54 protein-coding genes and 1 tRNA gene (2 of these 55 cut by a window edge) are annotated in these 56,020 nt (G+C 63.1%); 35 read left to right on the top strand and 20 right to left on the bottom strand.

Translation table 11 applies throughout. From position 1 onward, the window contains the following. From ACZ9AQ_RS08695 to ACZ9AQ_RS08680, 4 genes are all read left to right on the top strand, one after another. Positions 1-40, top strand: partial view of a CvpA family protein gene (locus ACZ9AQ_RS08695; RefSeq protein WP_429203357.1) — the final stretch only. It extends 449 nt beyond the left edge of the window; only the last 40 of its 489 coding nucleotides appear in the window; its start codon lies off the left edge, out of view; its stop codon occupies positions 38-40. Between the two features lie 63 nt (positions 41-103). Next, the gene (purF, locus tag ACZ9AQ_RS08690) at positions 104-1,627 is read left to right on the top strand and encodes an amidophosphoribosyltransferase (protein ID WP_429203356.1); all 1,524 of its coding nucleotides are present in this window, start codon (positions 104-106) and stop codon (positions 1,625-1,627) included. 14 nt (positions 1,628-1,641) lie between these two features. Further along, on the top strand, positions 1,642-2,883 hold the full coding sequence (locus ACZ9AQ_RS08685) for a cystathionine gamma-synthase family protein (RefSeq protein WP_429203355.1): 1,242 nt from the start codon (positions 1,642-1,644) through the stop codon (positions 2,881-2,883). Positions 2,884-3,004: 121 nt separating this feature from the next. Then, the gene (locus tag ACZ9AQ_RS08680) at positions 3,005-3,721 is read left to right on the top strand and encodes a tetratricopeptide repeat protein (RefSeq protein ID WP_429203354.1); all 717 of its coding nucleotides are present in this window, start codon (positions 3,005-3,007) and stop codon (positions 3,719-3,721) included. Positions 3,722-3,868: 147 nt separating this feature from the next. Here the strand turns inward: ACZ9AQ_RS08680 and lexA are convergent, their stop codons facing one another. Next, entirely contained in the window at positions 3,869-4,498 is a 630-nt protein-coding gene (gene lexA, locus ACZ9AQ_RS08675; RefSeq protein WP_429203353.1) for a transcriptional repressor LexA, read from the bottom strand. A 323-nt stretch (positions 4,499-4,821) separates the two neighbouring features. On the opposite strand from lexA, the gene rpsF reads away from it, so the two are divergent. The 7 genes from rpsF (at position 4,822) to ACZ9AQ_RS08640 (ending at position 9,630) form a co-directional block, all read left to right on the top strand. Next, the gene (gene rpsF, locus ACZ9AQ_RS08670) at positions 4,822-5,220 is read left to right on the top strand and encodes a 30S ribosomal protein S6 (RefSeq protein WP_123070735.1); all 399 of its coding nucleotides are present in this window, start codon (positions 4,822-4,824) and stop codon (positions 5,218-5,220) included. 41 nt (positions 5,221-5,261) lie between these two features. Then, positions 5,262-5,552: a primosomal replication protein N gene (priB, locus tag ACZ9AQ_RS08665; protein WP_292031355.1), complete on the top strand. Its 291-nt coding sequence runs from the start codon at positions 5,262-5,264 to the stop codon at positions 5,550-5,552. 30 nt (positions 5,553-5,582) lie between these two features. After that, positions 5,583-5,873, top strand: a complete 291-nt coding sequence (gene rpsR / locus ACZ9AQ_RS08660) for a 30S ribosomal protein S18 (RefSeq protein WP_005666071.1) — start codon at positions 5,583-5,585, stop codon at positions 5,871-5,873. Between the two features lie 38 nt (positions 5,874-5,911). Further along, positions 5,912-6,364, top strand: a complete 453-nt coding sequence (rplI, locus tag ACZ9AQ_RS08655; protein WP_429203352.1) for a 50S ribosomal protein L9 — start codon at positions 5,912-5,914, stop codon at positions 6,362-6,364. A 109-nt stretch (positions 6,365-6,473) separates the two neighbouring features. Next, positions 6,474-7,871 carry a replicative DNA helicase gene (locus ACZ9AQ_RS08650; protein WP_429203351.1) on the top strand — a complete coding sequence of 466 codons (1,398 nt, stop codon included), beginning with the start codon at positions 6,474-6,476 and terminating at the stop codon, positions 7,869-7,871. A 99-nt stretch (positions 7,872-7,970) separates the two neighbouring features. After that, positions 7,971-8,597, top strand: coding sequence for a DUF47 domain-containing protein (locus ACZ9AQ_RS08645; RefSeq protein ID WP_005666076.1), 627 nt, complete (start codon positions 7,971-7,973; stop codon positions 8,595-8,597). Positions 8,598-8,619: 22 nt separating this feature from the next. Beyond that, on the top strand, positions 8,620-9,630 hold the full coding sequence (locus ACZ9AQ_RS08640) for an inorganic phosphate transporter (RefSeq protein WP_429203350.1): 1,011 nt from the start codon (positions 8,620-8,622) through the stop codon (positions 9,628-9,630). 232 nt (positions 9,631-9,862) lie between these two features. On the opposite strand, the gene ACZ9AQ_RS08635 is transcribed toward ACZ9AQ_RS08640, so the two are convergent. The 7 genes from ACZ9AQ_RS08635 to ACZ9AQ_RS08605 all read right to left on the bottom strand — a co-directional run bounded on the left by ACZ9AQ_RS08635 (position 9,863) and on the right by ACZ9AQ_RS08605 (position 16,328). Then, positions 9,863-10,747, bottom strand: coding sequence for an MBL fold metallo-hydrolase (locus tag ACZ9AQ_RS08635; protein ID WP_429203349.1), 885 nt, complete (start codon positions 10,745-10,747; stop codon positions 9,863-9,865). Positions 10,748-10,855: 108 nt separating this feature from the next. Further along, complete coding sequence (locus ACZ9AQ_RS08630; protein WP_429203348.1) at positions 10,856-12,151, bottom strand: RNA polymerase sigma factor; 1,296 nt, start codon at positions 12,149-12,151, stop codon at positions 10,856-10,858. A gap of 21 nt (positions 12,152-12,172) precedes the next feature. After that, entirely contained in the window at positions 12,173-12,577 is a 405-nt protein-coding gene (locus ACZ9AQ_RS08625; protein ID WP_429203347.1) for a YciI family protein, read from the bottom strand. 111 nt (positions 12,578-12,688) lie between these two features. Beyond that, positions 12,689-13,045, bottom strand: a complete 357-nt coding sequence (locus ACZ9AQ_RS08620) for a YciI family protein (protein WP_429203346.1) — start codon at positions 13,043-13,045, stop codon at positions 12,689-12,691. A gap of 151 nt (positions 13,046-13,196) precedes the next feature. Next, positions 13,197-15,029: a PhoH family protein gene (locus ACZ9AQ_RS08615; RefSeq protein WP_429203345.1), complete on the bottom strand. Its 1,833-nt coding sequence runs from the start codon at positions 15,027-15,029 to the stop codon at positions 13,197-13,199. Positions 15,030-15,292: 263 nt separating this feature from the next. Then, positions 15,293-15,757 (bottom strand): peroxiredoxin, encoded by a 465-nt coding sequence (locus ACZ9AQ_RS08610; RefSeq protein WP_429203344.1) that lies wholly within the window; start codon positions 15,755-15,757, stop codon positions 15,293-15,295. A 190-nt stretch (positions 15,758-15,947) separates the two neighbouring features. Next, entirely contained in the window at positions 15,948-16,328 is a 381-nt protein-coding gene (locus tag ACZ9AQ_RS08605; RefSeq protein WP_429203343.1) for an Mth938-like domain-containing protein, read from the bottom strand. Between the two features lie 133 nt (positions 16,329-16,461). Between ACZ9AQ_RS08605 and ACZ9AQ_RS08600 the strand changes: the two genes are divergently transcribed. Continuing rightward, complete coding sequence (locus ACZ9AQ_RS08600) at positions 16,462-17,685, top strand: pyridoxal phosphate-dependent aminotransferase (protein WP_429203342.1); 1,224 nt, start codon at positions 16,462-16,464, stop codon at positions 17,683-17,685. Between the two features lie 39 nt (positions 17,686-17,724). After that, a complete protein-coding gene (locus ACZ9AQ_RS08595) occupies positions 17,725-19,044 on the top strand; it encodes a homoserine dehydrogenase (protein ID WP_429203341.1) in 1,320 nt (439 codons plus the stop codon). 52 nt (positions 19,045-19,096) lie between these two features. Here the strand turns inward: ACZ9AQ_RS08595 and ACZ9AQ_RS08590 are convergent, their stop codons facing one another. Continuing rightward, on the bottom strand, positions 19,097-19,276 hold the full coding sequence (locus ACZ9AQ_RS08590; RefSeq protein ID WP_429203340.1) for a hypothetical protein: 180 nt from the start codon (positions 19,274-19,276) through the stop codon (positions 19,097-19,099). Positions 19,277-19,542: 266 nt separating this feature from the next. On the opposite strand from ACZ9AQ_RS08590, the gene ACZ9AQ_RS08585 reads away from it, so the two are divergent. Further along, positions 19,543-21,432, top strand: a complete 1,890-nt coding sequence (locus ACZ9AQ_RS08585; RefSeq protein WP_429203339.1) for an MFS transporter — start codon at positions 19,543-19,545, stop codon at positions 21,430-21,432. Positions 21,433-21,522: 90 nt separating this feature from the next. Continuing rightward, positions 21,523-21,599 (top strand) — tRNA-Pro (locus tag ACZ9AQ_RS08580). A gap of 46 nt (positions 21,600-21,645) precedes the next feature. Here ACZ9AQ_RS08580 and ACZ9AQ_RS08575 read toward each other — a convergent pair. Further along, the gene (locus tag ACZ9AQ_RS08575; protein WP_429203338.1) at positions 21,646-24,480 is read right to left on the bottom strand and encodes a hybrid sensor histidine kinase/response regulator; all 2,835 of its coding nucleotides are present in this window, start codon (positions 24,478-24,480) and stop codon (positions 21,646-21,648) included. A gap of 455 nt (positions 24,481-24,935) precedes the next feature. Continuing rightward, positions 24,936-25,337 (bottom strand): Cd(II)/Pb(II)-responsive transcriptional regulator, encoded by a 402-nt coding sequence (cadR, locus tag ACZ9AQ_RS08570; RefSeq protein WP_429203337.1) that lies wholly within the window; start codon positions 25,335-25,337, stop codon positions 24,936-24,938. Positions 25,338-25,403: 66 nt separating this feature from the next. Between cadR and ACZ9AQ_RS08565 the strand changes: the two genes are divergently transcribed. Further along, positions 25,404-26,096, top strand: coding sequence for a cation efflux transmembrane domain-containing protein (locus ACZ9AQ_RS08565; protein ID WP_429203336.1), 693 nt, complete (start codon positions 25,404-25,406; stop codon positions 26,094-26,096). 40 nt (positions 26,097-26,136) lie between these two features. Here the strand turns inward: ACZ9AQ_RS08565 and ACZ9AQ_RS08560 are convergent, their stop codons facing one another. The 3 genes from ACZ9AQ_RS08560 to ACZ9AQ_RS08550 all read right to left on the bottom strand — a co-directional run bounded on the left by ACZ9AQ_RS08560 (position 26,137) and on the right by ACZ9AQ_RS08550 (position 28,929). Beyond that, a complete protein-coding gene (locus tag ACZ9AQ_RS08560; RefSeq protein WP_429203335.1) occupies positions 26,137-26,736 on the bottom strand; it encodes a D-glycero-alpha-D-manno-heptose-1,7-bisphosphate 7-phosphatase in 600 nt (199 codons plus the stop codon). Positions 26,737-26,742: 6 nt separating this feature from the next. Beyond that, positions 26,743-27,774, bottom strand: coding sequence for a glycosyltransferase family 2 protein (locus ACZ9AQ_RS08555; protein WP_429203334.1), 1,032 nt, complete (start codon positions 27,772-27,774; stop codon positions 26,743-26,745). Between the two features lie 252 nt (positions 27,775-28,026). Further along, positions 28,027-28,929: a hypothetical protein gene (locus ACZ9AQ_RS08550; protein WP_429203333.1), complete on the bottom strand. Its 903-nt coding sequence runs from the start codon at positions 28,927-28,929 to the stop codon at positions 28,027-28,029. A 336-nt stretch (positions 28,930-29,265) separates the two neighbouring features. Here ACZ9AQ_RS08550 and ACZ9AQ_RS08545 point away from each other — a divergent pair, with 336 nt between their 5' ends. The 6 genes from ACZ9AQ_RS08545 to glf all read left to right on the top strand — a co-directional run bounded on the left by ACZ9AQ_RS08545 (position 29,266) and on the right by glf (position 34,462). Continuing rightward, on the top strand, positions 29,266-29,583 hold the full coding sequence (locus ACZ9AQ_RS08545; protein ID WP_429203332.1) for a KGG domain-containing protein: 318 nt from the start codon (positions 29,266-29,268) through the stop codon (positions 29,581-29,583). Positions 29,584-29,752: 169 nt separating this feature from the next. After that, positions 29,753-30,157 carry a hypothetical protein gene (locus ACZ9AQ_RS08540; RefSeq protein ID WP_429203331.1) on the top strand — a complete coding sequence of 135 codons (405 nt, stop codon included), beginning with the start codon at positions 29,753-29,755 and terminating at the stop codon, positions 30,155-30,157. 141 nt (positions 30,158-30,298) lie between these two features. Beyond that, positions 30,299-31,420, top strand: a complete 1,122-nt coding sequence (locus ACZ9AQ_RS08535) for a M14 family metallopeptidase (RefSeq protein ID WP_429203330.1) — start codon at positions 30,299-30,301, stop codon at positions 31,418-31,420. A 3-nt stretch (positions 31,421-31,423) separates the two neighbouring features. Further along, positions 31,424-31,903, top strand: a complete 480-nt coding sequence (locus ACZ9AQ_RS08530) for a CYTH domain-containing protein (protein WP_429203329.1) — start codon at positions 31,424-31,426, stop codon at positions 31,901-31,903. Beyond that, a complete protein-coding gene (locus tag ACZ9AQ_RS08525; protein WP_429203328.1) occupies positions 31,900-33,102 on the top strand; it encodes a serine hydrolase domain-containing protein in 1,203 nt (400 codons plus the stop codon). The genes ACZ9AQ_RS08530 and ACZ9AQ_RS08525 overlap by 4 nt, the downstream gene beginning before the upstream one ends. Positions 33,103-33,307: 205 nt before the next feature. Then, complete coding sequence (gene glf, locus ACZ9AQ_RS08520; protein ID WP_429203327.1) at positions 33,308-34,462, top strand: UDP-galactopyranose mutase; 1,155 nt, start codon at positions 33,308-33,310, stop codon at positions 34,460-34,462. Positions 34,463-34,466: 4 nt separating this feature from the next. On the opposite strand, the gene ACZ9AQ_RS08515 is transcribed toward glf, so the two are convergent. Next, on the bottom strand, positions 34,467-34,769 hold the full coding sequence (locus tag ACZ9AQ_RS08515; protein WP_429203384.1) for an SDR family NAD(P)-dependent oxidoreductase: 303 nt from the start codon (positions 34,767-34,769) through the stop codon (positions 34,467-34,469). Positions 34,770-34,991: 222 nt separating this feature from the next. Continuing rightward, positions 34,992-36,245, bottom strand: a complete 1,254-nt coding sequence (locus tag ACZ9AQ_RS08510) for a DUF2863 family protein (protein WP_429203326.1) — start codon at positions 36,243-36,245, stop codon at positions 34,992-34,994. Between the two features lie 415 nt (positions 36,246-36,660). Between ACZ9AQ_RS08510 and ACZ9AQ_RS08505 the strand changes: the two genes are divergently transcribed. The 6 genes from ACZ9AQ_RS08505 to ACZ9AQ_RS08480 all read left to right on the top strand — a co-directional run bounded on the left by ACZ9AQ_RS08505 (position 36,661) and on the right by ACZ9AQ_RS08480 (position 43,906). Next, a complete protein-coding gene (locus tag ACZ9AQ_RS08505) occupies positions 36,661-37,344 on the top strand; it encodes a Fe2+-dependent dioxygenase (protein ID WP_429203325.1) in 684 nt (227 codons plus the stop codon). Positions 37,345-37,502: 158 nt separating this feature from the next. Beyond that, entirely contained in the window at positions 37,503-40,160 is a 2,658-nt protein-coding gene (locus ACZ9AQ_RS08500) for a type VI secretion system Vgr family protein (RefSeq protein ID WP_429203324.1), read from the top strand. Next, the gene (locus ACZ9AQ_RS08495) at positions 40,157-40,975 is read left to right on the top strand and encodes a DUF4123 domain-containing protein (protein WP_429203323.1); all 819 of its coding nucleotides are present in this window, start codon (positions 40,157-40,159) and stop codon (positions 40,973-40,975) included. Before ACZ9AQ_RS08500 ends, ACZ9AQ_RS08495 begins: the two co-directional genes overlap by 4 nt. A gap of 347 nt (positions 40,976-41,322) precedes the next feature. Then, a complete protein-coding gene (locus tag ACZ9AQ_RS08490) occupies positions 41,323-41,943 on the top strand; it encodes a DUF3304 domain-containing protein (protein ID WP_429203322.1) in 621 nt (206 codons plus the stop codon). Beyond that, on the top strand, positions 41,940-43,403 hold the full coding sequence (locus tag ACZ9AQ_RS08485; protein ID WP_429203321.1) for a T6SS phospholipase effector Tle1-like catalytic domain-containing protein: 1,464 nt from the start codon (positions 41,940-41,942) through the stop codon (positions 43,401-43,403). The genes ACZ9AQ_RS08490 and ACZ9AQ_RS08485 overlap by 4 nt, the downstream gene beginning before the upstream one ends. A gap of 245 nt (positions 43,404-43,648) precedes the next feature. Beyond that, positions 43,649-43,906, top strand: coding sequence for a PAAR domain-containing protein (locus ACZ9AQ_RS08480; RefSeq protein ID WP_429203383.1), 258 nt, complete (start codon positions 43,649-43,651; stop codon positions 43,904-43,906). 136 nt (positions 43,907-44,042) lie between these two features. On the opposite strand, the gene acnA is transcribed toward ACZ9AQ_RS08480, so the two are convergent. From acnA to ACZ9AQ_RS08460, 4 genes are all read right to left on the bottom strand, one after another. Then, positions 44,043-46,751 (bottom strand): aconitate hydratase AcnA, encoded by a 2,709-nt coding sequence (acnA, locus tag ACZ9AQ_RS08475; protein ID WP_429203320.1) that lies wholly within the window; start codon positions 46,749-46,751, stop codon positions 44,043-44,045. A gap of 240 nt (positions 46,752-46,991) precedes the next feature. Next, the gene (locus tag ACZ9AQ_RS08470) at positions 46,992-47,543 is read right to left on the bottom strand and encodes a hypothetical protein (protein ID WP_429203319.1); all 552 of its coding nucleotides are present in this window, start codon (positions 47,541-47,543) and stop codon (positions 46,992-46,994) included. A 7-nt stretch (positions 47,544-47,550) separates the two neighbouring features. Continuing rightward, positions 47,551-48,555 (bottom strand): HpcH/HpaI aldolase/citrate lyase family protein, encoded by a 1,005-nt coding sequence (locus tag ACZ9AQ_RS08465; protein WP_429203318.1) that lies wholly within the window; start codon positions 48,553-48,555, stop codon positions 47,551-47,553. Positions 48,556-48,640: 85 nt separating this feature from the next. Continuing rightward, a complete protein-coding gene (locus ACZ9AQ_RS08460) occupies positions 48,641-49,630 on the bottom strand; it encodes a malate dehydrogenase (RefSeq protein WP_429203317.1) in 990 nt (329 codons plus the stop codon). A 319-nt stretch (positions 49,631-49,949) separates the two neighbouring features. Here ACZ9AQ_RS08460 and ACZ9AQ_RS08455 point away from each other — a divergent pair, with 319 nt between their 5' ends. The 7 genes from ACZ9AQ_RS08455 to gltA all read left to right on the top strand — a co-directional run. Next, a complete protein-coding gene (locus ACZ9AQ_RS08455; RefSeq protein WP_429203316.1) occupies positions 49,950-50,714 on the top strand; it encodes a GntR family transcriptional regulator in 765 nt (254 codons plus the stop codon). A 268-nt stretch (positions 50,715-50,982) separates the two neighbouring features. Continuing rightward, positions 50,983-51,408 carry a succinate dehydrogenase, cytochrome b556 subunit gene (gene sdhC / locus ACZ9AQ_RS08450; RefSeq protein ID WP_429203315.1) on the top strand — a complete coding sequence of 142 codons (426 nt, stop codon included), beginning with the start codon at positions 50,983-50,985 and terminating at the stop codon, positions 51,406-51,408. A gap of 3 nt (positions 51,409-51,411) precedes the next feature. After that, complete coding sequence (gene sdhD / locus ACZ9AQ_RS08445) at positions 51,412-51,780, top strand: succinate dehydrogenase, hydrophobic membrane anchor protein (protein WP_429203314.1); 369 nt, start codon at positions 51,412-51,414, stop codon at positions 51,778-51,780. Positions 51,781-51,782: 2 nt separating this feature from the next. Further along, entirely contained in the window at positions 51,783-53,561 is a 1,779-nt protein-coding gene (sdhA, locus tag ACZ9AQ_RS08440) for a succinate dehydrogenase flavoprotein subunit (RefSeq protein ID WP_429203313.1), read from the top strand. A 48-nt stretch (positions 53,562-53,609) separates the two neighbouring features. After that, positions 53,610-54,320: a succinate dehydrogenase iron-sulfur subunit gene (locus ACZ9AQ_RS08435; protein WP_429203312.1), complete on the top strand. Its 711-nt coding sequence runs from the start codon at positions 53,610-53,612 to the stop codon at positions 54,318-54,320. A gap of 283 nt (positions 54,321-54,603) precedes the next feature. Continuing rightward, positions 54,604-54,882 carry an FAD assembly factor SdhE gene (locus tag ACZ9AQ_RS08430; RefSeq protein WP_429203311.1) on the top strand — a complete coding sequence of 93 codons (279 nt, stop codon included), beginning with the start codon at positions 54,604-54,606 and terminating at the stop codon, positions 54,880-54,882. Between the two features lie 95 nt (positions 54,883-54,977). Continuing rightward, a protein-coding gene (gene gltA / locus ACZ9AQ_RS08425) for a citrate synthase (RefSeq protein ID WP_429203310.1) crosses the window boundary here: on the top strand, positions 54,978-56,020 show its 5' portion. Its footprint extends 259 nt past the window's final position; 1,043 of the gene's 1,302 nt are visible here — the first part of the coding sequence; the start codon lies at positions 54,978-54,980; its stop codon lies beyond the right edge, outside the window.

The following is a 56,020-nucleotide window of genomic DNA, read 5'->3' as shown; positions in this document are numbered from 1 at the left end:
CTTCCTGCCCGCTGCCATGGCGCAGCACGTGAATTTTTGACCAGCATTCCTCAGTCGTAGAAATTTTTCTGTAATCAAGCACTCAAGCTTTTAGGAGCACACCATGTGTGGCATCGTCGGCGTCGTCTCTCACTCTCCCGTCAACCAGTTGCTGTATGACGCACTGCTGCTGCTGCAGCACCGCGGCCAGGATGCGGCGGGCATTGCGACCAATCACAGCAGCATGTTCTCGATGTTCAAGGCCAATGGCCTGGTCCGGGACGTGTTCCGCACCCGCAATATGCGTTCGCTGCAGGGCAACACGGGCATCGGCCACTGCCGCTACCCGACCGCCGGCTCGTCGAGCGAGGAAGAAGCGCAGCCGTTCTACGTCAATGCGCCGTTCGGCATCACGCTGGCCCACAACGGCAACCTGACCAACCAGGTCCAGCTCAAGGACGAGCTGTACCGCAACGACCGCCGCCACATCAACACCGATTCCGACTCCGAGGTGCTGCTCAATGTGCTGGCCCACGAAATCCAGGAAGCGGCCGACGGCTTCTCGCTCGACGCCGACGCCGTGTTCAAGGCGGTCGCCGCCGTGCACCGCCGCGTGCGCGGCGCCTACGCCGTGGTGTCGCAGATCGCCGGCCACGGCATGCTCGCTTTCCGCGATCCGTTCGGCATCCGCCCGTTGTGCCTGGGCGTGAACGAGACCGAGCAGGGCGTCGAGTACCTGGTGGCCAGCGAATCGGTCGCGCTGGAAGGCCTGGGCTTTCGCTTCGTGCGCGACATCGCGCCGGGCGAAGCGATCTTCATCGATGAAAACAACCAGCTGCACGAGCGCCAGTGCGCCGAGAATCCGTCGCTCAACCCGTGCGCCTTCGAATTCGTCTACCTGGCCCGTCCGGATTCCGTGATCGACGGCGCCTCGGTGTACGCCACCCGCCTGCGCATGGGCGAGTACCTGGCCGACAAGGTCGGGCGCGAGATCCCGGTCGACGAGATCGACGTCGTGATGCCGATTCCCGATTCCTCGCGCCCGGCCGCGATCCAGCTGGCGTTGAAACTCGGCGTGGAATACCGCGAAGGCTTCATCAAGAACCGCTACATCGGCCGCACCTTCATCATGCCGGGGCAAGGGATGCGCAAGAAGTCGGTGCGCCAGAAACTGAACGCCATCAGCTCCGAGTTCAAGGACAAGAACGTGCTGCTGGTCGACGACTCGATCGTGCGCGGCACCACCAGCCGCGAAATCGTGCAGATGGCGCGCGAAGCGGGCGCGCGCAAGGTGTTCTTCGCCTCGGCCGCGCCGCCGGTGCTGTACCCGAACGTGTACGGCATCGACATGCCGACCCGCGACGAGCTGATCGCCCACGGCCGCACGGTCGAGGAAGTGTGCCGCGAGATCACGGCCGACCGCTTGGTGTACCAGGACGTCGATGCGCTCAAGCGCGCGATCTCGGATGTCAATCCCGAGCTGAAGAATTTCGAGGCATCGTGCTTCGATGGCGTCTATGTCACCGGTGACGTGACCCCCGAGTACCTGGACCGCCAGGAATCGGCGCGCCACAATCCGACGTCGAAGGATGCCGAGGACAAGGTGCGCACCCTGCTCAACCTGAACCCGCCGGTGGCGGCCGAATAAGGCCAGGAAAAACCATGTCGGACAAGCCAAGCTACGGTTTCACCACCACTATATTGCACAACGATCGCCGCAAGACGATCGAGCAGGGTTCGCTGCACAAGCCGGTGCACACCTCGGTCGCCTTCGGCTATGCCGACGCACGCCAGCTGGCATCGGTGTTCCAGGGCAAGGAGCCGGGCTTTCGCTACGGCCGCCAGGGCAACCCGACGGTGTCGGCGCTGGAAGACAAGATCAGCAAGATGGAAGACGGCGTCGCCACACTGTGCTTCGGCACCGGGATGGCGGCGATCGGCGCGCTGTTCCAGGCGCTGCTCAAGGCCGGCGACCACATCGTGTCGTCGAGTTTTCTGTTCGGTAATACCAACAGCCTGTGGCAGACGGTGGCGGGCCAGGGCGTCGACGTTGCCTTCGTCGACGCCACCGACGTGGCCCAGGTGGAAGCGGCGCTGACGCCGGATACCCGCATGGTGTTCGTCGAGACCATCGCCAATCCGCGCACGCAAGTGGCGGACCTGGCCCGCATCGGCGAACTGTGCCGCGCGCGCGGCATCCTGTACGTGGTCGACAACACGATGACCACGCCCTGGCTGTTCCGTCCCAAGGACGTGCATGCGGGCCTGGTGGTCAATTCGTTGACCAAGTCGATCGGCGGCCATGGCATCGCACTGGGCGGCGCGCTGACCGACACGGGCCTGTTCGACTGGGCCGCGTACCCGAACATCGCCCCGAACTTCAGGAAGCAGACGGCAAGTGCGCAGGGTATGGCCCAGCTGCGCGCCAAGGCGCTGCGCGACTTCGGCGCCGCGCTGGGGCCGGAAGCGGCGCACCACATCGCGGTCGGCGCCGAAACGCTGGCCCTGCGCATGGAGCGTACCTGTGCCAACGCGCTGGCCCTGGCGACGATGCTGGAAGCCGACGAGCGCGTCGCCGCCGTCTATTATCCGGGCCTGGCCTCGCATCCGCAGCACGCGATCGTCGCGTCGCTGTTCCGCTCGGGCGGCTCGTTGCTGAGCTTCGAGCTGAAACCAGACATCGACCCGTTCGATGTCCTGAACCGCCTCGAATTGGCGATCCCGGCCTCGAACCTGGGCGACAACCGCACCCTGGTGATTCCGGTCGCGCACACGATCTTCTTTGAAATGGGCCCCGAGCGGCGCGCCAGCATGGGCATCGCCGAAGGCTTGATCCGGGTGTCGGTGGGCATCGAAGACACCGCCGACCTGGTCGGCGACTTCCGCCAGGCGCTGGACGCGTAAAGCCGGGTAAAACTGTCTTGATGCGGCCGGCAACTTGCCGGCCTTGTCACATTCGCGATTGAGCCCAGCCGTAAAACACGGCTATCATGGACCTTTACCAGCCCAGCCTGACGGTATGCCCATGAAACGATTCCTGTCCTGCCTGTCCCTCGCGGTGTTGTGCGCAACCGGCGGCGGCGCCTACGCCGGCGAGCTCGAGGACGCCAACGCCCTGTTCGAGAAAAAAGACTATGCGGGCGCGCTCAAGCTGTACACCAGGCTGGCCAATGCCGGCAATTCACAGGCCCAGCAGCAGCTGGGCCAGATGTACTGGTATGGCGAAGCCGGCGCGGTCGACGAAGCCAGGGCGAAGGAGTGGTTCGAGAAGTCGGCCGCCAAGGGCAACAAGATCGCCGCCGACTCGCTCGTGATCATGCAGCAGCGCGCCCTTCGTCGCGCCGAGATCGATTACTGGATCAAGGGTTACGATGGCGCCGACCTGCAGTCGGGCGAGTACCGCTGCCCGGCGCCGCGCATTCCGGCGGTGTCGAAGATCAACGAAGAGATCGAGCGCGTGAACAAGGCCGTGACCGGCTGGCAGGATTGCTACAACAAGATGGTGACCAACCTGAACGCGCAGTCGCCGCTGACCCGCCGCATCCCGCCCGACGTCGCCAAACTGATGAACAAGCAGGAAACCGAGGCCGCGACCGCCTACCTGGAGGGGGTGCGCCAGAACATCGCCGAGGGAGCGAAAGTCAATTCGAAGATGGTACTGGCCGATTTCGCCGCATGGCGCCGCGCGACCGAAGCGTTCGTGGACCAGCACAATGCGGTGATCAACAAGGCCAAGCAGTAGAGACCGCCCATAAACGTCGTTCCCGCGAAGGCGGGAACCCAAGTCCTCAGCGCCGCCACGATGGATGGACGTGGCCGGCAGCGCATGCGAACCGAGGTTCCCACCTGCGCGGGAACGACGCGCTCACGGAGATGATGTGTATCGAGATCAGTTCCAGCTGCGCATCAACCCCACCGCCAGCCCCTCGAGCGCGAACTCTTCGTCGGGCCTGACTTGGATCACCTTGAAGTCGGGGTTCTCGGGCAACAGTTCGACCAGGTCGCCCGTCTTGCGGTAGCGTTTGACGGTGACTTCCTCGCCCAGGCGGGCGACGACGATCTGGCCGTTCTTGGCGCTGTCGATTTTCTTGACCGCCAGGAAGTCGCCATCCATGATGCCGGCGTCGCGCATCGACCAGCCTTTCACCTTGAGCAGAAAGTCGGGCCGCGCCGCGAACATCGCGGTGTCGACGTTATAGGTCGCTTCGACGTGTTCTTGCGCCAGGATCGGATTGCCGGCGGCGACGCGGCCGACCAGCGGCAGCGACATCAGCGACGGCGGCGGCATGGGAATCTGCTGGGCGCTGGCGCCGACGAGGCGGATGCCGCGCGAGGTGCCCGGCGAAATCTCGATCGCGCCCTTGCGCGCCAGCGCTTGCAGGTGTTCTTCGGCCGCATTGGCCGAGCGAAAGCCCAGTTCGGCCGCGATTTCGGCGCGGGTCGGAGGGAAGCCCGTGTTCTCGATCGCTTCCTTGATCAGGTTCAGGATCTGTTCTTGCCTTGCAGTGAGCTTGAGCATAACTGTGTAATGGTTGCCGTGTGTAAATGCCGTGGTTGGATGCGATGTTGCAGCAACGGGTTGTAGCAGTAGACTGTATTTTTGTACAGTATTCCGTCATACGCAAGGGATATACACGAAAAAGCGCAAAAAAAGCGCGCTCATCGTAAAAAGTACGGATTTTGCAAGCGTAAATGTCGAGTGAGCCTGGCGCCGGCTTAAAGCGCTTGACGGCCATGTTCCCAATTTGCCCATTTCACGCTATACTAGCTGGCTGTTCCCTTCCCACACTCGTCTTGACGCCGAGGTGGGCATTTATGTAAAACGTCCTCAAGGAGTAATGCATGCGTCATTATGAAATCGTTTTTATCGTCCATCCGGACCAGAGCGAGCAAGTCCCGGCGATGATCGAGCGTTACAAGACCACGGTGACCAGCCGCGGCGGTAACATCCATCGCGTGGAAGACTGGGGCCGCCGTCAGATGGCTTACCAGATCCAGAAGCTGCCAAAAGCCCACTACATCTGCCTGAACATCGAGTGCGACAACGAGACCCTGGTCGAGCTGGAAACCGCATTCAAGTTCAATGATGCCGTTCTGCGTCATCTGACCGTCAAGATGAAGAAAGCAGAAACCGCACCGTCGCCGATGATGAAATCGGTGCAGCGCGAAGACGCAGCCAAGAGCCACCGTGCAGAAGCCGCTGCTCCTGCAGCTGCTGCTCCAGCCGCTGCCGCTGCTTAAGATTTTTTCCAGGAATTCGTAACAAGCAGTAGTAGAACCGGGTGAATCAGCTCCAGCTCGTGGCGACCATCGCCGAGCGTGATGTCCTGCGCTACACCCCGGCCGGTGTGCCGATCGTTTCAGCCGTCCTGATGCACAGTTCGCATCAACGAGAGGCAGGGATCGATCGCCTGGTCGAGTTCGAAGTCCCCGCGTTTGCCGCGGGCGAGATTTCGGGCAGGTTTGGCAGCGCCGAGCTCGGCGCCAGCTACCGCTTCGATGGCTTCCTCGCACGGAAAAATCGCAACAGCAAAGCCCTGGTGTTTCACATCATTGATTTCAGTGCCGCCTAGTTCGGCAATTTAGATATACAGGAGCCTCAAATGGCATTCGGTAAAAAGTTCGACAAAAACAAAGCTAAAGAAAAACTCAAGCGCAAGCAGCAGAACCCGCTGTTCAAGCGCAAGAAGTTCTGCCGCTTCACCGCCGCTGGCGTTGAGCAGGTTGACTACAAAGACGTCGACACCCTGAAGGACTTCGTCCAGGAAAACGGCAAGATCATGCCAGCACGTCTGACCGGCACCAAGGCGCACTACCAGCGTCAGGTCGACACCGCCATCAAGCGCGCCCGTTACCTGGCGCTGCTGCCGTACACCGACCTGCACCACGGTTAATCGTCGGTCACGACAGTCAGATATCCTGGAGATAAAACATGCAAGTTATTCTGTTGGAAAAAGTTATCAACGTCGGCAACCTGGGCGACGTCGTCAAAGTCAAGGATGGTTACGCACGTAACTTCCTGATCCCGCAAAAGATGGCCCGCCGCGCTACCGCTGGCGCCGTCGCCGAGTTCGAAGCCAAGCGCGCCGAACTGGAAAAAGCAGCCGCCGAGAAACTGGCAGCCGCCCAAACCCAGGGCGACAAGCTGAGCGGCCTGACCGTCACCATCGGCCAGAAGGCCGGCGTCGACGGCCGTCTGTTCGGTTCGGTCACCAACGCGGACATCGCCGAGGCGCTGACCAAGCAGGGCTTCCCGGTCGAAAAAGCTGCCGTTCGCATGCCGACCGGCCCGCTGAAGACCACCGGCGAATTCCCGGTTGCAGTCGCCCTGCACACCGACGTCGTGTCGGAAATCATCATCGCTGTCGTAGGCGAAGCTGCCTGAGCGAATGCTGGATTGACGTAAAAGCAGTGCACGAAAAAGCCGGGATCTCCCGGCTTTTTTGCTTCTGAAACTCACCAATTATGACAGCCGTGTGACAGGAGAAGGTATAATGCCGCCCATGAACGCAGCACCCTCAGACCCGCAGATCGAAGCCCTGCGCATCCCCCCGCATTCCATCGAAGCAGAGCAATCCGTCATCGGCGGGCTGCTGCGCGATAACGCCGCCTGGGACCGCATCGCCGACTTCATGCATGCGGAAGACTTCTACCGTTACGATCACCGCATCATTTTCGAACAGATGGTCCGCCTGATCAACGCCGGCAAGCCGGCCGACGTGATCACGGTCTATGAAGCCTGCAACCAGCTCGGCAAGGCCGAGGAAGTGGGGGGCTTGCAATACCTGAACGCGATGGCGCAGAACACGCCGTCGGCCGCCAATATCCGCCGCTACGCCGAGATCGTGCGCGACCGCGGCATCCTGCGCCAGCTGATCACCGTCGCCGACGAGATTTCCGGCAATGCCTTCAATCCGCAGGGCAAGGAAGTCAAGCAGATGCTGGACGAGGCGGAGTCAAAAATCTTCGCCATCGCCGAACAGGGCGCCAGGGGCGCCCAGGGCTGGCTCGCGGTGCAGCCGCTGCTGACCCAGGTGGTCGAGCGCATCGACGAACTGTACTCGCGCGAGAACCAGGGCGAGATCACGGGCGTGCCGACCGGATTCATCGACCTCGACCGGATGACCTCCGGCCTGCAGCCGGGCGACCTGGTCATCGTCGCCGGCCGTCCGTCGATGGGCAAGACCGCATTCTCGGTGAACATCGGCGAGAACGTCGCGATCGAGGCCGGCCTGCCGGTCGCCGTGTTCTCGATGGAGATGGGCGGCACCCAGCTGGCCATGCGTATGCTCGGCTCGGTCGGGCAGCTCGACCAGCACCGCCTGCGTACCGGCCGCCTGCACGACGAGGACTGGCCGCGCCTGACGCACGCCATCCAGAAGATGAACGACGCCCAGCTGTACATCGACGAAACGCCCGCGTTGAACCCGATCGAGATGCGCGCGCGGGCCCGCCGCCTGGCGCGCCAGTGCGGCAAGCTCGGCCTGATTATCGTCGACTACCTGCAGTTGATGCAGGGTTCGAAGGCGGGCGACAACCGCGCCTCCGAGATCTCGGAGATCTCGCGCTCGCTCAAGGGCCTGGCCAAAGAGCTGCAGTGCCCCGTGATCGCGCTGTCGCAGCTGAACCGCTCGCTGGAACAACGTCCCAACAAGCGTCCCGTGATGTCCGACCTGCGCGAATCCGGCGCTATCGAGCAGGATGCGGACGTGATCATCTTCCTGTACCGCGACGAAGTCTACAACCCGGATTCGCCGGACAAGGGCACCGCCGAGATCATCATCGGCAAGCAGCGTAATGGCCCGATCGGAGCGATTCGCCTGACCTGGATTGGCCAATACACCAAGTTTGGCAATTACAGCGGCAACCTGTCGGTCTACCAGGGCGACTAAGATTCTACGCCGCATACCGCGGCCGGCGTCACGCCGCATACCAAGCCGTCGCTTTTCCCGGAGCGTCGGCAAATACCGAGAGAAAAACGGAGAAAAATAATGTTTGGACGCTTTTTGCCTAAAGAAGGCAATTTCTTTGAACTGTTCAACCAGCACGCGGCCTTGTGCGTGAAGGGTGCCCATGAAATGGTCGGCCTGATGACCAATTTCGACGATCTGGAAACCCGCACCCATGCGGTCGAAACGATCGAAAAGCAGGCCGACAAGATCACCTACGCCACGGTCGACCTGCTGCACAAGACCTTCATTACTCCCCTTGATCGCGACGACATCCACAAGCTGATCACGCGCATGGACGACATCCTGGACATGATGGAAGACGCGGCCCAGACCGTGTCGCTGTACGACCTGCACGCGGTCACGCCGGAAGCGAAACGCCTGGCCGAGCTGTGCCTGTCGTGCTGCCTGAAGGTGCAGGAAGCGGTGTCGATGCTGCACGATATGGACAACGCGCCGAAGATCGTCGCCATCTGCGAAGAGATCGACCGCTTCGAGTCGGACGCCGACCACGTGATGCGCGCCGCCATGTCCAAGCTGTTCCGCGACGAGCCGGACGTGCGCAACCTGATCAAGATGAAGGCGATCTACGAGATCCTGGAAACCGTGACCGACCGCTGCGAAGACGTGGCCAACATCATCGAAGGCATCATCGTCGAGAACGCGTAAGCGTCGTTCGAGCGGAACAACCATGGATACTCTCAACATCAGCATTTACGTGCTGGGCGGGCTGGTGGTGCTGGCACTCGTCTTCGACTTCATGAACGGCTTCCACGATTCGGCGAACTCGATCGCCACCGTCGTGTCGACCGGCGTCCTGAAGCCGCAGCATGCCGTCGCGATGGCCGCCTTCTTCAACTTCATCGCGATCTTCGTGGTCAACATGAAGGTGGCGCAGACCATCGGCAAGGGCACCATCGACCCGCACATCGTCGATCACTACGTGATCTTCGGCGCCCTGGTCGGCGCCATCACCTGGAACCTGATCACCTGGTACTACGGCATCCCGTCCTCGTCCTCGCACGCCCTGATCGGCGGCCTGGTCGGCGCCGCGGTGGCCAAGGCCGGCACCGGCTCGCTCATTTCCGGCGGCCTGCTCAAGACCGTCGCCTTCATCGTGGTCGCGCCGCTGCTGGGCTTTGCGCTCGGATCGATCATCATGCTGATCGTGGCCTGGGTGTTCGTCAAGGCGACGCCGCGCAAGGTCGACGGCCTGTTCCGGAAGCTCCAGCTGGTCTCGGCCGCGGCCTATTCGCTGGGCCACGGCGGCAACGATGCGCAGAAAACCATGGGCATCATCTGGATGCTGCTGATCGCCGCCGGCTACGTCAGCGCCAGCGACGCCCATCCGCCGGCCTGGGTCATCATCTCGTGCTACGCCGCGATCGCCTTCGGCACGCTGTTCGGCGGCTGGCGCATCGTCAAGACCATGGGCCAGAAGATCACCAAGCTCAAACCGGTGGGCGGCTTCTGCGCCGAGACCGGCGGCGCGATGACGCTCCTGATGTCGAGCGCCTTCGGCATCCCGGTGTCGACCACCCACACCATCACCGGCGCAATCGTCGGCGTGGGCGCCGCGCAGAAGGCCTCGGCCGTGCGCTGGGGCGTGGCCGGCAACATCGTGTGGGCGTGGGTCTTCACCATTCCGGCGTCGGCGTTCATCGCCGCGGTGGCGTGGTGGATCGGCACCCACATCATGTGATGGACGCGTTGAGCGCATGATGCGAAGCGGAGCCGGTGGCGCTAATACCGTCAAGTTAAGCTGCTGAGCTAGCCGTCAAATACGTCGTCCCCGCGCAGGCGGGGACCCAAGTTCTGCAAACGTCGTCGAAACGCTTGCAAGATTGGGTCCCCACCTTCGTGGGGAGTCGTTACTGCCAGTGGCAGTAACGACGTTTTTACGCTAACTCAAGAAGACTTTCGCCTTGCGCGGTCTACCCGAGATCGACTTCCAGCCCCTCGTAGGCCAGGAACACCTGCAAGCCATCGAGCCGCCCCGCGTAGCGCGCCATCACCTCGGCAAACACCGCTTCGAGTTCGTCGTCCCCGCGCGTCGGCTCGTGGTGCGTGCAGTACAGCGCGCGCGCGCCCACCCGCAGCGCCATCTCGAGCGCGCCGTCGAAGGTGCCGTGGCCCCAGCCCCGCCGGGACGGGTATTCCTCGCGCGTATAGGAGCAGTCGACGATCAGGGCGTCCACGCCACGCATGACGGCGTCCATGCTGCGTTCGCGCTCGCGCAGGTGTTCCTCGCAGGCGGCGTGTGCGCCGCTGCCGTCCGGGTGCGGGCAGGGCTCATGGTCGCCGGTGAAGAACAGCGACTTGCCGTTGCAGTCGATGCGGTAGCCTAGGTTGAGCACCGGATGGTTCATCGCCACGTTCGACACCACGGCGTCTTCCAGCGCGATCGGGGTCCCGATCCCGAGCGTGCGGTAGTCGAGGGTGGCGCCCATCTGCGCTTCGCCCACCGGAAAATAGCTGTTCTGCAGCTGGACGTTCATCACGTGCTCGATGCCGTGGCCCGTGGTTTCGTCGTGGGCGCCGTGCAGGCGCACCCGGTTGCCCTTGACGAACAGGGGCGTGAAGAAGGGCAGGCCGTGGATGTGGTCCCAGTGGCTGTGGGTGATGAAGATATTGGCGGCCACCGGCCCTTGCTGGGCCAGGTGCTGGGCCAGCGGAAACAGCCCGGTGCCGCCATCCAGGATCAGTAGGGCGCCGGCGTCGGTGCGCACTTCGATGCAGGTGGTATTGCCGCCGTAGCGCGCGGTGCGCGGGCCCGGCGACGGGATCGATCCACGCACTCCCCAGAACCGGAACTTCATTGCAAGCCTCCCGTCACGATCGCTCAGTTTTATTCTATACAGCCGAGATCATAACGGTATGTATCCTTCCGGCATAGGCGTGAATGAACGCACAGTCTTTGCGCCGGCTCAGGCATCGGCTGCGTCGCGCATGCGCCGCAGCAGCAGTTCGCGCTCGCTGGCGTTGGCGGTGAGCGCGGCCGCGCGCGCGAATTCGGCGCGCGCCTCCGGCCGGCGGCCGAGCTTGAACAGCAGGTCGCCGCGCACGCTCGGCAGCCAGTGATAGCCGTCCAGCCGGCCGTCCGCCAGCAGCCGGTCGGCCAGCGCCAGGCCGGCCGCGAGGCCGTCGGCCATGCCCACCGCCACCGCGCGGTTCAGTTCGACGACGGGCGAGGGCTGGACCACGGCCAGTTCGTCGTACAGATCGGCGATGCGGCGCCAGTCGGTCAGGTCAACGCGGTGGGCGCGCGCGTGGCAGGCGGCGATCTCGGCCTGCAGCACGTAGGGGCCGCGTGGCACCGCGATGCGCGCGGCGCGCGCGAGGGCGGCCAGGCCGCGCCGGACCAGCACGCCATCCCAGCGTGCGCGGTCCTGGTCGAGCAGCAGCACCGGGCGCCTGGCCGAATCAAGGCGCGCCGCCATGCGCGACGCCTGCAGCTCCATCAGCGCCACCAGGCCGTGCACCTCGGGTTCGTTCGGCGCCAGCTCGGCCAGGATGCGGCCCAGGCGCAGCGCCTCGTCGACCAGGGCCGGGCGCATCCAGTCGGCGCCGGCGGTGGCGGCATAGCCTTCGTTGAAGATCAGGTAGACCGCCTCCAGCACGGCGCCGAGGCGCTCGCCCAGTTCGGCGGGCGGCGGCAGCGCGAACGCCACCTTCGCTTCGCCCAGGGTGCGCTTGGCGCGCACGATGCGCTGGGCGATGGTGCTCTCGGGAACCAGGAAGGCGCGCGCGATCTCGGCGGTGGCCAGGCCGCCCAGCAGCTTGAGCGTCAGCGCCAGGCGCGCGTCGAGCGACAGCACCGGGTGGCAGGCGGCGAACATCAGGCGCAGCAGGTCGTCCTTGACCACGCTGCTGCGCCTGGCGTCGAGGTCGTCCACGAAATCCGGCACCGTCAGCTCCTCCCGGGCTCCGAGGTCGAGGCCGATCCGTTCCAGCTTCTGGCGCAGGCTGCGGTCGCGTCGCAGCAGGTCGACGGCGCCGTTGCGCGCCGTCGTGAGCAGCCAGGCGCCGGGACGGTCGGGGATGCCGTCGCGTGGCCAGCGTTCCAGCGCCGCCACCAGGGCGTCCTGGGCCAGCTCCTCGGCCAGCCCGACGTCGCGCACGATGCGCGCGACGCTGGCGACGATGCGGCCGGATTCGATCCGCCACACCGCCGCGATGGTGTCCTCGACCTTGCCTGTCATTCGCGCGTCATTGCCCTTCATCGGTCCTGAGCGGCTTTCCTCTCACGCTTGTTGTGCACGCATGCGTTCGATGGTCTCGCTCGGCGCGAAGTCGTCCAGTTCGAACAGCTGGCGCACCTCGATCTCGGCTTCCAGGCCCGGGCCGCGTGGGTTGGGGAAGCGGCGCGTCCATTCGAGCGCCTCCTCGCGCGAACGGACCTGGATCAGGGTATAGCCGGCGATCAGCTCGCGGGTTTCGGTAAACGGGCCGTCGACGACGCGCCGCTCGCCGCCTTCGTAGCGGATGCGCCAGCCCTGGCTGCTCGGCTTGAGCCCATTGCCGTCGAGGAGGACGCCGGCGCGCGCCAGCTCCTGGTGGTAGTCGTTCATTTCGGCAAGCAGCGGCTCTTGCGGCATCTCTCCGGCTTCGGACGCGGCGCTGGCCTTGACGATGATCATGAATCGCATGGTGTTCTCCTGTGGTGGTGAGCGGCCCGCGGCAGCGGGCCTTGCATGGTCCACGACGAACGGCGCTTACCGTTTTCGACACCCCCGGCAAAAAAATATCGACGCCGTCGTCTAGCGCATGAAGCAGGGCGCCAGCGCGCGTACCTCGACCATGGCCCATTCGGCGGCCGGGCACTCGGCGGCCAGCCGCACCGCCTCGTCGCGCGAGTCGACGTCGACCATGAAGAAGCCGCCCACCATTTCCTTGGCCTCGGCGAACGGGCCGTCGACGATGCGCGCCTTGCCGGCCGGGCCGCTCACCCGCACCGCGCTGTCGAGCGACGCCAGTGACTCGGCCGCCAGCAGCAGGCCGCGCGCCTTCAGGTCGTCGCCCCAGCGCAGCATGCGCTCGTAGGCGGCGCGTCCTTCGGCTTCGCTGCGGGTCGCGCGCTGGCCGATGGGCTCGTGGATGAGCAGCATGTGGGGCATGGGGTCTCCTGTGGGCGAGGTGGGTCCGGACGCGTGGACGGCGCAGCCGTTCCTCCTATGGTAGCGCTGTTTGCGATTCAGGCAAAAAAAACGCCCGCCGGTGAGGGCGGGCGTTGGGGGCACTGCCGCCTCGTGCAGGCGGCGCGCGCCGTTACAGCACGTCGCTGGCGTGGTCGGCCAGGCGCGAGCGTTCGCCGCGCGCCAGGGTCACGTGGCCGCCGTGGTTCCAGCCCTTGAAGCGGTCGACCACATAGGTCAGGCCGCTCGAACCCTCGGTGAGGTATGGCGTGTCGATCTGCGCGATATTGCCCAGGCACAGGATCTTGGTGCCGGGACCGGCGCGCGTGACCAGGGTCTTCATCTGCTTCGGCGTCAGGTTCTGCGCCTCGTCGATGATGAGGAACTTGTTCACGAAGGTGCGACCGCGCATGAAGTTGAGCGACTTGATCTTGATGCGCGAGCGGATCAGGTCTTGCGTGGCGGCGCGGCCCCAGTCGCCGGCGTCGCCGTCCGACTTCATCAGCACCTCCAGGTTGTCGTCGAAGGCGCCCATCCATGGCGACATCTTTTCTTCCTCGGTGCCCGGCAGGAAGCCGATGTCCTCGCCCACCGGCACCGTGACGCGGGTGACGATGATCTCGTTGTAGAGCTTGGTCTCCAGCACCTGCGCCAGGCCGGCCGCCAGCGCCAGCAGGGTTTTACCCGTACCGGCCTGGCCCAGCAGGGTGACGAAGTCGACCTCGGGGTTCATCAACAGATTGAGGGCGAAGTTCTGCTCGCGGTTGCGCGCCGTGATGCCCCACACGTTGTTCTTGTTGTGGCTGTAATCGCGCAGGGTCTGCAGCACGGCGGTCTTGCCGTTGATCGACTTGACCTGCGCGTACAGTGGCGACTGGCCATCCTTCGGCTCGAGGAACACGAACTGGTTTACCAGCAGGGTCGGGATCACGGGGCCGGTGACGCGGTAATAGGTCGCCGAGCTGCCGTTCTTGTTCTCTTGCCAGGATTCGACGTCCTTGCCGTGCTTGTCCCAGAAATCGTCCGGCAGCTGGACGATGCCCGAGTACAGCAAATCCGTGTCTTCCAGCACGTGGTCGTTGAAGTAATCCTCGGCCGGCAGGCCGATGGCGCGCGCCTTGATGCGCATGTTGATGTCTTTCGACACCAGCACGATGGCGCGGCCCGCCATCTGCTCTTCGAGCGCGCGCACGACGCCCAGGATCTGGTTGTCGGCCTTGCCAGCCGGCAGACCCTCGGGCAGGGCGGCGCTGTTCAGCCGGGTCTGGAACAGGAGGCGCCCCTTGGCATCCTTGTTGCCCAGCTTGGACAGCGCAATGCCGGACTCGATGGCGTCATCGTCGACGTTGGCGATCAGGGCGTCGAGCGTGCGTGAAACCTGGCGCGCGTTGCGCGCGACCTCGGACATGCCCTTCTTGTGGTTGTCCAGTTCCTCGAGCGTCATCATCGGCAGATAGACGTCGTGCTCTTCGAAGCGGAACAGTGAGGACGGATCGTGCATCAGCACATTGGTGTCGAGCACGAACACCTTGGTGGCGCCGGAGCGGTCGGCCTTGCGGCTGGTGGACGACTTGATGGTGACTTCGACCGGCTTGTGCTTGGCCGGATGCGGTTGATCGGCGTCGGTCTCGCGCAGCTTGGCTTGCACAGGAGCGGCTTCAGGCCAGTTCTGCTTGCCTTGCTTGCCGCTCTTGCGGGCCGGTTGCCCCGCCTCGGCGGCCACGGCTGGCACGGCTGCGACGGGTTTGGCCGCCGCGGGCGCTTGCGCCGCGGCGAGGGTGTCTTGTGCCTTGCGGCGTGCGCGCGATTTCGGCGTCGGCACGGCCTGGCCGCTGATCAGGTCCTCGACGTCGTCATTGGCCTGGGCCGAGACGGGACGTACCGGCGATTTGCCGGGTTCGGCCTTGGGGTAATCTTTTGCCAGCAGCATGGTCGCTGGCTGGGTAGGCATCTTTGGCAGTGGCATCAGGTTCTCAATCTAAAAAAAGTCTGGATGGCCGTGCGCGCGCGGGCCACGTGGCGCGCTGCCGCACGGAGTCGATGCTACTAACGGGAGTGGCGGGTGCGCCGCCGGATAGACTGCGAAGGAAAATGTCTGCAGTAAGGCCGAGCCTGGAAATGCTCCGGCCCGGCGGGAAACCAGATTGGAAGGATGTGGATGAATTACGGGTTGACTCAAAATAAAGGATAGCGATCCAGCAGGTTGAACGAACTGGAGCCATCCGTAATTCAGGGCTGGCTCTTCAAAAATTCCAGCACTTCGGTGACGTGATCATTGACTTTCACGCCACGCCATTCTTTCACCAATCGGCCTTGAGCGTCAATGACAAACGTACTGCGCTCGATTCCACGCACTTGTTTGCCATACATGTTTTTCATCTTCATGACATTGAATTGCGTGCAGACGGTTTCGTCCGGATCGGAGATCAGTTCGAAGGGCAGGCCCAGCTTGGCCTTGAAATTCTCGTGCGAGCGCAGCGAATCGCGGCTCAGGCCATAGATCTCGGCGCCCAGCGCCTGGTACTCGGGCCAGGCTTCGCGAAAGGCGATGCTCTCGGTCGTGCAGCCCGGCGTATTGTCTTTGGGGTAGAAGTACAGCACGGTGTACCTGGCGGGACGGCCAAGCAGCTCGAAGGTCTGGCCACCGGTCATCGGGGCGGAAAATGGTGCGATGGTTGCTTGGCTCTCGGCCACGGGCTTCTCCTGGGCAGTGACAGCGCACTGCGCTGCAAATATTTACCTCCCGGCGCATGGTGGCGGGGAGCGGCACTGCATGATAATCCGGCCATGCCACCTGCCGCTAGTGTCCGGCTGGACAGAATCGCACTATTTATGTGCTTGATGAAACGTTTCTGCCGACGATCCCGTCGATTCGGGCCGTGGTTCAGGCGCCGGCGTCGATGATCAGGGCCAGCGTGACCTTGCGGCCTTCGCCCATCAGCACGTTATAGGTGCGGCAGGCGGCCTGGCTGTCCATGCTTTCGACGCCGACGTGCATGGCCGACAGGCTGGCCACCAGGCGCGGGTGCACGAAGCGCTGGCGCTCGCCGGTGCCGAGGATGACGACGTCCGGCGCGTCCTTCGCGATCTCCTCGAAGTGGGCGGCGGTCAGGTCGTCGAAGCGGGTCACGTTCCACGGCCGCGGCGGGATCTCCGGGAGCACCGTCAGGCTGTAATTGAAACGCTCGGCATTGATTTCCACGCCCGAGGCGTCATAGCCGGTCACGGTCTGGTATTGTTGAGTGTTGTCGGAATGAAGCTTCATGGCGTTTGCTGGATCGGGTGTGCTAACAAGGGCCCATTGTAACCGGATCGGCAAGGTTGCTTAAACGGGGCGCTTTCGGCAGAATGGTATTTTTTCGCACTGCAACAGAGCACGCTTACACCCAGAGGAAATTTTGAGACCGATCGCCAAATCGAACAAGCTCGACGACGTCTGCTACGAAATCCGCGGACCGGCCCTGGAGAAGGCGCGCCAGATGGAAGAAGACGGCCAGAAGATCATCAAGCTCAACATCGGCAACCTCGCCGTGTTCGGCTTCGATGCGCCGGACGAGATCGTCAGCGACATGATCCGCAATATGCACGGCGCCGCCGGCTATACCGACTCCAAGGGCATGTTCGCGCCGCGCAAGGCCGTCATGCATTACACGCAAGAGAAAAACATCGTCGGCGTGGGCATAGACGACATCTACCTGGGCAATGGCGCCTCGGAGCTGATCGTGATGTCGATGCAGGGCCTCCTGAACAACGGCGACGAAGTGCTGGTGCCGGCGCCCGACTACCCGCTGTGGACCGCGGCCGTGAGCCTGGCCGGCGGCGCGCCGGTGCACTACGTGTGCGACGAACAGTCCGACTGGCTGCCCGACATCGAGGACATGCGGCGGAAAATCACGCCGAACACGCGCGCGATCGTCGTCATCAACCCGAACAACCCGACCGGCGCCCTGTATCCACGCGAAGTGCTGCTCGACATCATCGAGCTGGCGCGCCAGCACCAGTTGATCGTCTACGCCGACGAGATCTACGACAAGACCCTGTACGATGGCGCGGAGCACGTCTCGATCGCCTCGCTGGCCGACGACGTGCTGTTCGTGACCCTCAACGGCCTGTCGAAGAACTACCGTTCCTGCGGCTACCGCGCCGGCTGGATGGTGGTCTCGGGCGAGAAGCGCCATGCGAAGGGCTATATCGAAGGCCTGAACATCCTGGCCTCGATGCGCCTGTGCGCCAATGCGCCGGGCCAGTTCGCCATCCAGACCGCGCTCGGCGGGCACCAGAGCATCAAAGACCTGGTGGGGCCGGGCGGGCGCCTCCTGAAACAGCGCGACCTCGCGCATAAATTGCTTACCGAAATACCGGGTGTGTCCTGCGTCAAGCCAAAAGCCGCGCTCTACATGTTCCCGCGCCTCGATCCGAAGATGTATCCGATCACGGACGACCAGCAGTTCATCTGCGAACTGCTGTCCGAGGAAAAAGTGCTGCTGGTGCAAGGCACCGGCTTCAACTGGATTGCCCCGGACCATTTCCGGCTGGTGTTCCTGCCCAATTCCGACGACCTGACCGACGCTTGCGGACGCATTGCGCGCTTCCTCGACGGTTACCGACGACGCCACGCCTGAACCGGACCGGCGTCCTGACCATCAAGAGAAACAGATTTTATGAAACCGATTCAAGTTGGCCTCCTGGGCATCGGCACCGTGGGTGCCGGTACCTTCAACGTCCTTCAACGCAACCAGGAAGACATCCGCCGCCGCGCCGGACGCGGCATCGAGATTGCGATGATTGCGGCGCGCAACATCGAACGCGCGCGCGAAGTGACCGGCGGTGCGGTCGAGATCGTGGCCGACCCGTTTGCGGTGGTCAACCATCCGGACATCGACATCGTCGTCGAGCTGATCGGCGGCTACGAGTTGCCACGCGAACTGGTACTGCAAGCAATCGCCAACGGCAAGCACGTCGTCACTGCCAACAAGGCGCTGCTGGCGCTGCACGGCAACGAGATCTTCGCCGCGGCCCAGGAGAAGGGCGTGATGGTGGCCTTCGAGGCCGCCGTGGCCGGCGGCGTGCCGATCATCAAGGCCCTGCGCGAAGGCCTGACCGCCAACCGCATCGAATCGGTGGCCGGCATCATCAACGGCACCACCAACTTCATCCTGAGCGAGATGCGCGAGAAGGGCCTGGATTTTGCGACCGTGCTCAAGCAGGCGCAGGAACTGGGCTATGCCGAGGCCGACCCGACCTTCGACATCGAGGGCGTGGACGCGGCCCATAAATTGACCATCATGTCGGCGATCGCTTTCGGCATTCCGGTGCAGTTCGACAAGGCCTATGTGGAAGGCATCAGCCAGCTGCAGGCGGCCGACATCCGCTACGCCGAACAGCTCGGCTACCGCATCAAGCTGCTGGGCATCACGCGCCGCACCCACACCGAGTCGGGCGAGGGCGTCGAGCTGCGTGTGCACCCGACCCTGATCCCGGCCGCGCGCCTGATCGCCAACGTCGAAGGCGCGATGAACGCGGTGCTGGTGCAGGCCGATGCGGTCGGCGCCACGCTGTACTACGGCAAGGGCGCCGGTTCGGAACCGACGGCGTCGGCCGTGATCGCCGACCTGGTCGACGTGACCCGCCTGCTGACCGCCGATCCGTACAGCCGCGTTCCGCACCTGGCGTTCCAGCCGAACCAGATGACCGACGTCGCCATCATGCCGATGTCCGAGATCACCAGCAGCTATTACCTGCGCGTGCACGTGCAGGACAAGCTGGGCGTGATGGCCGACCTGACCCGCATCCTGGCCGACGCCGGCATCTCGATCGACGCCGTGCTGCAGAAGGAGCCGGGCGACCAGACCGACATCGACATCATCATGCTCACGCACCAGACGCGCGAAAAGAGCATCGACGCGGCGATCGCCAAGATCGAAGGCTTGCCGGCAGTGATCGGCAAGGTGACGCGGATTCGCCTGGAAGCGCTGGCCTGAGGGAGACGCCGCCGAAACCGCCGTTGCCCATGCCAGGGCAACGGCGGTTTTTTCATGGCGGCGGCATGCTCTCGTGCGCCAGCAAGGACGCTGGATACGGCTCGAAACGGCGCGGTAATTCCTCGTCATCGTCGAGGAGGGCGGTGGTGAGGAGCAGCAGGTCCTGCTCGATATGCTCGAACAGCGCATTGGCGACGCTGGCGTAGCTGATGTGGAAGTTGGCGGAAGTCATCCGCGGATTCTACCCTCGCTGCAGTGCACCAATGTGCCAGATCAAGCCTGATTTGACCGGCTTCAAGCATCCGCCGCACGCCCGGACGGTGACGGCCAGCACGCTTGCCGTGCCGGGAAGTCCATGCGCGCGCAAGCACGTCGTACTGTAGAGCAATACTTACGGGTTTGGATGCGAATACGCAATCATGAATGTGAGAAACAGCGTTTGTCCGGTTGTGCCTTGCGTTGTACATTACGCACTCCATCACAGCCGAGCGTTCCAGCATGAGCCAACCGAATCAGTTTTCCCTGCTGACCCAGCGCCGTTTCGGCCCGTTCTTCTGGACCCAGTTCCTGGGCGCCTTCAACGACAATCTGTTCAAGACGGCGCTGCTGGTCGTCATGACCTATGACGCGATCAACTGGACCACGCTCGATCCCTCGCTGCTCAACAACCTGATCCCGGGGCTGTTCATCCTGCCCTACGTGGTGTTCTCGGCCACCGCGGGCCAGATCGCCGACAAGTTCGACAAGGCCAGGCTGGCGCGCATCGTCAAGGTCGCCGAGATCGCGATCATGCTGGTGGCCGGCATCGGCTGGATGACGCACACGCTGTGGCTCCTGATCGCGGCGGTGGTCGGCATGGGCATGCATTCGACGCTGTTCGGGCCGGTCAAGTACGCGTATCTGCCGCAGAACCTGAAGCCCGACGAGCTGGTCGGCGGCAACGGCGTGGTCGAGATGGGGACCTTCGTCGGCATCCTGCTGGGCGAAGTGGCGGGCGCGATCCTGGTCGGCTACAAGCCGAACGGCATCATGCTGGTGGCCGGTGCAACCTTGCTCTTTGCCGTGCTGGGCCTGGCCGCCGCCTGGCGCATCCCGCCGTCGCCGCCGCCGGTGCCCGAGCTGCGCATCAGCCGTAACTTCATTGCCGAATCGTGGCGGAACCTGGCGTACTCGCGCCAGAACCGCACGGTGTTCCTGTCGATGCTCGGCAATTCCTGGTTCTGGTTCTATGGCGCCTTGCTGCTGGCACAGTTCCCGGTGTTTTCGAAAGACTATCTGATGGGCGACCACAGCGTGTTCGTGCTGTTGTTGACCGTGTTCTCGCTCGGCATCGGTCTCGGCTCGCTGCTGTGCGAGCGCCTGTCGGGCCACAAGGTCGAGATCGGCCTGGTGCCGTTCGGGTCGATCGGCCTGTCGGTATTCGGCATCGACCTGTATTTCGCCAGCGAAGCCTTTGTCGCCAGCACGACGCTGGTGGACTGGACCGGCCTGCTGAACCAGCCCGGCGCCTGGCGCATCCTGGCCGACCTGGTGATGATCGGCGTGTTCGGCGGCTTCTTCATCGTGCCGCTGTTCGCCCTGATCCAGACCCGCTGCGACCAGAAGCACGTGTCGCGCACGATTGCCGGCATGAATATCCTGAACGCGATCTTCATGGTGGCGTCCGCCGGCGTGGCCATCCTGCTGCTGGGGCAGGGCTTCAGCATCCCGGAACTGTTCCTGACCACGGCGCTGCTCAATGCGGTGGTGGCGGTGTACATCTTCTCGCTGGTGCCGGAATTCCTGATGCGCTTTCTGGCCTGGCTGCTGATCCACACCGTGTACCGGGTGCGCACCATCGACACGGCGCGCATCCCGACCGAAGGCCCGGCGGTGCTGGTGTGCAACCACGTCAGCTATGTGGACGCGATCGTGATCAATGCCGCCAGCCCGCGTCCGATACGTTTCGTGATGGACCATCGCATCTTCAAGACGCCGTTCTTGCGCTGGATCTTCCGCGCCGTGAATGCGATCCCGATCGCGCCGGCCAAGGAAGATCCGTGGACGATGGAAAAGGCCTTCGTCGACATCGCCCATGCGTTGCATCACGGCGAACTGGTGTGCATCTTCCCGGAAGGACGCCTGACCTCGACCGGCGAGATGAACGAGTTCCGCAGCGGCATCGCGAGAGTCGTGGAGCACAGCAAGGTGCCGGTGATCCCGATGGCGCTGCGCGGCCTGTGGGGCAGCTGGTTTACGCGCGACAGGAGCAATCTGTTCGAGCGCAGGATTGCGCGCGGCATGCGCTCGCAGCTGGCGCTGGCCGTCGGCCAGCCGGTGGCGCCGGAGCAGGCGACGCCGGAGTACCTGCAGCAGCAGGTGATGGCGCTGCGCGGGGACTGGAAATAGGGCCTGCCGCCCCGGAGTTGGCGACGATCTCGCACTGTATGGCAAAAACGCAAGATTTTTTCGCTGGCTCTGATATAATTATCGACTAGTCGGGGCGTAGCGCAGCCTGGTAGCGTACGTGCATGGGGTGCACGGGGTCGGAGGTTCGAATCCTCTCGCCCCGACCAACAGAACCAGTGAAAAAAGCCAGCTCTCGAGCTGGCTTTTTTCACATCAAGGCGGCGATCCCTGCGATGCCGGACCCTGCTCGTCCAGCATATCGAGCAACTGGCCGACGTCCACCGGCTTGACCAGGTGCCTGGTGAACCCGGCCCGTTTCGACGCCGCCATGTCTTGCGGCTGGCCGTAGCCGCTCAGGGCGATCATGGCCGCGCCGGCCACCAGCGGCGCCGCGCGCAATGCCCCTACCAGCTGGTAGCCATCCATATCCGGCAAGCCGATATCCAGCAGGCAGACGTCGAAGCCGTCCTGCTGCACCCGTCGCAGCGCCGCCATCGACGAATCCTCGACCTGCACCGTGTGCCCCACCGCCGACAGCACGATGCCCAGCGATTCGGCGGCGTCGCGGTTGTCGTCGACGATCATGATGCGCAGCGTCGAATGCGCAGCCAGCGTTGCGTCGTCCTCGCGCCGCCGTGCGTCGTCATCAGCGCCATCGGCGCCGAGCGGCAGGACCACACTGAAACAGCTGCCGCGCCCCGGCCCGTCGCTGTGCGCCTGTACCTGCCCGCCATGCAGGTCGACCATGCTGCGCACCAGCGCCAGGCCAAGCCCGAGCCCGCCCTGGGCGCGGTCGGGCGTGCGCTTGGCCTGCGTGAACAACTCGAATACGTCGGGCAGGAGCGTCGCATCGATGCCGATGCCATTGTCCTTCACGCTCAGCTTGACCTGTCCCGCGTCCGGCACGGCGTCGGCGGACACCGTGATTTCGCCGGCTTCCGGCGTGTACTTGGCCGCATTGTTGATCAGGTTCGCCATCACCTGCACCAGCCGCTTGCGATCGCCAATGACGGTGACGTTGGCCGCGCCGAGGCGGGTCGACAGGGTGTGGCCCTTCTTTTCGATCAGTGGGCGCGCCTGTTCGATGGCGCTCTGGATCACCGACTTGAGGTCGACCTGTTCGCGCTCCAGCTCGACCAGCCCGCGCGTCACGCGCGAGACGTCGAGCAGGTCGTCCACCAGCTCGACCATGTGCCGCACCTGGCGGTTGATGACGTCGCTGGCGTGGGCGATGCGCTTCGGGTCGACGCCGGACAGCCTGAGCATCTGGGCCGCGGTGCTGATCGGCGCCAGCGGGTTGCGCAGTTCGTGCGCCAGCATGGCCAGGAACTCGTCCTTGCGCGCGTTTGCCGCCTTCAGTTCTTCGGCGGCCAGCTTCTGGTCGTGGATGTCGGTGACCGTGCCCATCCAGCGGGTGATGCGGCCGGCCTCGTCGCGCACCGGCAGCGCGCGGTTCAGCACCCAGCGGTACTCGCCGCTGTGGTGGCGCAGCCGGTGTTCGAGCTCGAACAGGGCCCCGCTCGCCCGGCTCCCGGCCCACAGCGCCTGCAGCGTCGGCAGGTCGTCGGGGTGGATGACGGTGACCCAGTGGGTGCCGAGCAGCTCGGTGCTGGACAGGCCCGTGAAGTCGGCCCAGCCCCGGTTCGAATAATCGTTCTCGCCGTCGGCCCGGCACGACCACACCATCTGCGGCATCGCGTCGGTAATGGTGCGGAATTTTTCTTCGCTTTCGCGCAGCGCGCGCTGCGTGTCGACCTGGGCCGTGAGGTCCATCGAGGCCGCCACCGCGCCGGCGATGGCGCCATCTTCCGCGCGGATCGCGGTGGCGCGGGTGAGCAGCGTGCGGCGCTCGTCCGGGCGGCCGAAGGGGGCGATCTCGACGACGTCGGCCTCGACCTGCTCGCCTCGCAGCGCGCGCGCCAGCGCCCATTCGTCCGACCGTATCGGCCTGCCGTGGCGCTCCGAGTCGTCAGCCCACCAGCCGCGCCACACGGCGTATTGATCCTGGCTGGTGGGCATCGGATGTTCTCCCCACAGCTGGCGGTTCATGTGGTTGACGGACGACAGCGCGCCGTTCGCATCGGCGTAGACGATGCCGACCGGCGCCGAGCTGAGCAGCGCATCGAGGCGACGACGGTCGGCCTCGGCCTGGCTGGCCGCGGCGCGCGCCGCCGTTTCGCTGGCCTGCAGCGCGCGCTCGGCGTTCTTCTGGTCGGTAATGTCGGTAAACAGCAGGGCCACGCGGCGCTCGACCGGATGGGCGATCGGGCTGGCGTAGACGGTGAACCAGCGGCCCATCGCCTGCGAGAATTCCTCGAAACGCCGCGCCACGCCGGTGCGCGCGATCTCGTCGTAGGTGGCGATCCAGCGCTGTTCCAGGTCCGGCACCAGCTGGCGCGCGGTCTTGCCCACGCTGTCGGCGAGGCCGGTATGGCGGGCGAAGGCGCGGTTGGCTTCCAGGATGACGTAATCGACCGCACAACCCTGTTCATCGTAGACCAGGTCGATCAGGCAGAACGCATCGTCCATGGTCTCGATCAGCGCGTGGTTCGTCTGCTCCAGGCGCTGCCGCAGCAGGTGGTCTTCGGTTACGTCGTTGCAGATCACCAGCACCCCGTGGATGCCGGCCTCGTCCTCGATCGGGCTGTAGCCGTAGGTCCACCACACGTCTTCGCGACGGCCGTTGCGGGTCAGCGGGACCAGGCGGTCCTCGTACCAGGCGCTGGTGCCGTCGCGCATGACGCGCTCGATGTCCGGTCCGATCAGGTCCCAGGCTTCTTCCCAGCACGGGCGGCCGGGCTGGCCGAGAGCGGCCGGATGGCGCTCCGGGCCCATGGTCTGGCGGTAGCCGTCATTGTAGAACTGGATCAGGTCGTCGCCCCACCAGATGAACATCGGGTGATTGCTCGACAGCAGTACCCGCAGCACCGTCTTCAGGGTCGAAGGCCAGCCGTCGGGCGGGCCGAGCGGGTTGTCGTCCCAATCGTAGGCGCGCATGAGGGCGCCCATCTCGCCGCCGCCGGCCAGGAAGCTGAAACTGGAGTTCAAGGTGTTTGAAGTAAAAGGTGGAGAGCCGTAAACGCTACGGGCGATTGTTCTGTCGGCAATTGTAACGTGTGCAGCGCGGGTTCTTGATCACGACGCCGTCGGGCATGCCGACCAGCGGCCAGTCGTGCTCCTGGCGCCAGTGCTCGCGCACCAGCTGGGCGGTCTCCGGTTCGGCACTGGCGCAGGCGCAGTCGAACCCGGCGCAGCCGCGACAGCGGCGGGATCCCGGCGTCGCGTTGTCATCAAGTTGACACCATCGGTTGCTAAGATTGCTCCCGTGTCTCTCCGCGTGATCCCTCAACGGATACTGCGTTGTTCCGTCGGCCTTGCGGTCGGCGGATTTTTTTTTGCGCCTCCCGGCGGGCATGGCGCCGTGATCCACGGCGTGCTGATCGGAGAGCGGGTATGCGGCGACGGCCAGGCGACGCCCGACGATCCGGGAATGCAGGCGACGTTCAGGCGTGGACGGTCAGCTCGCGCAGGATGGCGCACTGGCCGGCGGGCCGGGTCGAATCGCAGCGCTCGCGCAGGCTCGACAGTTCGGCGCGCAGCTTGCTCAGCTCCAGGATCTGGCGGTCGATCTCGGACAGCTGGTGGTCGACCAGCGCGTTGACGCCGCTGCAGGAGCGGTGCGGCTGGTCCTGGTAGCCGAGCAGGGTTTCCACCTCGCCCAGCGACATGTCCAGCGATCGGCAGCGGCGGATGAAATGCAGCCGCTCGGCGTGGCTGGCGTCGTACATCCGGTAATTCGCCTGCGACCTGACCGGCGGCGGCAGCAATCCCTTTTGCTCGTAGAAACGGATTGTCTCGGACTGGCAGCCCGTCAGTTTCGCCAACTCACCAATGCGCATCAGCATGATCTTCCCTTGACCTTGTAGTTACTACAGGGATTCTAATGGTTTATCGTCATTGGAGGTGCGCTCATGTCCGCTTGCTGTTCCGGTTCCTGCAGTCCGTCCACGCCGCCGCCCGACGGGCGTTACCGCAGGGTGCTGTGGGCGGCGCTGTTCATCAACTTCGTCATGTTCGGCGTGGAGCTGGTCAGCAGCCTGGCTGCCGGATCGGTGTCGCTGCTGGCCGACTCGGTCGACTTTCTTGGCGACGCCGCCAATTATGGGGTGTCGCTGTTCGTGCTGGGCATGGCCGTGGTGTGGCGTTCGCGCGCGGCCTATGCCAAGGGCGTCGTGATGGGCGTCTTCGGCGTGCTGGTGCTGGCGCGGTCGCTGTGGCTCGGCCTCGACGGCCACCTGCCGCATGCCCCCACCATGGGGGCGGTCGGCCTGCTGGCGCTGGCCGCCAATGGCGCGGTAGCGGCCATGCTGTACGCGTTTCGCAACGGCGACGCCAATATGCGCTCGGTGTGGCTGTGCACGCGCAACGACATGATCGGCAACCTGGCCGTGATGCTGGCCGCGCTGGGCGTGTTCGGCGCCCGCGCCGCATGGCCGGACATCGTGGTGGCGAGCATCTTGGCGTGCCTTGGTTTGTCGGCGGCGCGCCAAGTGATACGGCAGGCGCGCGCCGAGTTGCGGACGCAGGCGCCGGCAAGCTTGCCCTCGGCCACGCCCACGCCCACGGCCACTCCTGCGCCGGTCGTCGAGATCCGGCGGCGCTGAGCGGCGGGTATCCCGCCGTTTCGCACATACTTCAAGAACGTCATCCCTGCGGTTGCGAGCCCGCCTGCGGCCGCAGGTCTTCGCGCTCGCCATGCCGGGCGATCAGCCTGGCCGCGCTGACCAGGTCTGGCGCGATGCGCGTGGGCAGGCGGCGTGGTCCCAGGCGCCATTCTGTCTCGTTGCCGTTGTCGATCAACAGGGTGCGGCAGCCGGCGCGGTTGCCGGCCTCGACGTCATGCAGGATGTCGCCGATCATCCAGGAGGCGCGCAGGTCGATGGCGTGTTCGTGCGCCGCGCGCAGCAGCATGCCGGGCGAGGGCTTGCGGCAGGCGCAGGCGAAGGCATAGTCGCTGACGGTGCCGAGTGGGTGGTGCGGGCAATAGTAAAAGCCTGCGAGGGTGAGCTGTTCGCGAAACAGCAGGTCGCCCAGGCGGTCGGAGACCGGGCCCATTGCCTCTTCGGTGAAACAGCCGTGCGCGATGCCCGGCTGGTTGCAGACCACGAACAGGCGATAGTCGAGCTCGGCCAGCATGCGCAGCGCCGCGCCGGCCCCGCTCACCAGGCGGATGCGGCGCGGCTCGGCATTGAATGGGATGTCGTCGACCAGCGTGCCGTCCTGGTCAAGAAAGATGGCTTTCATGCGCGCTCAGGCGAAGCGCACGCGGTAGCGCACCGCGCCGGCCAGGCGCCAGAACACGGACAGTGGCGGCAGCAGGATCGAGGTGATCGCCATCTCGGCCACGTGCGAGGCGCTGTGGGCGGTGCCCTTCAGGCGGCGCAGGAACAGGCGCACCGTGAGCGCCAGCCAGGCCAGGGTGGCGGCCAGGGCCAGCCAGCGCACGCCCAGCGCCCAGCAGGGCAGGGCCAGCAGCAAGGCGGCGACGATCGCGTAGTGGTCCCAGCACGGATGCGCTTCGATGCGTTCGCGGTAGAGCGTCGGATGCTTCTTGTACAGCAGCGCGTCGAACACGGCATGGCGGATCTGCAGCAGGCTCGCACCCCAGGGCGCCGGACGTACCGGGTGCACGGCCAGCGCCTGCGGCGCGCGCACGATGCGGATGCCCTGTTCGAGCAGGCGGAAGTGCAGGTCGGCGTCGCTGCCGCGCTGGACGCTGAAGCGCTCGTCGAAGCCGTCGAGCCGTTCGAGCACCGGCTTGCGGACGAAGCAGTTGGCGCTGGTGAAATCGGCAAGCTCGTGCGCATGCGCGCTGCGCTGGCGGTCGGTGGGGCGGGCCGGCACCGGGGTCTCGATGCGGCCGCAGACGACGTCGGCGCCGCCGTCGAAGGCGGCGAGCCCCTGGGCCAGCCAGTCGGGGCTGGGCACGGCGTCGTCGCTGGTGAAGGCGATGACGTCGGCGCGCGCCGCGCGCCAGCCGCGGTTGCGCGCGGCGCCGGGCCCGCGCGGCCCGGTATTGGCGACATACGCCAGCCGCGGCCCGCGCTCGAGCGTGCGGGTGCGCCAGCCGGCCACCAGGTGCAGCGTATTGTGGTTGGGTTCGTCGTCCACGACGATGACCTCGACGCTGCGCGGATCGACGCTCTGGCGCATCAGGGCGTCCAGGCTGCGGTCGAGCAGGTCCATGCGGCCGCAGGCCGGCAGCACGACGGAAACCGTGGGGATGGCGGCGGGCGTGGCGTTGGGCGTGGCGGGATTGTGGGCATCGTCCGTAGCAGGCATGGGATGTCTCCGCTGGTCTCGCGCCACGGCATGATCGTGGCGATGTCGAGCGGTTCGATTGCCATGCGTATGAAGCGGTTCCTGCGGTCCGGTACGGCTTGGAGATGGATCAAGCACGAAGGCGGAAATACACCTTCGGGCGCCCATGCGTCCAGATCACACCGGATCCGTGGCAATCCGGACGCTGGTTGAACGCGTGGACGGCCAGGCCGTCCACACAACGCCAGGGCTGTGGTGCGGGATGACGCTTCGTCAGCCGCGCGAGAAACCGGTGTCGTCGTCCATCTTGCGGTCGCCCGCCAGCTTGTTGGCTCCGCCCGGGCTGCGCGGGTAGCCGCCGGCAGCGTCGTTCGACTCGTGCACCGGGTTCGGATCGGCATGCATGCTGCCGCCCACCTGGTAGCCTTCGCCCTCGGTGCGCAGGCCGGAGTTGCCCGGGCTGCGCGGCAGGCCGCCGGCCACATCGTTCGACTGGTGGACGTCGTGGCTGCCCGTGTCGCGGCCCGCGCTGCTGCCGGGGTTGCTGCCCGCGTCGCGCGCCGCAGCGGCGTCGACTTCTCGCTGGATCCGGCTGGCGCTGGCGTCCTGGGTGTCGGCGCGATTATCAGAGGCGCCCTGGCGGTTGCCGTAGATGTCGCCGTGCTGCACGCCCGGCACGCCGGCCTCGGTGCCGATCGGCTCCGGCGCCGCGGTGCCCGGCACGCGGCCGTCGCGACCCGGTTCGGCGCCGTGCAGCTGCGGGTGCGCCGGATCCTGCGGATTGAGCGTGTCTCCGGTCTGGGTCTTGCCCTGGCGGTTCAGAGCGTCGCCGGTCACCGAGACGCCGGTATCGCGCTGGCGGTTGCCGACCGGCTGCTCGAGCTTGCCCCAGGCGTCGGAGTGCATGCCCATCTGGCGCTCGTGGCTGTCGGTCACGCCCTGGGTGGTGCCGCTGCCGCCTGACTGCTGGCCCTGCATCGAGCCGCCCTGCGCCCGGCTGCCGCCCGACTCGTCGATCGCGGAATTGCCTTGCTGACGGCTGGCCGCGTTGGGGTAGGTATGGTCCAGCGGACCATCGCGGGTGATGCCCTTGGCGCCGGGGACGCCTTTTTCATTGGCGCCATAGTCGGCCTGGTTGCCGGGGAGCGTGTGCTTGTCTTGCTTGTCGGTAGTCATGACGGTCTCCTGTACTGATAGACAGGCAGGTCGGATTCCTGCCGCAGACCGCCATGATGCGCGCCGCGCGCGCCGTACAGAATAGGAAGAGGTAGGGGGACGGTGTAGGACTGATCCTGACGAGTTTGTTGATTACTGGAAGTTATTTTTCGCACATGCATTATTTGTCGCGCGATGTCCTACAAAGTCATCTGAAATCCTCCTATAGCCGCATCGGAGATGCCTGCCTAAGATGGGCTTCGACTCATCGTTCGCCGGCGCCGGTCCGGCGGCGACGGGTCTCAAGCCTGCCGCAGGACGCGGCGGTTTCCATAGTGTATAAGGGAGAGCGTGATCATGGCCTCAAGTAATCAAGGTAACAAGCAATCTGGCAATCAGGGCAGCAGCCAGAGCAGCGGCACCCGCAATCGCGGCTTCGCCTCGATGGATCCGGCGCGTCAGCGCGAAATCGCCAGCCAGGGCGGCAAGGCCGCCCATGCCAAGGGCACCGCCCACGAATTCACGTCGGAAGAGGCACGCCGCGCCGGCAGCCTGAGCCACGGTAATCGCCAGTCGGCCAGCGCCGGCGCCGGCACGGCATCGCGCACCTCGACCAAGAGCGGCAACCGCCAGAGCACCCAGGGCGGCAACCGCAGCGGCGGCTCGAAAGAATAAGCTGGCAACCGAATATGCCTGCCGCCGGTCGGAGGCCGGCGCGGGAAATGCGACGGGAAGCTGGGGGCTTCCCGTTTTGCTTTTGTTTTGCCTGTAATACACACAAAACGCGAATGGGATAAGGTAGAATCGCTGCGCCTTTTTCAACCTTCCCCCAAGGATCAACGTCGTGAAACCAGCGGTCATCCGTCAAGTCAAGAGCCTGTCCATGTCCTGCGACCGGGTCGGCAACCTGTTGCTCACCAAGTTCTCCACCCAGGGCGCGAGCGACGTGGGCGTCCACGTCCCGGCTTCGATCGTGTTCTGGCTGCTCAGGCACTTGCCGGTCAACCGCGATCCGCAGCTGAAACCGCCGCCTGCCGGTCCCGGCATCACCCAGGCCGACTGGGACAGTCCCCACGTGCCGCGCGCGCAATACGTGAACTGCAAGGAACTGCCGGGCGCGATCCGCATGACCTTCGTGCTCGACCGCAAGCCCGACCTGACCGTCGTCCTCGACCGCGGCAACGTCGAACTGATGCGCCAGATCATGGACATGTACGCGAAGGACCTGATCGACCTCGACGCGCAGTAAAACACGCGCTCGCGGCCCGGCCCGGCATCAGCGGTCGGCATGGCCGATCCGGTATCATGGCCGGGCCAACGTCGGGCTGGCGCCCGATGCTTCCGATATTCGCACACCGTCCACCGCGACGGGCCATGAAAGGATCCCACGATGCCCATCAAGATCAGCACGATGTTCGACTCCGGCGCGATCGACGTCGTCCGCGCCGACAACGCCGGACAGATCGACCTGAACCTGCGCAAGGATTCGCACGCCGATATCCACCAGTGGTTCCACTTCCGCCTGCAGGGCGCGCGCGGCCAGGCGGTCACGATGCGCTTCCTGAACGCCGGCCAGGCCACCTATCCGAAGGGCTTCGAGGGCTACCAGGCAGTCGCGAGCTACGATACCGAGAACTGGTTCCGCGTCCCCACCAGCTTCGACGGCCAGGTGATGACCATCAACCACACCCCGGAACTGGACAGCGTCTACTACGCCTATTTCGAGCCCTACACCTGGGAACGCCACCTGCGCTTGCTGGGCGAAGTGGCCGAGAGCCCGATCGCGCGCGTGATCGATATCGGCAGCACGGTCGACGGCCGCGACATGAACCTGGTGGTGATCGGCAATCCGCAGGCAGAGAAAAAGATCTGGGTCATCGCCCGCCAGCACCCGGGTGAATCGATGGCCGAATGGTTCGTCGAAGGCATGATGGATGCGCTGCTCGACAACGCCAATCCGGTGGCGAGGAAGCTCTTGCAGCGCGCCGTGTTCTACATCGTGCCGAACATGAACCCGGACGGCTCGGTGCGCGGCAACTTGCGCACCAATGCCGCCGGCGCCAACCTGAACCGCGAGTGGATGAACCCGTCGCTCGAGCGCAGCCCGGAAGTAGTTTGCGTCAAGCAGAAGATCGAGGAAGTCGGCGTCGACATGTTCTTCGACATCCATGGCGACGAAGCGCTGCCCTATAACTTCGTGGCCGGCTGCGAGATGCTCGACAACTTCACCGCCGAGCGCGCGCTGGAGCAGAGCGCCTTCATCGACCGCTACATCGCCTGCAGCCCGGACTTCCAGAAGGAATACGGCTACGCCGCCAGCAAGTACAACGACGAGCTGCTGACGCTGGCCTCCAAATACGTCGGCCACCACTACAAATGCCTGTCGTTGACGCTCGAGATGCCGTTCAAGGACAACGCCAACCTGCCCGACCCGCACGTCGGCTGGAACGGCGCGCGCAGCGCCGGCCTGGGCGCGGCGATGCTGCAGCCGATCCTGCAGGCGCTGGGCTGATCCATGGGCCTCGAGATCGAGCGCAAGTTCCTGGTCGCGGGCGACGCCTGGCGCCAGCTCGGCACGCCCGTCCTGGTGCGCCAGGGTTACCTGAATTCGGACCCGGCGCGCACCGTGCGGGCGCGCATCTACGGCGACCAGGGCTTCCTCACGATCAAGAGCAAGAGCGAAGGCGCCGCGCGCGGCGAGTGGGAATACCCGATCCCGCTGGGCGAAGCCGCCGAACTGCTCGACCGCCTGTGCGAGCGGCCGCTGGTGGAAAAATACCGGCGCCGCATCGCGCACGCGGGCTTTACCTGGGAGGTCGATGAATTCCTGGGTGATAACGCGGGCTTGATCGTGGCCGAGATCGAGTTGCCGGCCGAAGACGCCGTTTTTGACAAGCCGGACTGGGTCGGCCAGGAAGTCACCGGCGACAAGCGCTATTACAACTCCAACCTGATCCGTTCCCCGTATTCCACCTGGACCGATACCGACCGATGACCATCGTTACCCACCGCCGCCGCAGCCTGCTCGCACTTTCCTTCACCACCGCGCTGGGCCTGGCGCTGCCGGCCGCCGGCGCGCCCGGCGCCGGCGATGCGGCGTCGCATGCGGCCTCGCCTGTGGCCTCGCCTTTGGCCTATTTCCCACCGGCCGGCGAATGGGCCCGCAAGGACCCGGCCCAGCTGGGCATGGACCCGGCGGCCCTGGCCGCGGCCGTCCGGTTCGCGCAATCGCGCGAGACCGAGCGTCCGCTCGACCTGTCCGACCAGGAAGCCATCTTCGGCACCCGCCTGGGCTCGATGCCGACCCGGCGCGCCCAGACCAACGGCGTCGTGATCTACAAGGGCTATGTGGTGGCCGAGTTCGGCGACACGCGCTTCGTCGATCCGACCTATTCGGTGGCCAAGAGCATGCTGGCGACCGTCGCCGGCGTCGCGGTGCGCGACGGCCGCATCCAGGTCGAGGACCCGGTGGCGAAGACGGTGAACGACGGCGGCTACGCCGCGCCGCACAACGCGCAAGTGACCTGGAAGCAGCACCTGCAGCAGGAATCCGAGTGGGAAGGCGAGCTGTGGGGCAAGCACAGCGATTTCATCGGCAAGCAAGCCTTCGGCAAGGGCGAGAAGAAGCCGCGCGCGATCAAGGCGCCGGGCAGCTTCTATGAGTACAACGACACGCGCGTGAACCGCTTCGCCCTGTCGCTGCTGCGCGTGTTCGGCCAATCGGTGCCGGACGTGTTCCAGCAGCAAGTCATGGATCCGATCGGCGCGTCGCCGACCTGGAAATGGGTTCCCTACCATAACAGTTATGTGGAAGTGAACGGCAAGCAATTGCCGTCGGTAAGCGGCGGCACGCGCTGGGGCGGCGGCATGTGGATCGACAGCTGGGACATGGCGCGCTTCGGCTACCTGTGGCTCCACCAGGGCAACTGGGGCGGCAGGCAGATCCTCCCCACTTCTTACGTGAAGCAAGCGCTCACGCCGAGCGCCCATGGTCCGGACTATGGCTACCTGTGGTGGCTCAATACCAAGGGCAAGAACCTGCCAGGCATGCCGGCCACCGCCTTCGCGGCGCTGGGAGCGGGCAGCAATGACATCGTCGTGTCGCCCGAGCATGATCTGGTGATCGTATGGCGCTGGCATGCCGGCAACGCGGCCGAGTTCGCCACCCGTGTCATCGCCGCTATCCGTCAATAAAACGTCCACTATCCGCAACGCGGGCCGCGCCAATTGTGCGGGGCAAAACGGGGTTTGAGTGATATATTTTTATCATTAATCCCACCCGCGATGCGGTGTTGTGTGTCCTCTGGTTAAATCCGACAATCTGTTCTTGCAGTCAACCCGGTCGGGTCGAGGTCAGGCATACGCTCCGGCATTGCCAACACCACCAGGACACACAAGAATGAACAAGAATATCGCCATCGTCGGCGCTGGATTCTCCGGGGCCGTGATCGCAAACCAGCTGGCGCAGGCCGGCTATACCGTCGACGTGTTCGAATCGCGTCCCCACATCGCCGGCAACTGCTATTCCGAACGCGACGCCGAGACCGGCGTCATGGTCCACGTCTACGGCCCTCACATCTTCCACACCGATAACGAGCGCGCCTGGGAATTCGTCAACCGCTACGCCGAGTTCAAGCCTTACGTCAACCGCGTCAAGGCCATCACCGGCGGCAAGGTGTTCACCCTGCCGATCAACCTGTTGACCATCAACCAGTTCTTCAACAAGACCATGGGGCCGGCCGAGGCGCAGGAATTCCTGCAGAGCCTGGGCGACAAGTCGATCGAGAACCCGACCACCTTCGAAGAGCAGGCGCTGCGCTTCGTTGGCCGCGAGCTGTACGAAGCCTTCTTCAAGACCTATACGATCAAGCAGTGGGGCCTGCACCCGAGCGAGCTGCCGGCCAGCATCCTCAAGCGCCTGCCGGTGCGTTTCAATTACGACGACAATTACTTCAACCACAAATACCAGGGCATGCCGGCCGACGGCTACACGGCGCTGGTGCAGAACATCATCGACGTGCCGGGCGTGACCGTGCACCTGAGCACGGCCTTCGATCCGGCGGACAAAGGCAATTACGCCCACGTGTTCTACAGCGGCCCGATCGACGCCTGGTTCAAGCACGAGGAGGGCCGCCTGCCTTACCGCACGCTCGACTTCGACACCTTCCGCGCCGACGGCGACTACCAGGGCAATGCCGTCATCAATTACTGCGACGACGACAAGAAATACACCCGTATCACCGAGCACAAGCACTTCTCGCCGTGGGAAAAGCACGAAAAGACCATTTGCTACGCCGAGTACAGTCGCCAGTGCGAAGAGAAGGACGTGCCGTACTACCCGATCCGCCAGACGCGCGAGAAGGCGCAGCTGGAGCTGTACGTGAACAAGGCGAAAAACGAAGAGAACGTCACCTTCGTCGGCCGCCTGGGCACGTACCGCTACCTGGACATGGACGTCACCATCCACGAAGCGCTGCTCACTGCCGACAAGTTCCTCGACAGCGCCAGGAACGGCGAACGCATGCCGGCCTTCACCATCGATCCGATGGCATAACGGCTCAGGCCGCGCTCATGCGGCAGCCGCCGTCGATCCACAGGTCGGCGCCGAACCCGGTCTTTTCCGGGTTCATGTCCGTGTTGGCCGGCCCCGGCAGCACATCATTGATCATGTTCCCGCGCGGCCCCGGTTCGCGCGCCAGTCCCCGGGTCAGGCCGCCCGGCGCCGGCTTGCTCATCGCATACACCGACCCGTCCACCATCGGCATGTGCAGCGCATTGGTGCTGCTGATGTCGACGTTGCGTCCGTCTTCCTTCATGTGCGTCAGCACCGCCTTCGCCGTCGGCGGCGTGCCGCCGACCAGGAGTGGAAACTAACCTGTCCGAAGTCGTTTGATTGTCAACCAACGGCATACAATCGCTGGATCGCCACCGTCAAGACAGCGCCATCATCGCGGCGCGCTGGTGAAAGTCTTGCCGGGCTGGTGCGTGAAGGGGCTGGCGCGGCGTTTCATCACGCCGGCGCTTGTTGCAAGAGGGGCAGGGAGAGAGGTGACGCTCCCGCCGCGGCGGGAGCGTGAGCGAGGTCAGTGGAAGTGCTCGGTGCCGGCTGGCGCGTCTTCCGGCATTTCCGCATGCACCAGTTCGCCGGTCGGGTCGGCGAACAGCGGCGCGCCGCAGTCGTCGCAGTACTCGGCCACGTAGCGTTCGTTGATGCGCTTGATGTGGGCGATGCCGGCGTCGTTGAGGTGGGCCGCGATCTCGTTGATCGGAGACAGCGCCGTGGCGGTGACCGCCAGCGGGCCTTCCATCGGCGTGCCGTTCTCGTCTTCCTGGCCGTACAGCGGCCAGACGATGCCATACACCACGTCGGCGCTCTGGCGCATGGTGAACGAGACGCGGTACTCGTCGATCTGGATGTCCGGCGACTCTTCGCCGAAGCCGGCGATCACGGCGCGCAGGTCGGACGCTTCCACGCCCAGAATATTGGTCAGGTAGTGCACGGCGGCGCGGATCGAGATCGGGCGGATCAGCTTGTCGGCCTCGCGGCAGGCGACGTAATAGGCTTCCGGCAGCAGCAGTTCGATGCCGCAGCCCGGCAGCAGGCGTGCGATATTTGCGGTGGCCTGGGCGCGCCACTGCTCCAGGCTGCGATTGCGCTCTTCGGCGAAGCGCAGGTGGTGCTGGGGCTCTTGCCAGCGGAACAGAGGCTCGCCGGCCGGGGCGACGATCGCGATCAAGAGGTAGCGGGTGTCGGCCAGGAAGGGCGCGGTGTCGTCCAGGTGCTGGGCCGGCTTGATGGTGCTGCCCTTGTGGGCGGCGGTGGCCAGCTTTTGCGTCAGCGCCGCGGTTTCGGCGTGGGTGCGCGGCAGCTGGTCGAGCGAGTACAGGGTGGGCGCGATCGCCATCCTGGTGCCTTCGGCCAGCAGATGGGCCGAGAAGTGGGCGCCCAGGGTCGACAGCATGTCGTTCGGGATGGCGCCGGTGGCGATCGAGAAGCGGGTCCAGGCCAGGATCGGCGCCGCGACCAGCAGCGCCTGCCAGGTGACGTCGCCGCCATCGGCCTGCTCGACCATGGTGGCCGATTCGCTGACCGCCTCGACGGTATCCATCAGCACGTCGTAGGAAGCCAGGTCGTCCTTGAACAGGGCGTTCAGGGCAGCGTCGATGCTGTCCTGATGATTGGTCTTGAGCAGCTTTTGCAGGCAGGTGTCGAGTTGGCGTTCCCACGCCCGCTCTTCGGCACGGCTGGCGGCTTGCATGAGGGCTTGCGAGAGGCTGACGAGGCGCTGGCTTTCTGCGGAAAGTTTTGGAGTTGAATCTTTGGAAGGACGACGCATGGCGCTGGTGGGTCTCTTGTCAGTGAATGTTTCGAAAGTCCTGGGGGTGATGATAAACCCATATCCCCGGTATTGTAGTTGATTCGGCCACAGGTCATGAACAATGGGTGTGCCGGGGCGCGATGGCCTGCAGATGAAAAAAGGGCATGCGATCGCTTGCACATTGCACCAACACGATAGATAATGAGAATAATTCTCATTCAATAATGTTTGGGAAGAGCGATTGGTGTGTTCGAGCTGTATCTGGTTTGTGTATATACCTTGTGTATTTAGCTTGTGTTGCAGTAGCCGCCGGCGACCGGGAAAGCGCTGGCGGATGTGTCACGGAGTACCACCCCCGCCGGGCAACCGGATTCAGCCCTCCTGACGCCGTCAGGAGGGATTTTTTTGTTGGCTCGCTAAGAAGACGAACGACATGATGCTGCATATTCCCGGCGTGCTGACGCCGGACCAGGTGGCCGATATCCGCGCCCGCATGGCGGGCGCGCCGGAATGGCTAGATGGCCGCGAGAGCGTCGGCCCGCAAGGCGCGAAGGTCAAGCGCAACCGCCAACTGGGCGAGGGCACGCCGCTGGCCGCCGAGCTGGGCCAGATCGTGAGCGCGGCCCTGATGGCGAACCCGCTGTTCTTTTCCAGCGTACTGCCGCTGCGGGTGCTGGCGCCGTACTTCAACGCCTACGGCGGCGGCGAGCATTACGGGCTTCACGTGGACGGCGCCATCCGCGCCCAGCGCGGCGGCGGGGCGCCGGTGCGGGCCGACGTCTCGACCACCGTGTTCCTGAGCGAGCCGGACGAATACGAAGGCGGCGAGCTCGAAGTGGTCGACCTGTACGGCGCGCACGAGGTCAAGCTGGCGGCGGGCGACGCGATCGTGTATTCGTCGGGCAGCGTGCACCAGGTGCGGCCGGTGACGCGCGGCGAACGGGTGGCTTCTTTTCTTTGGACCCAGAGCATGGTGCGCGACGACGGCAAGCGCGGCATGCTGTTCGATCTCGACACCCAGATCCAGAAGCTGCGCGCGCAGCATGGGGAGTCGGAGATCACGGTGGGGTTGACGGCGCATTATCACAATCTGCTGAGGATGTGGGCCGAGGTGTGATGCCTGCAGGGAGGACCTTCGCCGCGCGTTAACGAGACATCGGTAAGCTCTTCCATGCAGCAGCGTCGAGAAATTTGCCCATTCTCAAGGATGCGCACTCAGGAGTTGCCAGAATCCATGCTTGTTCCGGTGAGAAATAACTGGAGGATAGCGTGGGCATGGCTCCTGACCTCAGCAGTCCCCTGCAGTCTGGAAGCGACCTGACTGCTGATAATCGTCCAATCAGGCTGAGGATATCCGGCCAGGACAAACCGGGCAGCGACATGCTGCTCCCCCAATCGATTCATGGTACTGAAACCGTATGCGGTGGCTTCAAGTACCAGATCGATTGTGTGGCGACCTCGTGCCGTCTTCCACTGAAGGATTTTATCGGCCGGCCGGCAACCCTGGAGTTCGTCACTGACCGGGGACGGCTGAGGCAAGTCAGTGGTGTCATCGCCCAAGCCAACTCGGGTGAATCCGATGGGGCGATCTCCAGCTATCGCATCATCCTTTGCGATGTGATGACGATCATGGAGCAGCGTATCAATACGCGTGTCTTCCGGTGCTTGAGCTGGCCCGAAATCGTGGTCGTCGTGCTGAAGGAATGGCTTCAGATATACGGTGCGCAGGCTGGAGCCTTCGACTACGAGTTTGCAGATGGATTTCGTCTTGAAAACTATCCCGGACGTGAGCAGACAATCCAGTTCAACGAATCCGATGCTGTATTCGTGCGGCGGCTTCTCGGCCGTTCCGGCATTGCATGGTTCTTCCGACCCGGCAGCAGTCGCGTCTTGCAACAGAACGGTCAGGCGAGCGAGTGGGCGGCAGCGCACACGCTGGTGCTGTTCGACGCCCATAGCAGTCTTGCCCGGAATGATGCCGGCGTAGTCCGTTATCACCGCGATGATGCCACCGAAGAGCGCGATTCCGTCACGCGTTGGGGAGCCGTGCGCAAGTTCCAGGCGGGTAGTGCGAGTGTATTCAGCTGGGACTACAAACAACCGGGAAACGCTCCGGCGATGGTAACCGAGGTGCCCGGCAAGATCGATCAAGGCGCTTCAGGCAACCGGTTGGCCGGCGCGGTGCAGGAATACATCGTCGAATCTCCGCATGCCGCAACGGACGGCGACCAGCTGTACCGTCTGGGACTATTGCGCATGCAGCGTAAAGAACTCGATTCGAAGTGCTTTATCGGAGAGGGAACCGTGCGCGATTTTCGCGTAGGGGAATACTTCACGATCATGAATCATCCCGAGATCGATGGCCATCCCGTGGCCGAACGCGATTTCGTCATCACGGCGCTCGACGTCAGGGCGCGAAACAACCTGCCGAGAAGCCTGGAAGAACGGGTGCAGCGGCTGTTCGCGTGCAATGGCTGGGATAGTCGACAAGGCGGGCCTGCCGCGGGCGAGAACGCCAATCCTTTCCAGATGCGATTCGAAGCCGTGCGGCGTGCCATTCCGATTGTCCCGGCATTCGATCCACGGACCGATCTGCGCGACCCCGGTCTTCAGATCGCGCTCGTGGTCGGAGCGCAGAACGAGGTCGTTCATTGCGACGAGTATGGTCGCGTCAAGATCCGGTTTCCGGCAACGCGTCCGGCCGATCATCAGCACGCCGGGGGCGCCGGCGCGTCGGCGACCGACACGGATTCAGCCTGGGTGAGGGTGGCAAACCACTGGGCTGGTACAGGAGATTCACATTGCGGCAATCTGACTCTGCCGAGAGTCGGGACCGAGGTGCTGGTCGCGTTCATCGGCGGCGACCCGGACAAGCCGATCATCATCTCTCAACTTTACAACGCACATGCCTTGCCACCGCCGTTGAGCAAGAACGCGAACCTGCCTGCCACGCGGTATTTGTCCGGCATACGCAGTCAGGAAATTCAGGGATGGCGCGCCAATCAACTCCGATTCGACGACACGCCTCATGAAATCAGCGCGCAGCTGGCCAGCGACGATGGCGCTTCACAGCTCAATCTGGGTTGGCTGACGCATCCAAGGGGCGAGCGCCGTCAGCCCCGTGGCGAAGGCGCGGAGCTGCGCAGCGACCATGCCGTGGCGATCCGCGGCGGTAAGGGTGTGCTGATCACTGCGGATGGCAAGACCAGGGCCGAAGGCAATCAACTGGATCGGGCCGAACTGACCGGACTTGCCGACGGACTGCGCGACATCGCGGACCAACTGGCAAAGCTTGCCGAAACCCATGCCAAGGATCCGGACAACGGACCTCTGCTGACCCAGCTGGTGGACAAGCTCAGGCATCTGGATCATGGGACCAATGCCGTCGAGGGCAGTGCTGGCGGCGCACCCATCGTCGCCGTCAGCGGACCGGCCGGGATCGTCATGGCGAGCGCGGAAAGCCTGGCGCTGGGCGCCGAAAAGAATATCGACCTGATCACGGCTGCGGATACGCATCTGGCGGCCGGCGGGCGGACGTCGGTACGCGCGACCAATGGACTCAGCGCTTTCACGAACGACGGTGGCATCAAGCATGTTGCGGCGCGGGGCGATATCCGCACCGAGGCGCACGACGGCGCCATTCATCAGATTGCCAAGAAAGTCATGGAGCTGATCAGCACCACGGATTGGATCGAAATCAAGGCGAGAAAGGGCGTTCGCATCTATGGCGGTGGCAGTGAATTGAAGATCAGTGCCGAAGGCATTGTCGGCAACACGACTGGGAACAGCCACATGTATGCCGCCGACCATCAGACCTTTGCGAAGAAGGCGTCTGAGGTGCAATTTCCTGACGAGCTGCCGCATCACGACATTTGCATTCCCTGCATGCTGGCGGCGGCGCGTGCGCATAGTCCATTGGTGGAGGCGGAATGAGCGGCGGCAACGGAGAACTGTCTGTGTATCTCTTGATCGATAACGGCCTGTTGCACGACCTTTCGGCTGGTTATGCGCATGCCGATGCAAAGAGTCGCCCGATCTGGCTGGCACCGGTTTACGCGCAACGCGCATTGGAGGTTAGTCCGCTCCTGATCGACGTCGAGGCGGCTTATGAAGCCGGTGACATCGAGAAAGTCATGGGCTATGTGAGCGCGTGTAAGCCGGCATTACACACGTCGATTATCGAAAGCGAATTGAAACTTGGAGAGCTCGTCCACCATTTGCGCCACTTTATTTTCATTGTCGATCCGAACGGTAAACAGTTCACGCTCAGATATGCTGATTGTGCGGTCCTAGCAACGCTCTCATCTGTACTGACGCCGGCTCAATGGGGGGCAATGAGAGGGCCTATAGCGCGTTGGGCAGTACACGATAGATCAGGATCGATCATCCATTTGCCGTTGATCGAATCAGATGCTCGTGCACCGACGCCCTTTTGCCTGGATTGGGAACAGTTGGCAATGCTCGACGAGGCCAGCGAACCCGACCACCTTATTGCAAAAGCGAAAATGATGCGTCACGGGGCCAATTTTCCTGGCAATACCGTGGAACAGCATGCTTGGGCACGAGGCGCTCTTGAGGTATGGCGAGCCGCTGGCAACTCTAATCCACTGTTCCTGACATTTTTGACTGAGGCAGTGTTAACAACACAGGGGGGTATTCTAAATAGGAGTGAGGTTCGCGAGTGTCTTGCATTAAGTAATATTGATATATTTTCTGCTCGATTGAAGGAACTCGTGGCGCGAATGTAGGGACAGTTGAACTGCTCTTGGTTACTCCAAGTTCGATTTCTCATTCCTTATTGCTCTTAGGGTGAGGTGTCTGACAGACGAAGAGCTCGCTGAGCATCAGCGTGAAATCGACCGTGATAGAAAGAAATACGGAGATTGGCGATGATGCGTGACGATTTTCGCATTTTTCCGAATAAAATTTCTCCGGTATCAGAATGCCAATCAACTTAAACATCTTTGGGAATAGTTAAGCTAAATATTTCCACGAACGGCTTAGTAAAATCGTGTGCGAAAGACAAGTTTGTCTCGAGGAATAAATCTTAGTGGTAGACGCATTCCCTGCTCTCATGTAAAGGCTCCAGGAATCTATGAAACTAATCAAAAAATTCTATTCATGGCGGAGGCTGGGAATTTCACTGGTGGCGGCGGGAATATTCGTCTCGCTCGGCTTAAGGATGTTAGAGCAAGACGTGAAAGAAGAACGCTTTCCTGCTGACGTCGTAGGCGTTCATCATCTTGGCGCAGATCATGTCGTCAATAATTTCTATATCAACAAAAGTATCAGTGATAACGTTGGAGAAGGCGGTGGGGGCGGTAGTAGAAGATGTTGTGTGAATTTACCAAGGCAACCGAGTTCAAATCTATCAGCAGACGTGCGTTGGGAGGTGAGTCGAATTATTAGGCACGCTGATCCAACTGCCCCGGAAACTGTAGAGCTTGAGGGAATATATCAAGCACAGGTGCCGGTTGAGTCATACGTAGAGCCGGGAGATTTTTATGTTCATTTTTTTTCTAATGGGCGCGTGCGAATTGTGGTGAGCAGATATACATCCAGTGGCGAACTCCATCCAATTCAGGCTGATGATGCCTTGGCGGAAAATGTGGCGACACCAGGACGTCCTATTAAGGCTATTTTTAGCAAAGGGGAATTGGATGAATTAGAGCGGAAAATTTACAATGATAGAAAGTTACATGGGGACTGGAGATGAAAAATACAAAAGAATCGAAATTTACAGTTCTTCCAGTTAAAGCCTCGCCAGCTTCGCAAATTAAGAGGGTCCTTCCGGAGAGCGAGTGTAACGTAAAAAAATGCGAAAATAGAATAAATGTGGGAATATTTTTTGATGGAACTAACAACAACCTCGATGAAGACTCTCCTTCGCGCTCCCATACAAATATTGCAAGATTATATGGCGCCTATTATTCAAATGAAAAACTCGGTTCTCATCGAATCTATGTTCCGGGGGTCGGTACGAAGTTTTCTGATATTGGAGAGAATGAGAGAAGCTCTTTGGGCGCTGGTTGTGCATTTGGCTGTGAAGGGCGGGTGATCTTCGGTTTATTAGAGATATTGAACTTTCTTCACCGGCAGTGCTATTCTGAAAACCTTTTTGATAAAAGTGCTGTTCTTGCCCTGTGTCGTAATGGTTCATATGTGAATCTTAAAATTGATAAGGAGAATTTGGCGAAGCTCGGTGAAGACAGTGGCTTGTTGGAGCCGGAGATGGGAGATGGGAATAGGCGGGATTTTTTGACGCGACAATGTAAGCTCTTGAAGGAAAAACTCAAGACTGGAAAGCCTCGTATTGTAGAATGCTTCATCGATGTTTTTGGATTCTCCAGAGGTGCAGCGGAAGCACGAGTGTTCTGTAGCTGGTTGAATGAATTGCTTGTTGGCGAATGCCTCGCTGGGGTGCCGTTGCGTTTCCGGTTTGTTGGAATTGTCGATACTGTTGCATCGGCGGGATTTTGGTCTGGCGTAATTGCGTTTGCAACCAAATCAACTGGGGGGCACGGCGCTTGGGCTAGTGCTGAAGCTCTGCGCTTACCATCTTCCGTTAAAAACTGTGTGCACATGGTGGCAATGCACGAGCTTCGACGAAACTTCCCTCTCGATCTCATTGGCATTGATGGAAAAGTGCAGCAGGGCTGGCTCCAATTTGCTTATCCGGGTTCGCATAGTGACGTCGGTGGCGGATATCGGCCAGGGGAACTCGGTATTGCGGTAGGGGACGATTCACAAAAACTGTCACAGATACCTTTGAATCATATGCTGGAATGTGCTGTGGCAGCTGGCGCTCCGATCACTAAATCACGTCCTGCCGACGGAGAATATGATCCATTTGCTATTCACCCCGATCTTGCCAAGGCTTACGAAGAGTTTATTGACCAAGCTACGTTGAACCCGCGGCCAGTTTACGAATGGCTTCAACCTTATCTAAATTGGCGTTGGCAAATTCGTGACCGCTTTCACACAACTAGCCAAGTCGTTCGCGCAGGCGAGATGGATAGGAGGGTGTTGCTCAGCCATAATAAGACATTGGTCGATGATGCTAATATAATGGGGCGAATGAATAAACATAGGAGTTTCGGTCAGATGGCACAGGCGGCGATGAAAACCATCATCATGTCTCGAAAAATACGATTTGTCGAGATTGAGATCGCTTGAGCCGGAGGCTCGATCTATACTTGAGATTGCTCAGAAGTCCAAGCCGACGCCTACTTCTTTCGCCAGATTATTTGAACACTACGTGCATGATTCGCTCGCTGGATTTAATTCGCCTATACTGGAAAGCCCTGGTTATTGGCGCTACCGAAGAGTCTACCTCGGTACCGATGATCACGCTGTTGCGGCGGTCCATCATGTGGATACTGGGACCAGCGCCGTCTGACGATCTAAGGGAAAAAGATACCATGAAGGATCAAAACGGACGCGGCGTTATCCGCCTCGGAGATAAAACCAGCCATGGCGGAGAGGTTATATCGGCAGCCGGAGATTTCACAGTGCTCAGCAAGCGAATCGCCGTCGAAGGGGATACTACTTATTGCCCCAAATGCGAAGGCCAATTCCCGATCCAGCCCAGCGGAAGCACCCGCAAGCATCACGGCAAACAGGTCGCATATGACCAGGATCTCACCGCGTGTGGCGCCAAGCTCATCTCTTCAATATGACTCCCACTGCCATCTGGTGACACTCTCGAAAATGTCTGGCAGGACAGGATCATGCAAACACAAAAGGGCTGGAACCCTCCCGGATTCCAGCCCTTTTCGCTTGAAGCGGCAGCCCGCCTGAGCGGGCTTACCCGATTTAGGCAGCCAGCAACTGACGCAGCACGAACGGCAGAATACCGCCATGCTTGTAGTAGTCGACTTCGATCGGGGTGTCGATACGCAGCAGCACTTTGACTTCCTGCGATTCGCCGTTTTCGCGGTGGATCACCAGGGTTGCCAGTTGTTGCGGCTTGATCTCGCCTTCCAGGCCCTTCAGGTCGTAGGTTTCCTTGCCGGTGATGCCCAGCGATTCGACGCTGTCGTTGCCGATGAACTGCAGCGGCAGCACGCCCATGCCGACCAGGTTCGAGCGGTGGATGCGCTCGTACGAACGCACGACCACGGCCTTCACGCCCAGCAGCTGGGTGCCCTTGGCGGCCCAGTCGCGCGACGAGCCGGTGCCGTACTCTTCGCCGCCGAAGATCATGGTCGGGGTGCCCGCGGACACGTACTGCATTGCCGCGTCGTAGATCGACATCTGTTCGCCCGACGGCTGATGGATGGTGATGCCGCCTTCGACTGCGCTGCCATCGGCCTTCGGCGGGATCATCTTGTTCTTGATGCGCACGTTGGCGAAGGTGCCGCGCATCATGATCTCGTGGTTGCCGCGGCGCGAGCCGTAGGAGTTGAAGTCCGCCTTCAACACGTTGTGTTCCTTCAGCCACTTGCCTGCAGGGCCGTCTTCCTTGATCGAACCGGCCGGCGAGATGTGGTCGGTGGTGATCGAGTCGCCGAACACGCCCAGCGCGCGTGCGCCGGTGATGCCGGTGGCGGCCGCTTTCGGGGTCATCTCGAAGTCGGCGAAGAATGGCGGTTCGGCGATGTAGGTCGATTCAGGCCAGTTGTACACCTGGCCTTCGGTCGACGACACGCGTTCCCACAGCGCGCCAGGGTTGCCCTTGACGTCGGCGTAGTTCTTCTTGAAGACTTCCGAGTTCATCGCGAAGCGCATCAGTTCGCCGATCTCTTGCGAGGTCGGCCAGATGTCGCCCAGGTAGACGTCGACGCCGTTGGTGTCCTTGCCCACCGGCTCGGTCATCAGGTCCTTCGTCATGTTGCCGGCGATCGCGTAGGCGACGACCAGCGGTGGCGAGGCCAGGAAGTTCGAACGGATGTTCGGGTGAATACGTGCTTCGAAGTTGCGGTTGCCCGACAGGACGGCGGCGGCGATGATGTCGTTCTGGGTGATCGCGGCGTTCAGTTCCGGGGTCAGGTCACCGGCATTGCCGATGCAGGTCGTGCAGCCGTAGGCGGTCACGCCGAAGCCCAGCTTGTCCAGGTAAGGCAACAGGCCAGCGGCGGTCAGGTACTCGGTGACCACGCGCGATCCCGGCGCCAGCGACGACTTGATGTGCGGCGCCACGGTCAGGCCGCGCTCGACGGCTTTCTTGGCCAGGAGGCCCGCGGCCAGCAGCACGCTCGGGTTCGAGGTGTTGGTGCACGAGGTGATGGCGGCGATCAGGATGTCGCCGTTCTTCACGCGCACGCCGTTGGTGGTCTCGTAAACCTTGTGCAGGTCGTCCGGGTTCTTGTTGAAGCCGTTCTGGGTGGTCGGCTTGCTGAACAGGTCGGTGAACGTATTCTTGACGTGGCCCAGTTCGATACGGTCTTGCGGACGCTTCGGACCAGCCAGCGACGGGGTCACGGTCGACAGATCCAGTTCCACCACGCGGGTGTAGTCGATCTCGCCTTCCTGTGGAATGCCGAACATGCCCTGGGCCTTGTAGTAGCCTTCGAAGGCCGCCAGTTCTTCTTCGGTGCGGCCGGTGCCGCGGAAGTAGTCGACGGTGGCTTCGTCCACCGGGAAGAAGCCCATGGTCGCGCCGTATTCGGGCGCCATGTTGCCGATGGTGGCGCGGTCGGTGGTCGACAGCGAACGGGTGCCTTCGCCGAAGAACTCGACGAACTTGCCCACGACCTTTTCCTTGCGCAGCAGTTCGGTGATGGTCAGCACCAGGTCGGTCGCGGTGCAGCCTTCGCGCAGCTTGCCCTTCAGGTTGACGCCGATGACGTCCGGGGTCAGGAAGTAGACCGGCTGGCCCAGCATGCCGGCTTCGGCTTCGATGCCGCCCACGCCCCAGCCGACCACGCCGACGCCGTTGATCATGGTGGTGTGCGAGTCGGTGCCGACCAGGGTGTCGGGATAGTACATGTCACCCTGCTTCATGACGCCGCGCGCCAGGTATTCCAGGTTGACCTGGTGGACGATGCCGAAGCCCGGTGGCACCACGCCGAAGGTGTCGAACGCTTGCATGCCCCACTTCATGAACTGGTAGCGCTCGTTGTTGCGCTGGAATTCCAGTTTCATGTTCAGGTCGAGCGCGTTCGGCTCGCGGAAGTGGTCGATGGTGACCGAGTGGTCGACCACCAGGTCGACCGGCACCAGCGGCTCGATCTTCTTCGCGTCAAGGCCCATCTTGGCGGCGACGTTGCGCATCGCGGCCAGGTCGGCCAGCAGCGGCACGCCGGTGAAATCCTGCAACACGACGCGGGCCACGACGAATGGGATCTCGTCGGTACGCTCTGCGGTCGCGCCCCAGTTGGCGACTTGCTTGACGTGCTCTTCGGTGACCTTCTTGCCGTCGCAGTTGCGCAGGACGGACTCGAGGACGATACGGATCGACACCGGCAGGCGCGACAGGTTCACACCGAGGTTTTCCGCCAGCGCCGGCAGCGAATGGAGCTGGCCGCTCTGGCCTGCGCCGATCGGGAATTCCTTCAGTGTGTTCAGAGTGTTGCGAGACATAATCTCTCCTTCAGTGGGAATATTGTTATTTCAACAGCAGCGTTCACGGAAATAACGGACAGATAACTTCGGGCGACAGAACAGCGCGGCGTTCCGGGAAAATCCGCGCCGCATCTTCAGGGCACCTCGAAAAACCTGCTGCGCGTTGCATTTTCGGTCTGCGATGCTCACCGTACGCCCGTACGGTTGCGCTTCTCGACCGAAACTGCTGCCGCTCGCGACAGTTTTTCGAGGCGCCCTTCAAGTCTTGCTCGCTTCCGGTTCCGCGGTCGCCACGATCGCGGACTGTTCGGCGTTCTTGCATTCATTGGCCAACTGGCGGTTGAGCTTCGAGTCGAGCAGCATGCCCTTGGACGGGATGCCGATCCAGATCAGGCCATAGTGCGGATTCTCGAAGCGCAGCGCGCCGGTGGTGGTGCCGATGCGGGCCAGGCGGTGCAGGCGCTGCTTCCAGCGCAGCGCGATATGGCTGTCGTCGGCTTCGTTGGTATAGATCGTGATCTTGTTGCCGAGTTCGCAAGCGTATTCGGTCACCTTGGTATCGGTGATGTCCGGCTCGTCGACCTCGAGCGGGTTGGCAGCTGCGGCAGCCGCTGCCGCAGCCGCCGCGGCCGCTGCTGCGGCCTGCGCTTTCTTCGATGGTTTCTTCTTGGCTTGCGCCTTCAGGACTTTTTCCGCTTTCGGATGCGGTTCCTTGGCGGCGGCGCCTGCGGCAGTGGCCGGCGCGCACATGCCGGCGGCCGCGAGCGCGACAGCGCAGGCGGCGGCGAATTTGGGGAAGAGGGTGGCCATGGTCGGGTTATTCGCTGTCGGGGAGGTGGACGATTGCCGCAGCGGCTTCCGGCAGCGCGAGGCCCGCCAGTTTGGCACGCTGCAACACCGACCAATAATATCGGTAGCTCGCACGGTCGTGCAAGCGGCCATGCTGGGCAATCGGTCCCCAATCCGCCGCCATGGCTTCGCTCAAGACATTCGTCGCTTCATTGACCTCGGACAGGCGCGGGGTGAACGCCTTCAGGATCGGCTTGATCTGGTCCGGATGGATGCTCCACATCCGGGTAAAGCCGAATTCGGCGCCGGCGCGCTGGGCGTCGTTGGCGACCGTCGGGCTGTCCTTGATGTCGGTCGTGACGTTGTGCGACGCCACCTTGCCGTGGGCGTGGCAGGCCGCCACCATCTCGAGCTTGGCGCGCACCACCAGCGGGTGGGTGAACTGGCCCGGGGTGCGCATCGCGCTGGCCGGGATCGCGCCGTAGTGGCTTGAGACGAAATCCATGATGCCGAACGACAGGCACTCGACCTGAGGCAGGGCGGCGATGTCGTAGGCCTCGCGCAGCGCGCCGTGGGTCTCGATCAATACGTGCACCGGCAGGTTGGTCGGTCCGGCGCTCCGGCGGCCGGCGGCCTGGGCGTGCTGGTTGATCAGGTCGATCGCGCGGGCGACTTCGATCGCGCTTTCCACCTTGGGCAGCACCACATACGCCAGGCGTTGCGCCGCGCCGCCGACGATGAACTCGACGTCCTTCGCAAAATGGGGGCTGGCCGGGTCGTGCAGGCGCGCGCCGATGCGGTCGAAACGGTTGTCGTCGCTGTTGACCATCTGCGCCACCAGGATGGCGTGCTCCAGTTCGCTGCCGGCAGCGGCGCCGTCCTCGCAGTCGAAGGTGATGTCGAACAGGGGGCCAAGCTCTTGTTGCAGGGCCATCGATTTACGCATCAGCTTCTCGGAGCCGGCGTAGTGGTCGCAGGCGGGGAGAAGGAGCGGCTGGCGTTTGCCCTGGAATAAAACCTCGGAAGGGTGCATATCTCTCACAACATAAAAACGGCCGTGCCGCTTGAACGGCACGGCGCGGTTGGCGCACGGCGACTGCCGCGCGCCAGGTTCAGGCTCAGCCCAGCAGGTGAGCGACGCCGGCTTTTTCTTCTTCCAGCTCTTTCAGGGTCAGGTTGATGCGCTCTTGCGAGAAGGCATCGATATCCAGGCCCTGGACGATGGTGTACTCGCCGTTCTCGGTCGTGACCGGGAAGCCGAACATGGTGCCTTCCGGGATGCCGTAGGAACCATCCGAAGGAATACCCATGGTGGTCCACTTGCCGTTAGTGCCCAGCACCCAGTCACGCACGTGGTCGATGGCGGCGTTGGCGGCCGACGCTGCCGACGACAGGCCGCGCGCTTCGATGATGGCGGCGCCGCGCTTGCCGACGGTCGGCAGGAAGGTGTTGGCGTTCCATTCCTGGTCGTTGATCAGGTCCTTGATCGACTCGCCGCCGGCGGTGGCGAAGCGGTAGTCGGCGTACATGGTCGGCGAGTGGTTGCCCCACACGATCATCTTCTCGATGTCCTTGACGGCCTTGCCGGTCTTGGCCGCCACTTGCGACAGGGCGCGGTTGTGGTCCAGGCGCAGCATGGCGGTGAAGTTCTTGGCCGGCAGGTTCGGGGCCGATTTCATCGCGATGTAGGCGTTGGTGTTGGCCGGGTTGCCGACCACCAGCACTTTCACGTTGCGCGAAGCGACGGCGTCCAGGGCCTTGCCCTGCACGGTGAAGATCTGGGCGTTGGCTTCGAGCAGGTCCTTGCGCTCCATGCCCGGGCCGCGCGGGCGGGCGCCGACCAGCAGGGCGACGTCGGCGTCCTTGAACGCGGTCATCGGGTCGGCGTGGGCGGTCATGCCTTCGAGCAGCGGGAACGCGCAGTCGTCGATTTCCATCATCACGCCCTTGAGCGCCTTCTGTGCCTTCTCGTTGTCGATCTCGAGCAGCTGAAGGATGACCGGCTGGTCCTTGCCCAGCATGTCGCCGCTGGCGATGCGGAACAGCAGGGAATAGCCGATCTGGCCGGCCGCGCCGGTGACGGCGACGCGCATTGGGGTTTTAGCCATGATGAATCTCCAAAGTGGGAATGAATACGGTTTGCGCCGAGGTCGACGCCGAGCATACGCCTGTTTGGCTACAAGTTGCTTCACCGCGGTTTGATGAAGCTGCAATGATACCAAAAGCGCACTTCAAGCCTTCAAGGTCGAAAGTCGGGTGTCGCGCGCGTACAATGATGTCAAGAGTGGCGCCGACTCCCGGTCGGCCATGAGTGTATTCCTCTGCCGTTTGGTCTGTCAATTCAATATCATATGTCTTATATAAGACACATATCTAAAGACCTCTAATACTGGACGGTCATGCACTTTTGTGGTGAAATCGCGGTCTATGAATTCCGCCCCGTCCAATCCGGCCGTTGATCCTGTCAGCAGTGGCTCGCCGTCGTTCCGGCCCCTCTATCAGCAGATCAAGGCGCTGATCACCCAGAGCCTGCAGGCCGGTGAATGGAAGCCTGGCGAACTCATGCCGAGCGAAGTCGAGCTGGCGGCCCGTTTCAAGGTCAGCCAGGGCACCGTGCGCAAGGCAATCGACGAACTGGCTGCCGAGAACCTCGTGCTGCGGCGCCAGGGCAAGGGCACGTTCGTTGCCAGCCACGCCGAAGAGCGCGCCCATTTCCGCTTCCTGCGACTGATGCCGGACGAAGGCGTCCCCCATCATCCCGAGAACCGTTTCCTTGAAGTCAAGCGTACTCGTGCGCCGGCCGAGGTCGCGCGCCTGCTCGAGCTCAAGTCGGGCGACGCCGTGGTCTACATCAAGCGCGTGCAATCGTTCGACGGCCAGCCGACCATCCTGGAAGAGCTGTGGCTGCCGGGTCAGCTGTTCAAGGGCCTGAGCGCGGAGCGGCTGCAGGAATACAAGGGGCCGATGTACGGCCTGTTCGAGACGGAATTCGGCACGCGCATGATCCGCGCGACCGAGAAGATCCGGGCGGTGTCGGCCGACGCGGCCACGGCCGAGCACCTGAAGGTGGCGCCCGGCACGCCGCTGCTGTGCGGCGAGCGGGTGTCGTTCACCTACGGTGACAAGGCCGTCGAGCTGCGCCGCGAACTGTACTCGACCGCAAGCCACCATTATTTGAACGAATTGTCGTGAGGAGAATAAAGCAGAAAACGGTCAGGTAGAAATTCTCTGTTTTCTGTCTTTTCGAATAATTCGGAAAATAGCCGGATGGGATAGGCCCCCTCTGCGGCGATTGCGCGAATGCGATTAAAATATATTGGTTTTGGGTACGCGACGGACATGACCCGGTTCGCCGCCCGCTGTCCCGCTGGCCTGGTCCCAGTTTCCCGGACCAGGCCGTGAAATCGGCAAGAATGCAGGGTTCATACAAAAATTTGTCTTAAATGGGAGGTGTACCATCATGTCGGAAGCCGTGAGAGAAGCAAGCAAGAAAGGGCGGCCGGTGTATCGCAACGTCGGAATCGGCGATATCACGACGAAATATCGCATGCCGCCATCGGCGATCGTGTCGATCCTGCACCGCGTCAGCGGCGCCGGGTTGTTCCTGATGCTGCCATTCCTGCTGTATTTGTTCCAGCAGAGCCTGCTGTCGGAATCGTCGTTCGGCTATTTCGCCGGCATCGTGTCGCTGCCGCTCGTCAAGATCATCCTGCTCGGCCTGTCGTGGGCTTACCTGCACCATTTCGTCGCCGGCATCCGCCACCTGTTCATGGACAATCACTTTGCCCTGGACAAGGACGCTGCCCAATCGACCGCGCGCTGGGTGCTGATCATCAGCCTGCTGCTGACCGCGCTGGTCGGCATGAAACTGTTCGGAGTGTTTTAAATCATGGCAACCAAGAATAATATCGGCCCACGCCGCATGGTCGTCGGCGCCCACTACGGCTTCCGCGACTGGCTGGCGCAGCGCGTCACCGCCATCGTCATGGCGATCTACACGGTCGTCCTGCTGGTCTCCTTCCTGACCGGCCAGAATTTTACTTATGAAGGCTGGGCCGGCCTGTTCTCGAAACAGTGGTTCAAGCTGTTCTCGCTGGTGACCTTCCTGGCGCTGTACTACCACGCCTGGGTCGGCATCCGTGACATCTGGATGGACTACGTCAAGAACGCAGGCCTGCGCCTGCTGCTCCAGCTCGCGACGATCTTCTGGCTGATCGCCTGCGCCGCCTGGACCGTGCAAATTCTGTGGAGTGTGTAATCGTGGCAGCAATCAAAACCGCAATTCCTACCCGTCGCTTTGACGCGGTCATCGTTGGCGCCGGCGGTTCCGGCATGCGCGCATCGCTGCAACTGGCCGAAGCCGGCCTGAACGTCGCGGTCCTGTCGAAGGTCTTCCCGACCCGTTCGCACACCGTTGCGGCGCAGGGCGGCATCGGCGCCTCGCTGGGCAATATGAGCGAGGACGACTGGTACTGGCACATGTTCGACACCGTGAAAGGTGGCGACTACCTGGGCGACCAGGATGCGATCGAATTCATGTGCCGCGAAGCCCCAAAGGTCGTCTACGAGCTCGAGCATTTCGGCATGCCGTTCGACCGCAACCCGGACGGCACCATCTACCAGCGCCCGTTCGGCGGCCACACCGCGAACTTCGGCGAGAAGCCGGTCCAGCGCGCCTGCGCCGCGGCCGACCGCACCGGCCACGCGCTGCTGCACACGCTGTACCAGCGTAATGTCCGCGCCCGCACCCACTTCTTCGTCGAGTGGATGGCCCTGGACCTGATCCGCGACGCCGACGGCGACGTGGTCGGCGTGATGGCCCTGGAAATGGAAACCGGCGACGTGATGATCCTGGAAGCGAAGACCACCATCTTCGCCACCGGCGGCGCAGGCCGCATCTTCGCCGCATCGACCAACGCGTTCATCAACACCGGCGACGGCATGGGCATGGCGGCGCGCGCCGGCCTGCCGCTGCAAGACATGGAGTTCTGGCAGTTCCACCCGACCGGCGTCTCGGGCGCCGGCGTCCTGATCACCGAGGGCGTGCGCGGCGAGGGCGGTATCCTGATCAACTCGAACGGCGAACGCTTCATGGAGCGCTATGCGCCGACCCTGAAGGACCTGGCGCCGCGCGACTTCGTGTCGCGTTCGATGGACCAGGAGATCAAGGAAGGCCGCGGCTGCGGTCCCAATAAAGACCACGTGCTGCTCGACCTGCGCCACATCGGCAAGGACACCATCGAGAAGCGCCTGCCTTCGATCCTGGAAATCGGCCACAAGTTCGCCAACGTCGACGCGACCAAGGAACCGATTCCGGTCGTCCCGACCATCCACTACCAGATGGGCGGCATCCCGACCAATATCCACGGCCAGGTGGTCGCGCCCGACGGCACCGGCGGACAGAAGATCGTCAACGGCCTGTACGCGATCGGCGAATGCGCCTGCGTGTCGGTGCACGGCGCGAACCGCCTGGGCACCAACTCGCTGCTCGACCTGGTGGTGTTCGGCCGCGCGGCCGGCAACCACGTGGTGGCCTCGAACCTGAAGCAGAAGTCGAACAAGCCGATGCCAGCGGACGCGGCCGACTTCGCCCTGGCGCGCCTGAACAAGCTTGAATCCTCGGTCGGTGGCGAAAAAGTGCAGCACGTCGCCAACGACATCCGCGCCACCATGCAGAAATACTGCGGCGTGTTCCGTACCCAGGAACTGCTGGAGACGGGCGTCAAGGAAATCATGAAGCTCGACGAGCGCCGCAAGCACGTGTCGTTCCAGGACAAGTCGAAGGTGTTCAACACCGCCCGCGTGGAAGCGCTGGAACTCGACAACCTGATCGAGACCGCCAAGGCGACCATCGTGTCGGCGGCGGCGCGTCCGGAATCGCGCGGCGCCCACGCCCACAGCGACTACCCGAACCGCGACGACGAGAACTGGATGAAGCACACGCTGTTCTTCTCGGAAGGCAATCGCCTCGAGTACAAGCCCGTGGTGCAAAAACCGCTGACCGTCGACACCTTCAAGCCGAAGGCCCGTACTTTCTAATATTTTCCATGGCCGGAACCGACGTTCCGGCCCAGAACAGGTAATGAAATGGCACGCACCGTCCAACTGAAAATCTACCGCTACGATCCGGACAAGGATTCGAAGCCATACATGCAAGACGTGACCGTCGAGCTGAAAGACACCGACAAGATGCTGCTGGATGCCCTGCAGCGCATCAAGTCGGACGTCGACGACTCGCTGGCCCTGCGCCGCTCGTGCCGCGAAGGCGTGTGCGGTTCGGACGCGATGAACATCAACGGCAAGAACGGCCTGGCCTGCACCACCAACCTGAACGAGTTGACCCAGCCGATCGTGCTGCGTCCGCTGCCGGGCTTGCCGGTGGTGCGCGACCTGATCGTCGACATGACCAACTTCTTCAAGCAGTACCACTCGGTCAAGCCGTACCTGATCAACGACTCGATCAAGCCCGAGAAAGAGCGCCTGCAGTCGCCCGAAGAGCGCGAAGAGCTCGACGGCCTGTACGAGTGCATCCTGTGCGCCTGCTGCTCGACCTCGTGCCCGTCGTTCTGGTGGAACCCGGACAAGTTCGTCGGCCCGGCCGGCCTGCTGCAGGCCTACCGCTTCATCGCCGACTCGCGCGACGAAGCGACCAACGAGCGCCTGGACAACCTGGAAGACCCGTACCGCCTGTTCCGCTGCCACTCGATCATGAACTGTACGGATGTGTGCCCGAAAGGCCTGAATCCGAACAAGGCGATCGGCAAGATCAAGGAACTGCTGGTTCGTCGCGCCATTTGATGGTCGCGTAGCGCATGCGGCGGCCGGCATGGCGCCGCATGCGGTGTGCAGACGTGCGTATAACGGCGTGGTGTTTCGAGCGCCGGTTGAACGCGTCGGCGGGGGACCCGCCAACCCTACGATCGGTATATTGCCGTAGGGTTGGCGGCTCTGCCGCCGACGCGTTCAGCGAACGTGTGCATACTCGTGTCGGCCCAACCATGCCGAAGCAATACAGTAAAAGTACCGTACTGCCGAATCGCGGCAGCCGGGGTATGATGTCGAACCAACAACGGACTCTAGTGTGAAACCTAGTGCAAATGCGCATCAAGCCGATCCCGCCAACCGTGCCCGCCTGCGTTGGCGCGCACGCCGGGGATTGCTCGAGAACGATCTGATTCTCACGCGCTTCCTGGACGCGCACGAAGAAGAACTGACCGACGAAGAGGTCGATGCGCTGACCCGTCTGCTCGATCTGGCGGACAACCCGTTGATGGACCTGCTGCTGGGACGCTCCGAGCCTTCCGGCGAGGTCGACCTGCCGCATGTGCGTGCCTTGCTGGCGCGGTTGCGGCAAGCGTAAGCGAAATTGGGCATCCGGTCTGCCTCGCGGGCTGGTCGCGGCGCCCTCCGGTTTCGTTTTATTTTGTAGACCCACTCCCACAAGAAGGAAGTGCCATGAACATCTCTGATACCAAAGCCACCCTGTCGTTCTCGGACGGCAGCCCGTCGGTCGACATGCCGATCTACAAGGGCACCATCGGCCCGGACGTCATCGACATCCGCAAGCTGTACGGCCAGACCGGCAAGTTCACCTACGATCCTGGCTTCATGTCGACCGCCGCTTGCAACTCGAGCATCACCTACATCGACGGTGACAAGGGCGAGCTGCTGTACCGCGGCTACCCGATCGAGCAACTGGCCGTCAACTGCGACTTCCTGGAGACCTGCTACCTGCTGCTGAACGGCGAACTGCCGAACGCCGAGCAGAAAGAGAAGTTCAACGACACCGTGACCAAGCACACGATGATCCACGAGCAGATGCAATTCTTCTTCCGTGGCTTCCGTCGCGACGCGCATCCGATGTCGGTGCTGGTCGGCACCGTCGGCGCGCTGGCGTCGTTCTACCACGACTCGCTGGACATCAACGACGCCAAGCAGCGCGAAATCTCGGCGATCCGCCTGATCGCCAAGCTGCCGACCCTGGTCGCGATGGCCTACAAATACAATGTCGGCCAGCCGTTCATGTATCCGCGCAACGACCTGTCGTACAGCGCCAACTTCATGTACATGATGTTCGGCAATCCGTGCGAAGAGTACAAGGTCAACGACGTGCTGGTGCGCGCGCTGGACCGCATCCTGATCCTGCACGCGGACCACGAGCAGAATGCGTCGACCTCGACCGTCCGCCTGGCCGGTTCGTCGGGCGCCAACCCGTTCGCCTGTATCGCCGCCGGCATCGCCTGCCTGTGGGGCCCGGCGCACGGCGGCGCGAACGAAGCCGCGCTGAACATGCTGAAGGAAATCGGCACCGTCGACAACATCCCTGCCTTCATCGAGAAGGTCAAGGACAAGAACTCGGGCGTGAAGCTGATGGGCTTCGGTCACCGCGTGTACAAGAACTTCGACCCACGCGCCAAGCTGATGCGCGAAACCTGCCACGAAGTGCTCAACGAGCTCGGCCTGCAGGACGACCCGCTGTTCAAGCTGGCAATGGAACT

This window comes from Massilia sp. UYP34, assembly GCF_056279385.1.
The sequence above is the reverse complement of the archived record's forward strand: the minus strand, read 5'-3'. Positions and strand labels throughout refer to the sequence as shown.

What these genes read in the sequence shown, in the direction of transcription:
- purF (WP_429203356.1), top strand. Translation starts at nt 104, where the DNA reads ATGTGTGGCATCGTCGGCGTCGTCTCTCACTCTCCCGTCAACCAGTTG.
- ACZ9AQ_RS08685 (WP_429203355.1), top strand. Translation starts at nt 1,642, where the DNA reads ATGTCGGACAAGCCAAGCTACGGTTTCACCACCACTATATTGCACAAC.
- ACZ9AQ_RS08680 (WP_429203354.1), top strand. Translation starts at nt 3,005, where the DNA reads ATGAAACGATTCCTGTCCTGCCTGTCCCTCGCGGTGTTGTGCGCAACC.
- lexA (WP_429203353.1), bottom strand. Translation starts at nt 4,498, where the DNA reads ATGCTCAAGCTCACTGCAAGGCAAGAACAGATCCTGAACCTGATCAAG.
- rpsF (WP_123070735.1), top strand. Translation starts at nt 4,822, where the DNA reads ATGCGTCATTATGAAATCGTTTTTATCGTCCATCCGGACCAGAGCGAG.
- rpsR (WP_005666071.1), top strand. Translation starts at nt 5,583, where the DNA reads ATGGCATTCGGTAAAAAGTTCGACAAAAACAAAGCTAAAGAAAAACTC.
- rplI (WP_429203352.1), top strand. Translation starts at nt 5,912, where the DNA reads ATGCAAGTTATTCTGTTGGAAAAAGTTATCAACGTCGGCAACCTGGGC.
- ACZ9AQ_RS08650 (WP_429203351.1), top strand. Translation starts at nt 6,474, where the DNA reads ATGCCGCCCATGAACGCAGCACCCTCAGACCCGCAGATCGAAGCCCTG.
- ACZ9AQ_RS08645 (WP_005666076.1), top strand. Translation starts at nt 7,971, where the DNA reads ATGTTTGGACGCTTTTTGCCTAAAGAAGGCAATTTCTTTGAACTGTTC.
- ACZ9AQ_RS08640 (WP_429203350.1), top strand. Translation starts at nt 8,620, where the DNA reads ATGGATACTCTCAACATCAGCATTTACGTGCTGGGCGGGCTGGTGGTG.
- ACZ9AQ_RS08635 (WP_429203349.1), bottom strand. Translation starts at nt 10,747, where the DNA reads ATGAAGTTCCGGTTCTGGGGAGTGCGTGGATCGATCCCGTCGCCGGGC.
- ACZ9AQ_RS08630 (WP_429203348.1), bottom strand. Translation starts at nt 12,151, where the DNA reads ATGAAGGGCAATGACGCGCGAATGACAGGCAAGGTCGAGGACACCATC.
- ACZ9AQ_RS08625 (WP_429203347.1), bottom strand. Translation starts at nt 12,577, where the DNA reads ATGCGATTCATGATCATCGTCAAGGCCAGCGCCGCGTCCGAAGCCGGA.
- ACZ9AQ_RS08620 (WP_429203346.1), bottom strand. Translation starts at nt 13,045, where the DNA reads ATGCCCCACATGCTGCTCATCCACGAGCCCATCGGCCAGCGCGCGACC.
- ACZ9AQ_RS08615 (WP_429203345.1), bottom strand. Translation starts at nt 15,029, where the DNA reads ATGCCACTGCCAAAGATGCCTACCCAGCCAGCGACCATGCTGCTGGCA.
- ACZ9AQ_RS08605 (WP_429203343.1), bottom strand. Translation starts at nt 16,328, where the DNA reads ATGAAGCTTCATTCCGACAACACTCAACAATACCAGACCGTGACCGGC.
- ACZ9AQ_RS08595 (WP_429203341.1), top strand. Translation starts at nt 17,725, where the DNA reads ATGAAACCGATTCAAGTTGGCCTCCTGGGCATCGGCACCGTGGGTGCC.
- ACZ9AQ_RS08590 (WP_429203340.1), bottom strand. Translation starts at nt 19,276, where the DNA reads ATGACTTCCGCCAACTTCCACATCAGCTACGCCAGCGTCGCCAATGCG.
- ACZ9AQ_RS08585 (WP_429203339.1), top strand. Translation starts at nt 19,543, where the DNA reads ATGAGCCAACCGAATCAGTTTTCCCTGCTGACCCAGCGCCGTTTCGGC.
- cadR (WP_429203337.1), bottom strand. Translation starts at nt 25,337, where the DNA reads ATGCTGATGCGCATTGGTGAGTTGGCGAAACTGACGGGCTGCCAGTCC.
- ACZ9AQ_RS08565 (WP_429203336.1), top strand. Translation starts at nt 25,404, where the DNA reads ATGTCCGCTTGCTGTTCCGGTTCCTGCAGTCCGTCCACGCCGCCGCCC.
- ACZ9AQ_RS08560 (WP_429203335.1), bottom strand. Translation starts at nt 26,736, where the DNA reads ATGAAAGCCATCTTTCTTGACCAGGACGGCACGCTGGTCGACGACATC.
- ACZ9AQ_RS08555 (WP_429203334.1), bottom strand. Translation starts at nt 27,774, where the DNA reads ATGCCTGCTACGGACGATGCCCACAATCCCGCCACGCCCAACGCCACG.
- ACZ9AQ_RS08550 (WP_429203333.1), bottom strand. Translation starts at nt 28,929, where the DNA reads ATGACTACCGACAAGCAAGACAAGCACACGCTCCCCGGCAACCAGGCC.
- ACZ9AQ_RS08545 (WP_429203332.1), top strand. Translation starts at nt 29,266, where the DNA reads ATGGCCTCAAGTAATCAAGGTAACAAGCAATCTGGCAATCAGGGCAGC.
- ACZ9AQ_RS08535 (WP_429203330.1), top strand. Translation starts at nt 30,299, where the DNA reads ATGCCCATCAAGATCAGCACGATGTTCGACTCCGGCGCGATCGACGTC.
- ACZ9AQ_RS08530 (WP_429203329.1), top strand. Translation starts at nt 31,424, where the DNA reads ATGGGCCTCGAGATCGAGCGCAAGTTCCTGGTCGCGGGCGACGCCTGG.
- ACZ9AQ_RS08525 (WP_429203328.1), top strand. Translation starts at nt 31,900, where the DNA reads ATGACCATCGTTACCCACCGCCGCCGCAGCCTGCTCGCACTTTCCTTC.
- glf (WP_429203327.1), top strand. Translation starts at nt 33,308, where the DNA reads ATGAACAAGAATATCGCCATCGTCGGCGCTGGATTCTCCGGGGCCGTG.
- ACZ9AQ_RS08510 (WP_429203326.1), bottom strand. Translation starts at nt 36,245, where the DNA reads ATGCGTCGTCCTTCCAAAGATTCAACTCCAAAACTTTCCGCAGAAAGC.
- ACZ9AQ_RS08505 (WP_429203325.1), top strand. Translation starts at nt 36,661, where the DNA reads ATGATGCTGCATATTCCCGGCGTGCTGACGCCGGACCAGGTGGCCGAT.
- ACZ9AQ_RS08500 (WP_429203324.1), top strand. Translation starts at nt 37,503, where the DNA reads ATGGCTCCTGACCTCAGCAGTCCCCTGCAGTCTGGAAGCGACCTGACT.
- ACZ9AQ_RS08495 (WP_429203323.1), top strand. Translation starts at nt 40,157, where the DNA reads ATGAGCGGCGGCAACGGAGAACTGTCTGTGTATCTCTTGATCGATAAC.
- ACZ9AQ_RS08490 (WP_429203322.1), top strand. Translation starts at nt 41,323, where the DNA reads ATGAAACTAATCAAAAAATTCTATTCATGGCGGAGGCTGGGAATTTCA.
- ACZ9AQ_RS08485 (WP_429203321.1), top strand. Translation starts at nt 41,940, where the DNA reads ATGAAAAATACAAAAGAATCGAAATTTACAGTTCTTCCAGTTAAAGCC.
- ACZ9AQ_RS08480 (WP_429203383.1), top strand. Translation starts at nt 43,649, where the DNA reads ATGAAGGATCAAAACGGACGCGGCGTTATCCGCCTCGGAGATAAAACC.
- acnA (WP_429203320.1), bottom strand. Translation starts at nt 46,751, where the DNA reads ATGTCTCGCAACACTCTGAACACACTGAAGGAATTCCCGATCGGCGCA.
- ACZ9AQ_RS08470 (WP_429203319.1), bottom strand. Translation starts at nt 47,543, where the DNA reads ATGGCCACCCTCTTCCCCAAATTCGCCGCCGCCTGCGCTGTCGCGCTC.
- ACZ9AQ_RS08465 (WP_429203318.1), bottom strand. Translation starts at nt 48,555, where the DNA reads ATGCACCCTTCCGAGGTTTTATTCCAGGGCAAACGCCAGCCGCTCCTT.
- ACZ9AQ_RS08460 (WP_429203317.1), bottom strand. Translation starts at nt 49,630, where the DNA reads ATGGCTAAAACCCCAATGCGCGTCGCCGTCACCGGCGCGGCCGGCCAG.
- ACZ9AQ_RS08455 (WP_429203316.1), top strand. Translation starts at nt 49,950, where the DNA reads ATGAATTCCGCCCCGTCCAATCCGGCCGTTGATCCTGTCAGCAGTGGC.
- sdhC (WP_429203315.1), top strand. Translation starts at nt 50,983, where the DNA reads ATGTCGGAAGCCGTGAGAGAAGCAAGCAAGAAAGGGCGGCCGGTGTAT.
- sdhD (WP_429203314.1), top strand. Translation starts at nt 51,412, where the DNA reads ATGGCAACCAAGAATAATATCGGCCCACGCCGCATGGTCGTCGGCGCC.
- ACZ9AQ_RS08435 (WP_429203312.1), top strand. Translation starts at nt 53,610, where the DNA reads ATGGCACGCACCGTCCAACTGAAAATCTACCGCTACGATCCGGACAAG.